The sequence below is a fragment of the Acetobacterium sp. genome (assembly GCF_030652775.1).
GTDB lineage: Bacteria > Bacillota > Clostridia > Eubacteriales > Eubacteriaceae > Acetobacterium.
Genome location: NZ_JAUSPS010000008.1, coordinates 1 through 56273 on the forward strand (window position 1 = coordinate 1; position 56273 = coordinate 56273).

Sequence of the window (56273 nt, forward strand, 5' to 3'; positions counted from 1 at the left end):
TGGAGTGATATCATAAAAGTGCAGTCCCAAATTGCAAGGAAATGAGGTAAAATAGAAAGAAAAAAGGACTGATAAATTATGAAAAAAGCATACAGCGCAGAAGAACGCTTTGAAGCGTTAAAACTGGCAAGTGAAATTGGAAACCAAGCTGCGGCCGATCGACTGGGAATTAAAGTCGATACATTGTACACTTGGATTAGCAAGGCCAAAAAAGGAAAGCCCGGGTTTTCTGAAGAACCTGGAAATATCCCAATAACCGATACAACGCGTTTAAAACAACTCGAAAAGGAACTGCGGGAAGCCAAAGAAGAAATTGAGATCCTGCAGGATGCACTTGGTTTTTTTGTAAAGCGCCGAAAGAAATAGCAAAGAACCAGCGGATGGCTTATATTTCAAGCCGCCGGAGCCGTTGGCCAGTCGCCGTCCTCTGTCGTGCGCTTGGTGTCAGCGAATCAGGTTATTACAAGCATCTGCGGTTTAAAAACAAACCGGATAAGCATGCAAATCTTTTGGCGCAAATCTATGAATTAATACAGGAAGATGCGGAAAATGCCAATTACGGGGTACGCCGCATCTATGATTATCTACGGCTATACCGGAAATATTGTGGGAGTTTAAGGACGATCTATCGCATCTGCAAAGAAAATAATCTGATGATTCATATGAAACGTAAACCCAATGGCATTACAAAAGCCGACGCCGCTGCCCAGAAGTCTGAAAACCTCATTAAACAGGATTTCACAGCAAAAGCGCCCAATCAAAAATGGTTAACGGACATCACTGAAATACCCTGTAAAGAAGGAAAGCTTTATCTGGCACCCATTTTGGATTGTTATGACGGCACCATTCGCGGTTTCAAGATGGATGACAACATGCGGGCTGATCTTTGTGTTGACGCATTCCAGAAGGCTTGCAGAGATGATCATGCCAAAGGTATGATTCTTCATTCAGATCGGGGCACGCAATTCACCAGCAAATCGTTTCGGAATGCACTGAAAAAAGCAAATGCTGTTCAAAGCATGAGCGGTACCGGTCGCTGTTATGATAATGCCCGGATGGAGAGCTTTTTCGCAACACTGAAAAAGGAGAAACTCTATAAAATTGATACAAAAAACATGTTGATGGCTGAGGTAAAAACGATTGTCTACCGCTATATTCATTATTACAATCGACGACGAATTTACAGTACGAATGGCGGGTATCCACCTCTGACTTACCGCGAGCTCTTTTATGTAAATCAACAACAAGCTGCATAGTAGATTAAAGTACTTATCATTGTTTTCAGCCCATGGCGGTATTCATCATCGAAGGATATCTAAATAATTCCTTGCTGGTTTCGACTGAACTGTTATTGACAATTCCAGATGATGCTATTATCGTGGTCGACCACAATCATCTCTATAAGGAAGTCAATGAACAGGCTATTGTGCTGTTTCCGGAGTTTGCCAGAGCAAAGAAGGACACGGAGCTTGCGATCATATCGCCTGCTCTTGATCAGACCCTAAAAGCTGAGGATACCAGCTTGTTTTATCTTGAAAGCCGGGTTTACGAGCCTTATATCAAGACGATCCGGCGGAACAACCAGATCCGAGGTTATGTGATCTGGTATCTGGATGTAACCGAAGCGGAAAAACGCAAAGAACTGGTGCTTAATTATCAACAGGAACTGGAAAAGGAAGTGGCTTTGAAAACGGCCCGAATTGAAGAAATCCAGGAACAGATTATTATCAGCTTTGCCAATATTATCGAAATCCGCGACACCATCACCGGCGAACATGTGCGGAGAACAAGTCTCTATGCCGAGAAAATCGCTGCCGTGCTGCTCCAAAATGGCGACTATCCAGAGACTGTTAATGAGCGGTTTATCCGGTTGCTTTATGCGGCCGCACCACTTCACGATGTGGGAAAAATTATGGTTTCGGATAGCATCTTGAACAAGCCGGGAAAATTAACCGAAGCAGAATGGGTGCTGATGAAAAAGCATGCTGAGAACGGCCAGAACATTTTAAAAAATGCCCTGGAAAAGATCCAGGATGTGGATTATTATAACATGGTTTGTGAGGTCGCAATGTATCACCATGAACGATGGATTGGTGGCGGTTACCCGGAAGCTTTATCGGGTGAAACCATTCCGCTCAGCGCCCGGATAATGGCCATTGCTGATGTCTTTGATGCGCTGACATCGGAACGACCCTACAAAGAAATCTATGACAACGATACGGCGTTTGAAATTATTAAAAAGGAACGGGGCCTTCATTTCGATCCGATCCTGGTTGATGCCTTTTTGTCGATTCGGGAAGAAATCGAAGCCGTCGCAGTCCGAGTGGGAAAATAAAAAATGGCGCTTAAACAAAAGAAGGGAGATATCCAGATAGTCAGTGACTATCTGGATAATCTCCCTTTTATTTTGAATCACTTAGCTAAAGCAACATAGGATGATCGTAAAACTCACAGCACTTTGCTAAGCTCATTTACAGCAGTTTAACTAGAGTGCCGGTATTAAATCTTCTAAATTCTGGATCAAGTCGTCTTCTAATTCTTCAGTCTTCTCAAATTGAGAATTATACAGATTTGAATAAAAACCGTTTTGAGCAAGCAGAACATCATGATTGCCCTGCTCGACAATATCCCCTTCATTCATAACCAGAATGAGATCGGCATTTTTAATGGTCGATAATCGATGGGCAATGACAAAGCTGGTTCGCCCTTCCATCAGGTTGTCCATGGCTTTCTGGATCAGTACCTCGGTACGGGTATCCACCGAGCTGGTGGCTTCATCGAGAATCAGGATTTTAGGATCGGCCAAAATGGCGCGGGCTATGGTCAGCAGCTGTTTCTGTCCTTGAGACACATTGCTGGCTTCTTCATTTAAAAACATGTTGTAACCATCTGGCAGAGTATGAACAAAATAGTCCACCTGGGCGGCTACGGCGGCGGCTTCGACCTCGGCATCGGTGGCATCGAGACGGCCATATTTGATATTGTCGCGGATACTGGCATTGTAAAGCCAGGTGTCCTGGAGTACCATCCCAAAGAGGCTGCGCAGATCGCCCCGACTGAAATCCTTGATATTATGGCCATCGACCAGGATCGCCCCGGATTCCACGTCATAAAAACGCATCAACAGCTTGACGATGGTGGTTTTGCCGGCTCCGGTGGGGCCAACAATGGCAATTTTCTGCCCTTCTTTGATGTGGGCAGAAAAGTCTTTAATAACCGTTTTATCGGGGTTATAACCAAAGTTCACATGGTCAAAATCGACACTGCCAGAGACCGTTGCGAGATCAAAAGCAGTGGTGCTTTCGGAAACCTCTTCCTCTTCATCTAAAAAGGTGAAGACCCGTTCGGCAGCGGCCGTGGTTTGCTGCAGGATGTTAGAAATATTAGCAATCTGCATAATTGGCTGGGTAAACTGGCGGACATATTGGATAAAGGCCTGAATATCACCAACGCTCAGGCGACCATTAACCGCCAGATAACCGCCGAGAATACAAACCGCCACATAACCGAGATTACCGATAAAGGTCATCATCGGCATCATCAGTCCGGACAGGAATTGCGATTTCCAGGCTGAACTGTAAAGGGTGGTGTTATAGTGGTCGAAGGTTTCAAAAGACGATGCTTCGCCGTTAAAGGCCTTAACCACGTTATGGCCGCTATACATTTCTTCCACATGGCCGTTAATATGTCCCAGATAGGTTTGCTGTTCGCTGAAATATGGTTGGGACTTTTTGACAATATTCACCACAATGACAAATGAGATGGGGACAATCAATAGCGCGACTATGGTCATTTGCCAACTGATGGAAAACATCATAATCAGAATACCCACTAGGGTTGCTACTGAAGTGATGATCTGGGTAACACTTTGGTTCAGGGTCTGATTCACGGTTTCAATATCATTAGTAAGGAAAGAAAGAACCTCGCCATAGCTGGTTTTGTCAAAATATTTAAACGGCAGACGATTGATTTTGGCAAAAATATTTCGTCTGAGTTCATAGGTTACCTTCATCGAAACACCGGTCATAATAAAGCCCTGGATATAAGAAAACAGAGCGGCGATGACGTAGAGTCCAAGGAGCAGAAGTAGGATCTGACCGATATAGTTAAAATCGATGCCTTTGCCATTATCAGCAATTATATTCATAACCCCTTCATAAAGGGCAGTGGTGGCATTTCCCAATATTTTGGGGCCCACAATCATAAAGACAGTGGATGCAACAGCAAAGATCAGTACAAAAAAGAGGCTGATTTTGTAAGCGGATAGATAGCGGGCCAGTTTTTTGAGACTGCCCTTGAAATCTTTGGGCTTTTCGCCTGGCATCATTCCGGCGGGACCACCAGGACCTCGTCCCATTCCGCCCCCGCCCATGTTACCGCGTTTTGGCATTTTTATATTTTTTTGATCGCTCATATGTTTAGTTCCTCCTCTGATAATTGTGAGGATGCAATTTCCTGGTAGGTCGCACAGTTTTTTAATAATTCGCTGTGAGACCCTTTGCCGACGACCCGTCCGTGTTCCAGAACGATGATCTGTTCGGCATGCATGATCGTGTTAATCCGCTGGGCGACAATAAGCACCGTACTGTTGCCAGTGTATTCTTTTAAAGCCCGTCTCAAAGCGACATCCGTCTTGTAATCCAAAGCGGAAAAGCTGTCGTCAAAAATGTAGATATCCGGTTTTCGAACCAGCGCCCGGGCTATTGATAGACGCTGTTTCTGCCCGCCGGAAACATTACTACCACCTTGAGCGATTTCTCGTTCAAAGCCGTCCGAACTACTTTCGATAAAGCTGGTGGCTTGGGCGACCTTAGCGGCAATGGCGAGGTCTTCTGCATTGGCCTTCTGATCACCATATTTAAGATTGGAAGCCACGGTGCCGGAAAAAAGTACCCCTTTTTGGGGAATATAACCAATTTTCTCCCTTAGATCGTGTTGGGTGACCTCTCGGATATCAATGTCATCGATTTTAACGGAACCCGAGGTAACATCGAAAAACCGCGGAATCAGGTTAATCAGAGTTGATTTACCCGAACCGGTGGAACCGATGAAGGCGGTGGTCTCGCCGGGATTGGCGACGAAGTTGATATCATGAAGGACATCTTCCTCAGCGCCTTCGTATCGGAAGGAGACATGGTCGAAAGCCAGGGTGGTCTGAGCGTTCATCGGCAGTTCTTTGGGTGCTGCCGGATCGACAATGCTGGGTTTAACCGCCAGCACTTCCTGAATCCGATCGCCGGAAACAGCCGCTCGGGGAATCATGATAAACATCATCGACATCATCAGGAAGGAGAAAATAATCTGCATCGTGTATTGCATAAAGGCCATCATATCACCAACCTGCATAGCCGAAGCGGCGATTTGCTGAGCACCTACCCAAACAACTAGTAGGGTTACCCCATTCATGATAAACATCATGGTCGGCATCATAAAGACCATTACCCGATTAACAAAGAGATTGTTGGCCGTGGTATCTTTATTTACCGAATCAAAACGGCTCTCTTCAAATTTCTGGTTTCCAAAAGCGCGAACAACCATCAGACCGGTCAGGCTTTCCCGAGTGACCAGATTCAGTTTATCCACCAGTTTTTGGATCAGCTTAAACCGGGGCATCGCAATTGTAAAGACAACCCCGATAAGCAAGACAATAGCTAAAACAGCGACCACGATAACCCAACCCATCGAGGTGGTCCGTCTTAGCGCCATAATAATACCGCCGATCGCCAGAATGGGGGAATAACATAAAATACGGATTCCCATGATTATAATAGTCTGGATTTGAGTAATATCGTTAGTATTTCGGGTGATCAATGAAGCCGTCGAAAATTTATCAAACTCTGTATTGGAAAAGCATTGAACCTTTCTGAATACATCCCGACGGAGACTCTGTGAAACACCGGCTGCAGTTCGGGCTGAGAAAAAACCAACCGCAATGGCGGCGGTGATGCTAATTAAAGAAAGCAGCAGCATCAATGCCCCGATTTTTAAGATATAAAGATTTTGAATAGCACCGACGTTAACACCAAGTTCGGTATAGAATTGTTTGGTGAATTGAACAGCGGTTTGAATTTGCGTGGATTCCGGGGTTTGGGCGGCCTGTTTTCTAGCTTCATCAAAGGTGGATGAAGGCAATTGTGTGAGCATCGGCAGAGCCTCGTAAATCTTTGAAAAATCGAGATCGGTGATACTGTTGGTGGCACTGGAATCAGCGGTACTGGTATCCAGAGAACGCATGTAATTAATGAATGTCCAGGTTGCTTCTCCGAAAATAGGATCCAGGGTTGCGAAAGCATCAGTACTGGGGTCATCCAGGACATAGAGGCTTTGTGTCTCAAGAGACGGGAATTTTTCGACAGTCGCTTGATAAGCAGGGTTAGACGTATCATCTGGACCCATCAGTGCATAGTTATTGGTTATTGTTTGTTTATCTGTTTCAGTCATAAAGGTTGTCATCAGGGTATAACCGTCTTCACTGATGGCTTCTGGTGCTGCGTGTTCGATCCCGTTTTGCTGGATACCAACATTAACAATATCAGACATGTAATTGGGGAGGTTAAGTTCGGTGATGGCCTGGACAAAAAGCAGGCAAAACGTTATTAGGAGGATCCCGAGATAGGGTTTTAAATAGCGTGAAAGTTTGATCATATTGTTTTCCTTTCTTATGTTTCGTTGTGTTCTAAGTCTTATTTTTGATCAATCTGATCAAAGACTTGCGCTAGTTTGTCTAATAAAAGAACCAGGGCATGGGTGTCTTTTTCGCCCAAAATAGCGGCGGCTTCATCATAGAGTTGGAAGACCGATTGTGATACGTCGATTTCAAGCTGTCGGCCGACATCGGTCAGGTTAACATAAACCAAACGGCGATCTTTATTTGAGGCAATTCGTTTCACATAACCATGTTTTTCTAAAGTTGAGATAGTTTGTGAAACACCAGGCATGGAAATGGCGGTTTCCCGACTGAGTTGAGAAATTTTGACGCCGGGAGCCGCTGGGAGATTGTTTGTCTGGGCTTCTTTTTGATCTTCCTCGTACATCTTTTTAAGGGTTTTTAGCATAAAAAATTCATGGGGTTTGAGGTCTTTCATCAAACATGTATGGATGCGCCCCATACTCGATTTTTTGATGTGATGAAAAGCCTTGAACAGTTCGTGTCCATTTGTATTCAATTGAAGCTCCTTTCACAGATTAATATTTAAGTAGGATAATAGTTAACCCAATTAAGTATTATCAGTATAACCTAAAATAGAGAAGTTGCAAGAAAAAAATAAAAATGAAAAGGTTTAGCAAAAAAAATATGTTATAATAGGCCATTGATTTAAGAAAAATTAAGGAAACGGAGTAAGTAACGCAATGACAATAAAAATGATCGTAACGGATTTGGATGGTACTTTATTAAATAGTACTAACACAATTTCAGATAGAAATATTCAAGCGTTTAGAAAAGTAATTAACATGGGAATTATTCCGGTGGTGGCAACAGGACGAATTGACAGCGAAGCCCTCTTTTTTGCTCAGTCAATTGGGGCAATGGATTATCTCATCTCTGGTAGTGGGGGTGTGATCAAGGATTATAAAAACGAAAAGATTATTCACGAGGTTGATTTAGACCGGAAGAATATTAAGGAATTATTGCGAATTGTTGAACCGACGAATGAAATATTTTGGCAGGCATATACAAATAAAGGCTGTGTGTGTACAGAGCAGTCTTTATTCTGGATGGATCGGTCAGGCTGGGCTAAAGCCCATGTGGAGGAGTTTAAGGATAAGCAGATTGTGGTAACCGATGTACAAGCGTATGTCGACGATCAAGAATTGGGGATCAGTAAATTTGTTTTATCATCAACAAATTATGTTTTCTTAGATGAACTCATGAATAAAATTGGCATGATTGATGGCGTGGAAGTGATTCGACCGATGGACTATTGTGTGGAGTGTATTCCGACTGGTGTGGATAAGGGTTTTGGTTTAATCAAATTATGCGAGTATTTAAAGATTAAGCTGAAAGAGGTGATGGTTATTGGCGACAGCGACAACGACCGGGAAATGTTCGAGGTTTGCGGACCGCTCAAAATAGCCATGGGAAATGCAAAGGCATCGATTAAAGACCTTGCCACTCATATTGTTTCCAGCAATGATGAGGATGGCGTGGCTGAAGCCATTTATGAGTTTATCATCAATGAAAAACTAAGTAGGTAGGCATGAAGAAAGAGACACTAAAATATGCATTTATTCAATCATTGCCGGTTCTTTTCGGTTATGTTTTTATGGGAATTGCCTTTGGCATTCTGCTGGAAAAGGCTGGATACAATTTTATCTGGGCATTTTTCATCAGTCTGATTATTTATGCGGGATCTATGCAATTTGTTCTAATTGGATTACTGGGTGGTGGTATGGGTTTACTGTCACTGATTATCCTGACACTGTCAGTGCAAAGCCGTCACATTTTTTATGGCTTATCTTTTATCGAAAAATTCAAAGCCATGGGAAAATGGGGGTGGTATATGGTATTCTCATTAACCGACGAGACTTATTCGCTCCTTTGTGGGATGAAGATCCCCAAAGAGCTGAATGAAAAAGAGGTGTTTTTTACAGTGGCGGCCCTGGATCAAAGTTACTGGATTATTGGTTGTACCCTTGGCGCTATCATTGGCGGTTTTATCGGTTTTGATACGACCGGTATCGATTTTGCCATGACTGCCCTGTTTGTGGTTATTTTTATTGAACAGTGGTATAGTTATCAATCCCATCTACCAGCCCTGGTGGGGACGGTTTGCGGGGCGGCATCGCTTTTTATATTTGGAGCCAGCGCTTTTATCTTGCCGGCGCTGATTGCTTCGGTGTGTTTGCTGCTGGTCTTTAAAAATAGCATTCAACAAGGGGAGAATCCGGAGGTGTGTCAATGAGTTCAGCTATTTTAACGCCAATGCTGGTGATTCTGGTGGTCGCCGCTTGTACATTTTTGACGCGATTTTTACCATTTGCCCTTTTTGGCGGTGGGAAGGAAGTGCCCGCAATCGTAAAAACCCTGGGAGATCTGCTACCTGCTGCGGTTATTGCCATTCTGGTGGTTTATTGTTTAAAAGGGGTCAGTTTTATGGTGCCCCCGCACGGATTTCCAGAGTTTATTTCGGTGGGGATTGTAGCGTTACTTCATATCTGGAAGCGAAACAACCTGTTGAGCATTGGCGGGGGAACTCTGGCGTATATGGTGCTTATACAAATGGTGTTTATCTAGTCGATCATAAAATGGTAACACGGAGGGAAAGAGGTAGCAATGTTCAAAATTGGTGAGTTTTCAAAATTAACCCAAGTATCAATTCGGATGCTTCGTTACTATGATGAAAATGGCCTGTTGAAACCGGCACAGACGGATCCAAATACCGGCTATCGGTTTTATTCGGTGGAACAAATCCCGGTGCTTCATAAGATAATCTTTTTAAGGGATATTAGCTATACGGTATCAGAAATAAAGAGTGCTTTGGATCATTGGACTGGGGATTTCATTGCGGATCAATTAAGAAACAAACAAATTGAAGTCCGGCGGTCCTTAGAACAGGAACAGGAAAAGCTGAAAAGAATCGAAGTGGCATTGGATAGCATCAAAAAAGATAAAATTGACATCCGCTATGATTTTACCATTAAGCAGATCCCTTCATATCCGGTTATTTCGTTGCGGCGGGTGATACCAGATTATTTCTGTGAGGGACTGCTTTGGAAAGAATTGACAGAATTAATACAAAAGCAAAAGATTGACCTGCCAGTTAACGAGCAGTGTTTTGCGATTTACCATGATAATGAGTTCAAGGAACAAGATGTAGATGTGGAGGTCTGTGTCTTGGTGGAGAAAGTTGTTGAGTCAGGGAACCTCCGTTGTTTTAGAGAAACCGAAGCGGTAGCGATGATGGCTTCAACAATGGTGTGCGGACCCTTTGAAAATATATCCGGAGCTTTCCGTTCCCTGGCTTATTGGCTGACTGAACATTCAAGTTTCAAAATGAAAGGGAAAAACAGACAAATTTGCCACCGGGGTCCCTGGAATGAAGGGAACCCAGATGACTATCTCACAGAAATTCAGATTGAACTGGAAAAGTGTGAGTAATAAATTTAGCATTAATATAAATGGAATCGATGTTATTTCCGGTAACGATCAAAGGCTTTATCGATATCAAAATGGACCTCTTTTAAAAACAGAAACAGCCAAAGGACTGAGGCTGCTATAGCAAAATAGAAACTGATAAAATGCGAAAGAATTGCTCCAGACAATAAAACGATCGTCCACAAAGCAAATTGATTACGCATATCTTTGCTCATTTGCCGAGTGTCATACGTTTTTCGAAGTTCTTTGGGCAAAGTATTAAAACCACTAATAAGAATAGTAGCCTTTTCTTTTAATAGGGCAAAAATAAGAGCCAACAATATAAAAATGATTGCCAAGACAAGGCAAGCGATCGCCCATATGTCATTTGTATCCATAAGTTTACCTCCTATAGAAATGATAGAGTGTTTTAGTTAAATAAAAGCAGCTAAAAATAGCCTGGTTTTTATAGACGTGATGCTAATAATAGTATATGGCAGGTGCTTGATGGTGTCAATGGCAACGATTGAGCAACTAATTAAATAATTGAGGGGTTAATTAATATAGGGGATCAGAAAATAAGCGTTTAAGTTTAGCCGCAGTACTTTCTTCAAGCAGTTAATTATAATTTCTTATTGACTCTCACATGGTGGTAGGGTCTAGAATGAGGATATAAAAAAAATTGAGGATACAATCATGGAGGTAAGTACATGGAAAACTATTATTTAAAACCAATCGGAACAATTCACATTCAGGGAGAGGAAATGTTCATTGAACTGGAAGAAATGTATCGAAAAGGGCTGAAAGGATTAGACGGATTTTCCCATATCAATATCTTTTGGTGGTTCAGCGAATTTGACAATGAAGAAACCCGTAGTATTCTTTCATCTCCCCAGCCTTATAAACAGGCCCCGGAGGTAATGGGAGTATTCGCTACCCGATCTCCCCTTCGGCCAAACCCCATTGCATTAACTCCGGTTACGGTGTTGGACATTGATGATCAAAAGGGAATCATCCGGATTCCATACATTGATGCTAATGATGGCACCCCGGTACTGGATATCAAACCCTATACCCCCAGTCTGGATCGGGTTGAAAATCCTAAGGTACCGGTTTGGTGCGAGCACTGGCCCAAAAGTGTTGAAACGTCCGGCGATTTTAATTGGGAAAAGGAGTTTAATTTTTAATAATTAAGGTTAAAATAACTTTGCGATTAAAAATTTAATGTTTATTCCCTGTTCCACATACATTTTTTCGTGTTCGGTTTCAATGTTGTCCGGATAATCTGAGGCATTGAGATCGGGAATTAGGGTTGTTATGGTGAAACCGGTTTCCTCAAAGTATTTGATCGAGTCGCTAAACAGATCATCATTGTCGGTTTTAAAATAAATTTCCCCATTTGCAGATAAAAGTTTTTTATATTTGTTCAGATGTTTGGTATGAGTCAGTCGTTTTTTCTGGTAGCGTCGCCTGGGCCAGGGATTACAGAAATTAATATAAATCCGCTTGACGCCATCCTCTGGGGAGAGGATGGCATCAATGCGTTCAATATCCCAGGACATGATTTGGACATTATCAATGGGTTGTTTTTTTTCAGCATAAGCAGCTTCAATATTCCGTTTGGTTAAACCTAAAACGGCATCAATGAGATCAATGGCCAGAAAATTTATTTCTGGCTGCCGACTGCCTAATTCAGCAATAAAGGTACCTTTTCCACAGCCCAATTCAATGTGCAGGGGCTGCTTTTTTTTAAATAATTGTTGCCATTGTCCCAGATGATCCGGGGGATAGGCCTGAAAAAATCCGCAGGCCTCCAGTTCTGGGCGAGCCCAGGGTTTTGGTCGTATATGCATGTGAATTGCTCCTTTTGTCGGGAAATAAATTTTGTGAAGGGTTATTAAATAAACGAAACCTGTTCTTCTGACGGCGCATAGACCTTCAGTTTTTCCTTAATTGGTTTGCTGTAGCTGTTGGACAGGCCAAAGGACTGGCGCAGGGGATTGAGCCTGCCGTAGAGCTCGTCCTTATATTCTTTGGGAGCGCCGCCTTTTTTGTATAGGTTCCAAAGGGTGTCATATTTTTCGGGATAGCTAGTTTTAATAAAGTCGAAAAACGCTGGTTTTGTGGCCCCGCGCAGATAAAGGGCGCCGGGCAGCACATAATGAATACCGGCATCCTTTCCCGCTTCAAATAAAGCGCTCAGGGTATCGGAATCATCGGTGAGAGTGGGAATAATCGGCATCAGATGGTGACCGGTAGAGGCATTGGTTTTTCTGAAGGTTTTGAGCATCTCAAAGCGGGCCTGGCCAGATACTGCGCCAGGTTCGATTTTTTTTCGCAGGGCTTCATCAAGGGTCGTCACCGTGGCCGCTACATTGATATAGGTAATCTGGGACAATTCGTCAATCAGGTCATAATCCCGGAGCACCAGATCCGATTTGGTCGAGATAATCGCCGGGGTCTTGTATTTGATCAGCAGCTTTAATATTTCCGGCATCAGCTGATACTGGGCTTCCGCCGGTTGATAGCTGTCCGTAACACCGCCAATATTGACAATTTCCCGTTTCCAGTTCGGTGAAGAAAGCTGTTTTTCCAGAACTTCAACAATATTGGTCTTGACCGAAATATTGCCCGCAAAATCAGCAAGCCCGGTAAAACCGTGGGTTCCCATGGCATAGCAGTAACGGCAGCCATGGCTGCAACCTTTATAAATATTCAAATCCCAGCCATAGGGAATTTTTCGCTTCAATTCATGCAGGGCTGTCGTACAGGTGATTGGATGATACTCTGGCATGGTAGCCTCCTTATGATTTCTTTATCCTTATTAAGTATATGTCATAAAAGTTTAGGGTGTCCACAAGAATTTGTGGTAAAATTATTTACTGTTTGGCATTAAATCTCTTGATAAAAAATACAGATGTTTAAAATAAAGGGTAATATATAAAAGAGACCACACAAGGGGGGCAACAGACGTGAGCAATCATAACGGAAGAAAAGTAGTCGCTGTCATTATTATATCAATGCTTATTATTCTGCTAATAGCAGCCGGGGCATATCTGGCATTGGAAGATCTGGTCGGGAGCATGGATATCCAATCGTTTTTCGATGACACCGAAGCCCAGCAGAATGAAGAAATCGCAGCAAGTCAGCAGCAGTCCTTTGATGGCTATGCCTTTCTTGAGGAAAATGAAAAGCAGGCCTATGCCAGGGTGGTTGGAATGCTAACGGATTTTGATACCGAAGTAAAGGTCAGTGGGGTCAACACTGAAGAAATCGAGCGGGTTCTTTCAGCCATTGATTACGACTATCCAGAAATATTCTGGGCCGGGGAATTTTCTTATTATTTTGACGAAGGCGATCAGAAAGTCAGCAAGGTAATGGTTGAGTACCCGTACGACGAAGCCGAGAAAGATCGCCGACAGGCCGAAATTGAGGCGGCCTTTCAGAAATACAGTGGCGGCATAAAAAATGGTATGAGCGACTATGAAAAAGTCAGATATGCCTACGAATATGTGATAAAGAACACCGTCTATCAGGAAGATCTCCAGGATGATCAGAATATTTATAGTGTTTTCGGAAAAAAAGGCTCGGTCTGTGCCGGGTATTCCAAAGCCATTCAATATCTGTTGAAACGCACCGGAATTGAGTGTTCTTATGTGGCGGGTGAGGCCATTGGCCAGGGCGCCCATGCCTGGAATATTGTCCGGGTTGACGGGGAGTATTATTATCTGGATGCCACCTGGGGGGAATTTAACATCGAAGATAACAACGAGCCGGAAAAGAGCATCTTCTATGACTATTTCTGTGTTACCACGGCGGAACTTCTTAAATCACATCAACCTGATCAGACCTTGATTGAATATCCGGAATTCACTGCCACGGAGGCCAATTATTTCGTCAAAGAAAACAAGCTCTATGATCTGAAAAAACAAAGCGAGGAGAATCGCTTTGTGGGAGATCTCGAAGCAGCCCTGAATTCGGGTGAAAAATATTTTCATTATGCGATTATCGATGCCAATACCATCAGCATCGCTGAAGATCTGATGGATGATATTTTGGGTTCTTACTACTGGTTCTCCAGCGAAGACAGTTTGTCGAATACGATCGAGCTTTATTAAACTGAAATAAAATTTAGCATTATTAAAAAGCCCCATTCTGATTTTTCAGAATGGGGCTCTTGTTTTATTCCATCGCAATCAGATGAACACCATGAACGCCGTCTAACGCTTCCAGCATCGCCATCAATTCATCGATAGTCAAAATCAGATCTTTTCCGTCCAGGGTCACAATCACAACGGCGGCCTGGTTAATGGGGATATCCTGATGAATGGTGATAATGCTGGTCTGGTGATCCCGGAGAATATTCAAAATATTAGAGAGAATTCCAGGCTGATCATCCAGTTTAAAAGAAAGGGTGAACTTACGGCCATAGTTTTCCGAAGGGGTAAAGATGTAATCCTTATATTTGTAATAGGTACTACGGCTGATGCCCACCTTTTTAACCGCATCACTCACCGATTTACATTGGGAGGACTCCATTAAGATTCGGGCTTCCACCACCTTGGAATAATAATCGGGCAGTATTTTTTTATTAACAATCAGATAATCTTTGATCATCGGCTTAACCTTCCAAAATCTGGACACCGGTATTATCGGGAGCCAGGGGAATAATCTGCCAGCCCGGTGCTTTTTCTGCTAAATAGGCAAGCATGTCTTGCTGAAAACTGTCGTTAGCCACTGAATTAATAGCCAGAATTGTGGGGCCGGCACCGCTGATGCAGGTGTTGAGGCAGCCTATTTCCCGGGCTTTTTTGGTAATGACATCGTAGTGGGCAATCAGTTTTTTACGATAGGGCTGGTGCAGGCGGTCCCTCATGCACAGCTTTAAAATATCCGCTGACCCATTGGTTAGTGCCAGATAGGTCATGGTAGCCCGGGGCAGATTATGGGTGGCATCGCCAAAGCTGATTTTTTTAGGCAAAACCTGTCGGGCATCGGATGTCGATAAGGGAAAGTCCGGCACCAGGGCGTAAAACTCATAACAGGGATGAACCTGGCTCTTGATGTGAATGTTCTTGCCGTGATCGTTCATCGACACCACCAGCCCCCCGAAGATCGCCGGGGCAACGTTGTCAGGATGGCCTTCCAGTTCCACAGCAATGTCAAACAGTTCCGCAGTTGACAAGGGTGATCCAATCAGGGCATTGGCGCCAAAAAGTCCACCGACGATGCAGGTGGCTGAACTGCCCAGACCCCGGCTGATGGGGATATCCACATCGGTGTGGATGTAAAGTCCCTTGGGGTGGTAGCCTACTTTTTTAAACACCTTCTGCATTGAACGGTAAACCAGATTGGTATCGCTTTGATACTTCCTTTCAACGCCCCGGATCGTCAGCTTGCCGTCATTTTTTTCTTCAAAGCTGAAGGTATTATAAATCGACAGCGCCAGGCCAAAGGCATCAAACCCCGGGCCGATGTTGGCACTGGTTCCCGGCACCCGAACCTTAATCATTTTGTTCCACCTGATCTTTTAAAAAAGCAAGAACGGCCTGGGACATTTCGGTTTTATCACATTGACCCTGATGCTGATTGGCTTTTTTGTCCAGATCTTTTAATGGCAAGGGAATAGTAGTGCCGGTTTTTTCCGCCAGAACTGTTAAAAGCTCATAATCGTTGCACTTACAGTCTCCGAAAATACTTTCATAAACCGAACGGCCAAACTTATAAGGGCTGGCGGTGGAGACAATCACGGTTTTGGTGGCATCGCCGGTTTCGCTTAGATAGTCTTCGTAAACCTTGTTGGCAACGGCCGTATGGGGATCCATCAGATAATGGCTTTCATCAAAAATGGCTTTAATTGCTTGAGCGGTTTCGGCTTCGTCGGCAGTACCGGCATAGAAAAGACTGGTTTTTTCCATCAGGGTTTTAGAGGCCTGATAAGCACCCTGATTTTTAAGCTGCGCCATCAGATCACTAACCGCATCGGGATCGGCGCCGGAGACATCGTAAAGCAGCCGCTCCAGATTGCTGGAAATCAGAATGTCCATCGAAGGGGAAGAAGTCTTATAAAAGTTCCGGTTGCGATCATAGTGGCCGGTCGTAAAAAAGTCGGTCAAAACTTTGTTGGCGTTGGATGCACAGATTAGCTTATTAATTGGTAATCCCAACAGTGAGGCGTAGTAACCGGCCAGGATGTTACCGAAATTTCCGGTCGGAACGACAAAATTTATTTTTTCGTCCGGTTGGATTTCGCCTCGCTTAAGCAGTTCATAGTAACTATAAAAATAATAAACAACCTGAGGCAGCAGTCGGCCGATATTAATGGAATTGGCCGAGGAAAAGATCACGTTGGCTTTAGCCAGTTCGGCCGCCAATTGAGGATCGTTGAGGATCACTTTAACGCCATTCTGGGTATCATCAAAATTGCCATCGATTCCCACCACACAGGTGTTCTTACCGGTCTGCGTCAGCATCTGTTTTTCCTGAACGGTGCTGACGCCATCCTTGGGATAAAAGACAATGATGCTGATGTCCGAAACATCGGCAAAACCTTCGAGTGCCGCCTTGCCGGTATCCCCGGAGGTGGCGGTTAAGATCATAATTTTCTGCTGGTTATTGACGTTTTTCATGGACTCTACCATCAGATATGGTAAAATAGTTAGAGCCATATCTTTAAAGGCACAGGTTGGCCCGTGAAAGAGTTCCAGAAAATATCGGTCTTTGACCTTTTCCAGAGAAACCGGTTCTTGTTCTTCAAATTTACCGGAGTAATAGGCGCCCTGGATCGAATCATCAATTTGTTTGGCACTGAAATCATCGAGAAAAGCTGAAAAGATCGCGTTGGCCATCTCGCCGTAGCTTTTCTCCATGAATTGTGTTGGGTCTAAATTAATATTTTCAATAAAGTTGGGGACAAAGAGTCCACCATCCGGAGCCAATCCTTGCAGGATGCCCTGGGATGCAGTAACGTTGATGTCTTTGGATCGCGTGCTGTTATAGCCTTTTTTCATGTAATTCCTCCAAAAAATTTGGTGTGCCGGGAAAAATCTTCAAAAAATCTTCTCGGGAGGGTATTGAATAACCCCTAGCTATATGATAGAATGTTTTCACTGAAAAAACAAGTGTTTTTAGAATAAATACATATACGAGGTGAATTTTATTGAATATCGCGCTTTTAGGCTTTGGAACAATTGGTTCTGGTGTCTATGAACTCATCAATTTAAATAAAGGTAAGTTTGCTGGTAATTTTACCGATGTAGAGTCCCGAAAGTCAAGTCCGGTCATAACCAAGGTACTGGAACGGGATGCGTCCAAGGATCTGGGCGATACCGTCGGAAAAATTGTGACTCACCCCAGTGAGATTCTGGAAGACGAAAGTATTGGCCTGGTGATTGCCCTGATGGGTGGCATGGACTTTGAATATGAAATGATCAAAGAATGCCTCCGGGCGGGAAAACATGTGGTTACCGCCAATAAGGCTGTCATCTCCGAATATTTTCAGGAATTGCTGACGCTGGCCGAAGAAAATGGCGTGGTGCTGCGTTACGAGGCTTCGGTCGGCGGCGGGATTCCGATTATCGGCAGTTTGAAAGAAGAAATGAAAATCAATCGGGTTACCGAAATTAAGGGGATTCTTAACGGAACCACCAACTTCATTTTGTCGAAAATGACCGAAGAAGGGGCAGATTTCGGCGATACTCTGGCGCTGGCTCAATCCATCGGTTTTGCTGAAGCCGATCCCACCGCAGACGTTGAAGGTTACGATGTATCCCGCAAGCTCTCGATTCTCTCATCGATGGCTTATGAAAGCATTATCCGCGATGAAGATGTTTATAAACGAGGAATCACCGATATTCGCGCCGCCGATATTGAGATGATCGGATCGATGGGTTACGTGGTCAAATATCTCGGACATTCCATTCTTCAAGAAAAAAATGTCTATACCACGGTGGAACCGGTGCTGTTTAAAGAAGCCTCGATTATGAGTAACGTCAACAGCGAGTTCAATATCATCTCCATCACTGGCGATATTATCGGCGAACTGCAGTTTTATGGAAAAGGCGCCGGAAAAGATGCCACCGCCAATGCTGTGGTTGGGGATGTCCTCTATATCCTCAATATTGTCGGCGAACAGAATTTGCCCAAGCCGCTGCGGCTCAACCGTCATCTTAATAAAATGGGCACCGAAATATTCAAAGGTAAATATTATTTAAGAGCAAATCTGGGTAATAAAGAAATGCTGGATCAGGTGCTGACGGCAGTGGAAACGGTGGCCGCCCGAAAAACCGTCATCGTTAATGACAATCAGGTTTATGTGGTGACAAACGCCATCGCCGCCAGTGATTTTAATATAATGGCAGAAAAATTGAAGGAAACGGTGCCTGAATTATTTTATGCCCGTATCTACGTATAAGGAAAGAGTGACTGAGGTAAATGCAAGATCTAATCGTACAGAAATATGGTGGCTCCAGTGTCGCCAATGTAGAAAGAATAAAGCGGGTTGCTGGTCGGATTATTGAGACCAAGGAAAAAGGGAAAAAAGTCGTGGTGGTGGTTTCAGCCATGGGCGATACCACCGATGATCTGATTGAACTGGCGCAAAAGATCAATGAACATCCACCCCATCGGGAAATGGATATGTTGCTGGCAACCGGCGAGCAGGTTTCGATATCGTTGCTGGCGATGGCGATTCAGTCGATGGGACACGATGTGGTGAGTTTAACGGGTGCCCAATGCGGAATTGTTACATCCAGTGTTCATAAACGAGCCCGGATTAATGATATTCATACCCATCGAATTGAAAAGGAACTGGCCGCCGGAAAGATTGTCATCGTCGCCGGTTTTCAGGGTATCAATGAAAATAAGGATATTACTACCCTTGGCCGCGGTGGCTCCGATACTTCAGCAGTGGCCGTGGCAGCCGCATTAAAGGCTGAACTGTGTGAAATCTATACCGACGTTGATGGGGTGTACACCGCTGATCCCCGAATTGTCGAAGCGGCTTCAAAAATCGATGAAATCTCCTACGAAGAGGTTTTGGAAATGGCCAGCACCGGAGCTAAGGTATTGCATCCCCGGTCAGTGGAAATGGCCGAAAAATTCAAGGTGCCACTGGTGGTACGATCAAGCTATAATTACAATGAAGGAACCATTATTAAGGAGGACGTTATTATGGAAAAAGTATTAGTTCGAGGGGTATCTCTTGATGAAAATATCGCAAAAATCTCAATCTTTGAAGTGCCGGATCAACCGGGGATTGCTTTTAGATTGTTCAGTGCTCTGGCAAAGTCCAACATTCATGTGGATATGATTGTCCAGAATGTCAACCGGACATCAGTTAATGATATTTCTTTCACCATTGATGTGGATGAACTGCAGGAAGCCGTATCCGTTGCTCAGAAATTTGCCTTTGAGGTCAATGCCCAAAAAGTCGAATACGATCAGGGTGTTGCCAAACTTTCCGTGATCGGTACCGGGATCGTGGCCAATGCCGAAATTGCCTCCAAGTTCTTTGAAGCGTTATTTGAACTAGGTATCAACATTCAGACCATCAGCACCTCGGAAATCAAGATTTCCTGTCTGATTGATAAGGAACGCGGTAAAGAAGCAATGGTTCATATTCATAAAAAATTTGATATGTAGTTTTGAAAAAGCTCTGAGACCGTTTGATAGAAACGGTTTCAGAGCTTTTAATTTACGACACGGGAAAGTTTGCCCCCTTTTTTGCCCCCTAAATAATTTTTATTATTTATTCCGCCTTGCATAATAATTCATTGTGTAAGGTATCCATTTTTCCAGCACTGATGGCACTGATGTCTTTTAAAACATGAGTATAAACGTTCATTGTCATCGCGATGTCAGAATGACCCAGCAGCGCCTGGACGGTTTTAGGCTGCTCTCCTAGCTCAAATAGCCGGGTTGCGTAGGTATGGCGTAAACTATGGATTTTGAAATGTTCGATTTTGTTTTCTTTAATTATGGTATCAAGCGAAGTTCTTACAGAACTGAAAGCCAGATAACCACCAAGCTTTGCAGAAAAGACCAGGTTAAGGTCAGCACATTTATTTTGCAATCTCATTTTCTTTTCCAGTTCTTTTACCCTCAGTTCTTTTAGTCGGGGTATTAAAAACTCAGGTACGGGAATAACACGTGTTCCAGCCTTTGTTTTTGGTGCGGTTATTTTATTGGTATATCTCTTTGTTGTCCGATCCTTTGTATAAGTCATTTGTTTAGAAACAGATATTTCTTTACTCTCAAAACTAAGATCATCCCAGGTTAATGCAAGAAGTTCCCCGATCCGTAGTCCAGTGTTTAATGCAGTCAAGAACAATACTTCATAAGTGGCGCCCTTGATAGCCTTAATAAACTTCTCCTGTTCATCCCGTGTTAATACCCTTGAGACCTCATCCTCATCTTTTTCCTTTGGAGCTGGCAGCTTAATTGCTCTGGTGAAGTCCATTAATATTTTCTGATTAGCAAAGGCATATCTCAAGCAAGGACAGACCATTTTATGAATTGATTTAACAACGTTGATTCCCTTGGTATCAATGATACTCTGGTAATAGTCCTGGAGATCTAGGGCGCTTAAATCTTTCAGTCGGATCTTTTCAACAGGGGATCCTTTAATGTGGTTGTCATAACATACATAGTAATTATGAACAGTCCCTTCTTTTTTGCCGTTAATGTGAACAGCATCAAGCCACTTCTTAAGATAGTCTCCAAAGAAAGCCTTATCCGAAGTCACGCCCCGGTCTAATTCGTACTCTTTGCTTTTTATCTTTGCTTTCAGCTCGGTTTCGGTCTTAGCGTACATATCAAGCGGTTTTCTTAGTTGCGTGTGTCGGAGCCGGTAAAAGAAATACACCCTGCCGTTTTTAATCTTCTTTTTAAATATTGGTCTTGACATAATATCTACATCCTTTCTGGTTTTATTAAATACTATTATTCACTGTCACCTGTCATCAAATATATAAAGAATACCTATTTAAAGCCATTTTTTCAGGTGACAGGAAGTATTTTTCCTGTCATTTTCCTGTCACCACCCTATAAAACAGAAAATCCCCCTAACTGGTTTAGTTAGTGGGTTTCTGGTATTTTTTGATTAAGTTATTAGGTGACAGTAGATTGATTTATTGTGGTGGATTTAATTGAAAACCTTTTGAGAGAGTCTCAAAGAGATCATCAATGTTTTCTGGTGCAACGTCCATGCCAATCGAATCATTAGAAAAAAACAGCTTAAGACTGTGTCTTAAATTTTCAACTGCTAAAGGCAGATAAGGACTATCTTTATTTTCTATTAGCTTCTTTAAATAGATTAGCGAATCCATTGCCTGGCAAAAAAACACTATGTCACGGTCTGTAAATAGTTTTTGGAAATTTTCTAGATCGCCGGAAACTATTCTTTCAAATATACGATTTTCATTTTGAAGATCATCTTTTACAAGTGAATTAACCTGTTTGTTTGCAATAACAAGTAAATCAATATAGTCAGATTTTTTTTCATCAATAATATTTTCTTTTATAAAATCTTCTTTTGTAGTACCAAGAGTTTTACACAAAGTATTTATTTCTGATTCTATATTTTTGTGCATCGCACTCCAGAGGTTAAGATCGAATTTTTTTGCATTGTATTGTTCAGGGAGAGTCCTTAAAATTTCAGGATCATTTTCGTTTTTTATCTTATCTTCAATTTCACTTAATGATTTTTTTAGTAAAGAGAGATCTTTAATTAAATTTCTTTCAGTAGCGATAATGTCTTTTAACCTCAATTCATTTTTTAACACTTCAGTTTCGCCAGTAAGCTCGCCCAATGTTACGCCTAATTTAGTTGCGATCACGGTAAGTTTGCTAACAGCAGGTTCTTTGATCTTATTATTTTCATAATCTTGAAGTGTTCTATAGGGGATGCCTGTGTTTTTAGCTAAGGCAGTTTGTGTAATGCCTTTGCTTTTTCGTATTTTTTTGATATTAGAACCAATATCCATATCTAAGCGCTCTCCTTTTGTTCAAATTGTACTTCTAATATATCATGCAATAAATAAACGGTCAAGACGTATGTTTTCATAAATAACACGTGATACCGTATAAAAAATATTGACACACGACAAAACGTGTGCTATTCTGTTTTTGAAAAGGAGGTGGCAAAATGAACAAACAGCAGAAGGAGTTTGGTTTAATGCTAAATATCCATGAAGCAATCAATTTTTCAGGATTACCAAAAGCTCAACTTTATCGGTTAGCCAGAGAAGAAGAAGATTTTCCAGTTTTGCGGCTGGGTGGTAGAGTGTTCTTTAACCGTGATGGGTTAACCCAATGGTTACAGGAGAACACAGGAAATAAGACAATTTCTGTTTAGCTTTTTATGGCCCTGGTATCAAAAGTTAAAAGAGGTGAGACTGTTGAGGCAAGAAAAGGGGTGAGTAGAATATCAATTGAAAAATTTGAGTTTATTAAGAAGTATAGTTTATTTCCGGTGGTACCAATAAATAATAATGCGGGTTTTCCGATGGTTAAGTGGAGCGATCCCAAGTGTTGGGTTAAAAGTTTTGATGAATTGGTAAAACTCACCGATGCAACAGGAGCAGCTTTGCTTACCGGCGAAAAGTCTGGTGTTATGGTAGTGGATTTAGACGTTAATCATGTTGATGGCGTGGATGGAGTAAAGACGTTTAATGAACTGTGGCCAGGAATGCCCGAAACGTTAATGACTGAAACCCCAAATGGCGGGATGCATATATATTTCAAATACCGTAAAGGGTTAAGAAATCGGGCCGATTATTTTCCAGGCATTGATGTACGGACGGATGGTGGTGTGATTGTTGCCCCTGGCAGCCAGAAAAAAAAGAAAGATGGAACCATTGGCAGTTACCAGGTTATGGTGGATCTTCCAATTACTGAAATGCCTGGTGAATTATTTGATATTTTTGTAGAGCGGGATAAGTTACAAAAAAAAGAAAAAACCCAATCATGGGACAATGACGGGTTTAGTGGAGAAGCTTATCCTTCAGGAAAACGAAATGATAGCTTGTTCCGTGATGGGATGATGGTCTTTGGTAAGACTGATATTAATGATCATACCATTATTAGCGCATTTTTGCAAACTTTAAATGATTCTAAGTGCCAACCGCCGTTGGATCGAAATGAAGTTGAAAGAATCGCAAAGAGCGTTTGCGAAAAAATCCAGACACTTAACTATTTTACATCAGACGGAAAGGTTATTCCATTTTCATTAGCCAGGTATGTAATGAAAGATAAGCATTGCTTTAGCCGTGGGAACTTAACTTTTTTCTACAACCATGAAAAGGGTTTTTATGAACACGTTGGCGCCCATGGCCTTCATAAAATTTATTTTGCCAGTTGCCAAAACGACACAGATCGCACCGTGAGAAAAGCAAAAGAGTTTGCCGAAATCATGTTAATGGTGGCAAGTGAAGAAAAAAGAAACTATGAAGAAAAAAAGTTCGCTAATTGCTTGAATGGCACGGTTAATTTAGAAACAGGGGCATTATTACCCTACAGTAATGAATACCGCCTTACAGGACAATTTCAGGCGAATTTTAGACAGGTTAATGATCTGGAGTTTAAGAGTTCAAGATTGAAGCGTTTTTTAAATGAAATACTTGACTTAGAGAGTCAATTGACCCTCCAGGAAGCCATGGGGTTATTGATTTCACCAAGAGCCCAGGAAGTGCAGCAGGCATTTATTTTCTTAGGTAATGGGAAAAACGGAAAGTCCGCTTTAATGGAAATTATGCAGGCGTTGATAGGATCAAGGGATAATATCTGTTCAATCGGCTTAAGTGATTTTTCCAAAGATTTTGATATCTCAGCAGCAGAAGGTAAGATTGCAAATATTGTAATGGATGATGATTTGTCCGGCGTAAAAGTTGGCGCGGCGTTTAAGTCAATGATATGTGGTGAAGCCGTCAGGGTTAACCGTAAAAACAAAGACATAAAAGTTATGAACTTTAATATGACCCATTATTTCAATTTAAACAGATTGCCATCGGCTTCGGATAAATCAGATGGATTCTACAGAAGATTTTGCATTATTCCGTTTAATAACACATTTGGGACAGAAGAAGAATTTCAAAATGGGATCACCACTCACGCAAGAGATCCTATTGTAACCAGAAAAATAATTGAAGAAGAGCTGGATTTGTTTTTCTGGTGGGCGCTTCAGGGGCTAAAAAGATTGAAAGTGAATAACTGGAAATTGACAATTTCGAAAGCAGCGCTTCAGGAAATGGAAACATTTAAAGCGGATAGTGACTCAGCTTATGCATTCTATAGCGAAAGAATAGAAGTATCGCCAGGAAATGATTTGCCTGTGGGCACTGTGATTTCAGCTTATGATTGCTTCTGTGGTCAAAATGGAATTAATAAGCCAATGTCAGGATCAGCGCTCGGGAAACAGCTCAAATCATTTGGAATCAAGCAAGTAAGAACAAAAACAACCAGGTACTACAAAGACATTCGAATAAAAAATGAAGGAGAAAATTAAATGGAAATTGTAACAAAGACGGCAGCGGCAAGCGATTTATTGGCAGTAATCGAAGGTGAATTAATGAATGCAACCGTGAAGATTGAAAAGGCGTTATGTATCAACCAGGATTTATCGGAAGGGTATTTTGATTTGACGGATTTCACAAAAGAAAATCTTTGGAAATTGCAATGCGGATACTTTGAACATGCAACAAAAGCTAGTATCGTGTTTGATTATATTTATGCTGTCAGTGGTTTATTGGAAAAAATCGAAAAACTTGTTATTGAAGCAAGAAAAGAACTAAAGGGAGCCGGGAGAAAAATAAACCTGGAAGAGGTGATTAGAAAAGCCGAGGAACAGGAATAATGAAAAATAAAACAATAACATTGATTAATGGCAAGACCTTAAACGACGTTGATTTAACCAGATGGGCCGGGGATCCGAATTTCTATAAGGTGCATGACAGGGCGTTAAAGAAAGATATTCTTATGAACATAAATCAGATTGTCAGCATTGAAGATTATGTAGAACAAAGTTTATCTGATTTGCCGTCGGTGCGAACTTACTAAAACAGCAGGCACCTTTAACCGGGCGCCTTATTCAAGAAAGGAGCGTGAACAAAATTAGCTTATTAGACTTTTTAAAGAAACCGAAACCGCCGGAAACCGAAACAAGAACAGAAATTATTACCGACATCGGGGGTTTTTCGCCCTGGAGTGGTGACGCATATTCAAATGATATTTACCGGGCAGCCATTGACGCAATATCCAGAAACGCCGCCAAGCTCAAAGGATCCCATGTGATTACATATGGAGACCATAACAAAGTAGATGGTGATTGCAAAATCAACCGGCTTTTACAGATCCAGCCCAACCCGTACATGGCCGCCTATGACCTGTGGTATAAAATGACCACCCACCTGTTTTTATACAATAACGCTTTTGCTTATTTGCAGAAATCAGACCGGGGGAAGTTATTAGGGATCTACCCCATGAGACCACAGCACATTGATTTTCTATCAGACAGTACCGGGGCGATCTATTGCAAAATGCTTTTTAGCAACGGGAAAGATTATCTTTTTCCTTATGCGGATATCATCCACTTAAGACGACATTTTAATGATAATGACTTACTGGGAGATCCCAACGGGGCAATCATGCCGGCGCTAGAATTGGCACACACTCAAAATGAAGGACTGGTAAACAGCATCCAATCAAGTGCAAATATCCGGGGGATCCTACAATTTACGGGACAATTGGCCGGGCCAAAACTGAAAGAGAAAAAAGAAGAATTTATCAATGATTACATGGGGATCAGTAATAATGGCGGTATTGCCATGTTAGACACCACCATGGAATATACCCCGATAGACAGCAAGCCGGTTAATATTGATGATGCACAGATTAAAGCGATCAAAACAAAGATCTATGATTATCTGGGAGTATCGGAAACCATTATTAATTCTAGTTACAATGAAGATCAATTCTCAGCATTCTATGAATCCACGCTGGAGCCGATAGCGGTACAGTTAAGCCTGGAGTTTACCCGGAAGCTTTTTAATGACCGTGAGCAATCATTTGGAAATAGCATCATGTTTGAGAGTGGCCGATTACAATTCAGCAGCAACGCCACCAAGGTTAATCTCATTAAAGAGTTGATGCCGATGGGCTTATTATCAATCAACCAAGCCCTGGAAATTCTAAACCTTCCATCAGTCGAGGGCGGCGATCAGCGGTTACAGTCATTGAATTATGTTAATTCCGATAAAGCGGATCAATATCAGTTAAACGAAAAGGAGACAATCACAAAATGAAAGAAACAAGAATATCAGACATTAAAGCAGAAATAAGAGCCGCCGACCCGGCAGGGGAAGAACAAGGCCTTATTATAAAAGGTGTACCAGTGGTATTTGATACACCGACAATTATTAACGATCCGGCAGGATCCTACACCGAAATCATTAAAAGGGGTGCATTAGATGATTGTGACTTAACCGATACCCGTTTACTTTACAACCATGATAATAACCGCATACCTTTAGCCAGAACCCCAAAGACGTTGCAATTTAAAACAACCCCGGCAGGGCTTGAAATGATTGCAGAGTTACCGAACACTGAAGAAGCCCGAAGCGTTCACACGGCAGTAAAGAACGATCTTTTGACAGGTATGTCATTTGCTTTTACAGTGCCGCCTGGGGGCGACAAGTATGATAAAGCAACCAATACCAGGGAAATCTCGAAAATTTCAAAAATCTATGAGTGTTCGGTAGTTCCTTATCCGGCCTATCCTCAAACAAGCGTTGAAGCCAGGGCAGCTATTGAAGCACATGGAAATGATGAAATTAAAAAAGCGGTAATGATTGCAGCGAATAGAATACTTTTCAAGGGAGAATAAATGATGCCATTGGAGTTAATAAAAGAAATTGAAAAATTATGTAGTGAACATGGATTTGTAGTTAAGTATTTAGCGTATGATGAGCCAGGTCTTATAGATGGCAGAGCATCAAAAGAGCAAGTGAAAATCACGATAACAAAACGAAAAGGAGCAGTAAAATAACATGAAATTTAATACAGTAGCAGAAAGCTTTAATCATTACCGTAATGCCAGTTTGCAGGAAATCGAAACCAGAGCGGCCCAGATTAAAGGAACCATCGACACCGACCCAGAAGCGGACGTAATGAGCCTAAATATTGAAATTACCGGATTAAAACAAGCTAAGGAGAATATCGTGGACAAACAAAAAACAACCGAACCAGAAGACCGTGGACAATTTAACCCCATTACTGGAGGATCATTTGAAACCAGAGCATCCCAGGAAGCCCTGGAGGGTGATGTGTTTGCTAGTCCAGAATACCGAACAGCGTTCTTTAAAACGTTATTAGGCCAAAAGCTTACAACCTTTGAGACCGCAGCATTTACCCGGGCGCAGACCATTGTGGATGCAGAAAAAAGAGCGGATGCCTTTAACACCGTCACCAATGCGGTAGCCGTATTACCTACCCAAACACTGAATGAAGTGATTAGCAAAGCCCGAACCATGGGCGGTTTGCTTCCACAGTGTCGAAGCTTCAACATTCCCACAAAGATCAGTGTGCCAGTGGGAACGCCTACCAGTAAAGCGGCATGGCACGTAGAAGGAACAACCGTTGAGACCGAAAAAGAAAACATTGCATCAGTGGCCTTTAATGGTTATGAGATCCTCAAAGTGTTTTCAATCAGTGCCGCCGCTAAAAAAATGACCATCAGTGCTTTTGAGTCCTATATCACCGATGAATTAACCGCCTGTGTGATGGAAACCATCGCCGATTCAATTGTTAATGGTGCAGGGACAACCGAGGGAACAGGGATTGAAACAATCACCTGGGTAAAAGATGCCAATGCTATTGAGTATGTAAAAGCCGGGATCCCAACCTATACAAACTTTGTGTCTTTAATGGGCAAATTAAAACGGGGTTATAGTGCCGGTGCAAAATGGGCTTGCAATAACGCAACCTTATACACTCATATTTACAACATCGTAGATGATAACAAGCGGCCTATCTTTATTGCGGATCCTAAACAGGAAAGCATTGGTTACATTCTAGGCCGTGAAGTGGTTATTGATGATAATATCGCAGACGGTGACATTTACCTGGGGAACTGGTCTTACATGGGCTACAACATCCCCGAAGGGATTGTTATTGAAGTCTCCAGGGAATCCAGCTTTAAATCAGGCTTGATTGATTATCGAGCCATTGCAGTTGCGGACACTAAACCAATTGTAACCGAAGCGTTTGTTAAGCTGTACGAAGCAGCCGTATAAATAAATGATCACAGTTGAAGAAGCGAGAGAATATCTCAGGCTTGACGGCACCGACAACGACGGGATTATATCCCCGTTGTTGGATGCCATCCCAGGCTATATCGAATTGACAACGGGAATGACCGCAGCACAACAAGCGTCCGAGCCACTGGCAAAGACGGCGAGTAAATTTTTATTGCTGCTGTGGTACAACCCGGAGCAGGCAGACGTTGAGAAGATCCAGCGAGTGATTGACAATTTGCTCAAAGGCTTATCAGCATTGGCAACCGTTTCAAACTAAGGAGAAAAAGACATGGCTAAGGCATATGCGGAAAGTTTTTATAATAATCCACGATGGCGCAAAGTATCAAAAGCATTTATGAAAAGCAAAAACTATATTTGCGAAAGATGTGGTAAACCGGCCCGTATATGCCACCATGTCAAATACATTACACCTCAAAACATCCACGATCCAGAAATTACAATGAGTTGGGACAACTTAGAGTGCTTATGTCAGGAGTGTCACACCCGACATCATTTAGCCGGAAAGGAATGCAAAGAGGGATTATGCTTTAACAGTGAAGGGGAACTCATTAAATATGAATAGCGTAGATCCGATCAGAGACACCAATGACATAATCAATTTTATTGAATACCTTAAAGAGCGCAACGAAAGAGATTACATCCTTGCCTTAACCGGGTTTTATTCCGGGTATCGTATATCAGATGTATTGAGCTTAAAGGTTAAAGATTTCAGAGACCGAGACTTCTTTTATTTTAGAGAGAAGAAGACAAACAAGCAGACTAAGTTACAGATCAATCCCATCTTAAAAAAAGCCGCTAATGAATACATTGATTACAATGATCTGAACGATAATGAGTTTATGTTCAAAAGTCAGAAGGGTTACAATAAACCGATAACCAGGCAAAGAGCTTATATCATCTTGTCAACCGCAGCTAAGGATATTGGATTGCAAGGAAGTTTTGGGACGCATAGTTTAAGAAAGACAATGGGCTATCATTATTACCAGCAGACAAAAGATGTGGTCACATTAAAGATGATTTTTAACCATTCTTCGATTGATGTGACCCTGTTATATATCGGTGTAACCCAGGATATAATCAATGACAAGCTCAAAGGCTTCAAGCTTTATTAAGAATGTTACACAATGAAAAGTGGAAACATGAAAAAAGTAGACAAAGGCCTTTGAAACCGCATTAAATAGCGATTATTTAGATAGCTAAGACAACAAGACCTTTGTGGAAAATGGGTCGAAATGGTCAAAAATCGACAATAAAGCGACATAATGAAAAAACAGAACATTTTGTAGGTGTGTAGCTTTGAAAGTCAGCAATTTACAGGCGAAAAGGACAACGGGCAGAAGTTACACAATTACAGATAAGTAACTTTATTTTTTCAAAGGAAAATTAGGTAAGAAAGAACACAAAACGCTGAATACCCCCCCTTGTGAATAAATTGGTGATGTTTTTAAACATCGAGTAGGGTACCTTAGAATTCCCCTCCATTGAATTTTTGTATAAAGGCAGGGTTGAAGCAGCAAGACAAGACAAACTTAGGTGGTGAAGAAAATGGACATAGACAAAGATAGAGAGATTCAAAAAAACAAGCGGCAAATTAACAAGCTATTGAAGCAGGTGCCAGAGGATAAAAAGCAGATTGCCGAAAAACTGGTTAAAGAAATACTTTTCATGGGGGAGACCCTGGATGAGCTAAAAGACCAGGTAAAAGAATGCGGGCCGGTTGAATTATTCAAGCAGGGCGCCCAGGAATTCATGAGAGAATCACCGGCACTTAAAGCCTATAATACAACTGTTCAGCGGTACAGCTTATTATACAAGCAGTTAACGGATCTATTGCCCAAAGGCCCTATAGAGACCAAGGGTGATGCACTCCTTGATTTTATTAAAGATGAACGCTAAAGAAAACTACATTTTAAGTTATTGGGAACAGATCCAGACAGGGGCGGTGGTTGTGTCCCAAAGGGTTGAGAAGCAATACAAGAAGATTGTGGCCACGCTGGAGCGTCCCCGGCCCGGTTATCACTTTGATATTAACCGGGGAAATAAACCAATTGATTTTATTGAGCAGTTTTGCAGACACTCAAAGGGCGAATGGGCAGGGAAACCGGTTAAGCTGGAGTTATTCCAAAAGGCTTATATTATGTCCTTGTTCGGCTTCATAGACGATTTGACGGGGTACAGGCAGTACAGGGAATCTTTATTCATGGTGGCACGTAAAAACGGGAAAAGCACCATGGCCGCCGGGATTGGCCTATATATGATGATTGCAGACAATGAGCCAGGAGCCGAAATCTTTTCTTGTGCCAGTAAAAAGGATCAGGCAAAGATTATCTTTGATGAAACTCATAACATGGTGAAGCAGTCCCCGGATCTATCAAAGTTTATCCGGAAAAGAAAAACAGACCTTTACTTTGATCCCACACTATCACGATTTGAGCCATTGGGGAAAAACGCCAACAGCCTAGACGGTCTAAACACTCACCTTTGCATGATTGATGAATTGCACAGCATAAAAGACCGGAACGTTTACGAGGTTATGAAGCAGTCCATGAGTGCCAGGCGACAACCGTTAATGTTGATGGTTACAACCAGCGGAACCGTTAGAGAGAATATCTTTGATGATATCTATTCCTATGCCTGTGGAATTGTTGATGGTACTTTTGCTGATGAAACCTTTTTACCGATCCTTTACGAGCTGGACAACCGGGACGAATACAAAGACCCGACTATGTGGCCTAAAGCGAATCCCGGCCTTTTATCCATTAAAAAACTGGATGATCTGGAGAATAAAGTAAAACGGGCAGAAAACAACCCATCTGATTTAGCTGGGTTACTGTGTAAGGATTTCAATGTCAAGAGTAACTCCTATAACGCCTGGTTAACCTGGGATCAGTTAAATAATGAAAGTGCCTTTGATTTGGAGCGGTTCAGGGGATCCTATTTTATTGGCGGTGCCGATTTGGCAAAGTGCGGAGATTTAACAGCGGCCACGGCCTTGATGATGGATCCACAGACAGAACAGCGATTTGTGACACAGATGTTTTGGCTTCCAAGGGAAACTTTTAATGAACGGGTGCAGGCCGATAAAATCCCCTATGATAAGTGGGCGGAGCGTGGCCTATTGCGCTTGTGTGAAGGAAACTCAATTAATTACTCAGATGTGACCGCATGGTTTTTGGATTTGGTGCAGATCCACGGGATCAGCCCGTCATGGATTTATTATGATGCCTGGTCAGCCAGGTACTGGGTGGATGAAATGAAAGCCCAGGGATTTAACATGGTGGCCTGTAGGCAAGGCGCCCAAACATTAAGCCTACCGATGCAGCGATTAGGGGCGGATTTAGCGGCTAAAAAGATCAACTACCAGAATAACCCCATTTTAAAATGGTGCCTAAGTAATACCAGCGTAACGATTGATAGAAATGAAAACATCGTCCCGGCTAAAGCCCAAGGCCAGAAAATGAAGATAGACGGTACCGCCAGCTTGTTGGATGCCTATGTGGGCTTGTGTGATCATTATCAGGAATTTAGGGAAGCGGTTTAATATAAATCTCATCCCTCAACTTTAATGAATGAAACAAGCGTCATATCGCCATTTTAAGCCGTTTTAAAAAGAGTGGTGATGCCTTAATACATGCTAAAGAGTTTAAGAGCGTGGGACATTTCACATGAAAGGATTAATGATGAAAAAAAGAATAAAAGATAAAAAAATAGAGATTCTAGCACCAACACTTATAAGTAAACCAGGGGACACGCCGAAATATTCCTGGGCACAGATCCACACCGATAAACTGTGGGCATATGTTAGGCAGTTGTCAGCCAGTGAACATTATGCAGCGATGCAGGTGCAGGCTAAAGAAGAAATGCTATTTGTTGTCAATTGGAGAAGTGACATCAGCAATTCCAATGTTATCAAATACCGGGATAAGTTTTATAATATCAAACGGGTTGATACTTTTGAAGGATACAAACAGGATATACAGATTTATGCAGATGCAGGGACAAATAAAGACCCGAGTATATAGGAGCCAGTAATGGCTTCTTTTTTTGTTGGGTGACAGGAAAATGGAAAAAGTGAAAAATTTGCTGTCACCCTCAAAACGCCTTTATTATGCCATTGGTGACAGTTGGTGACAGGTGACAGAGGAAAGTGAGTTAGATAACAGTTTTGTTTTTACCCTCATATTGTTTTAAACGATGGAGTTGAAAACGGTGATAATCATCAATAAAATATGTATAGTATCCAATGATTTTTGCCCCCTTTTTTGCCCCTTAAAGTGGAGTGTAAATAAAACGCATAGAACACATATTGTGTTTTAAGTAACTAATAAATACAGTATGATGCGCATGAAATTATAAAAGTTGAATTTATTGATTCATAAAAAATTTGATATGTAATAAAACAACAAAAAGCCCTGAAACCGTCATAATGATGGTTTCAGGGCTTTTTGTTTGTTTTTGATAGATATTTTTTGGCAAATCAGATATACTGCAATTACTGGAACAAACGAATCAGCCCTGTCAATAGGAGGCGAAATGAAGGAAAATATGTTGGTTTTGGAAATGCTTCTCAAAAACAAGATGATTACCCGACAAAACATAGCTGAAAGGATCGAAGAAGCTAAGCGGTCAGGCGTTTCGGTTTTAGATTTATTGTTTAAGGATCGGGTTATCACCCAAGAGATGTTAGTGATGATTTTTCACAATGAACGGGGATTCGATATTTATGATTCTCGCCAGGATGTGATCGATCCCCAGGTTTTGCCTTTTTTTTCGAAAGAACAAGCGATTAAGCATCTGGTGTTTCCGTTGAAACAGGAGCATCATGATCAGCTGACGGTACTGATGGCAGACCCTACCAACGAAGAAACGCTGCGAAGTGTTAAGCGGATCGCCGATAAACGACTAAAAATATTAGTCGCCGAAAAGGACTGTATTCAGAGTCTGATTGGTAAATACTACCATCAAAAGTATGCGAATCAGAAAAGTGCTGGTGGTTTAATAAAACAGCGCGAAAGCAAAGAAACCCCTCAGGAGATGACCATAATTACCCTTGTAAACGATCTGATTGATGAAGGCGTTTTCCAGGGTGCCAGTGATATTCATGTGGAAGCTTTTCCCCGCAAGATCCAGGTGCGATTTCGGATTGATGGCGTCTTAAAAGCGGTTGGGCAACTAAGTAAAGAAACCTGGAAAGGCGTAGTTACCCGGCTGAAAATACTGGGCGGCTGTGATATTGCCGAACAGCGCCATCCCCAGGATGGTGCTTTCACGACGACCTATGAGGGCCGGCAAATTGATGTGCGCTTAGCTATCATTCCTACGATTCATGGGGAAAAGATAGTATTGCGTCTGCTGGATCAAAAGAAATTTCTGATGTCAGTTGATGAGCTGGGATTTTCCAACGACCAGAAACAGTTGTTGCAGGAAATATTGGAAGCCCCCCATGGTATGATTCTGGTCTGCGGCCCAACTGGAAGTGGAAAATCAACCACCCTGTACAGCTTGCTTAACGGTATGGATCCCCGAACGCAAAATATTATTACGATAGAAGATCCGGTGGAATTCCAAATGGAAGACATCAACCAGATTCAGGTAAACGAAAAAACCGGGCTTAATTTTGCGAATGGCCTGCGGGCGATTCTGAGACAGGATCCCAATGTGATTATGGTGGGGGAAATCAGGGATGAAGATACGGCTGAAACGGCGATTAGGGCAGCCATCACCGGGCATGTGGTGTTATCCACCATTCATACGAACAACGCCATTGCGTCGATCAACCGCCTGATGGATATGAAGATCCCGTTATACCTGTTATCGGCAGCCCTCAGAGGGGTGATTTCCCAAAAGCTGATCAAACGTTTGTGCCCGGACTGCCGAAAAAAAGCACCAGCAACCGAAGCAGAAAAAAGATTGCTGGGAATCGCAAACCAGGACATCGAGCTTTTCTACCCGGTGGGGTGTTCTTTTTGCCACGGTACCGGCTATCAAGGTCGAATTGCGGTACAGGAAGTATTGAAAATCACCAGAAGAATCCGGGAGGCCATCGGTAAAGGTGAGGACTATGATATGATTCGAAAAATAGCCAGTGAAGAAGGGTTTAAGTTGATTGAAGAGTCTTTTAAACGTCAGCTGCTGTTGGGAAACACATCGATTTCCCAGGGCTTGGAGCTGTTAGCCTTCGAAAATGATTGGCATCGTTAAGGTGGCGCGATGGATAAACAGTTTAGTTACAAAGCAAAAGATCATCGGGGCGAGACCGTAACCGGAACGGTTGCCGGCCAAACCCAGCGAGAAGTGGCTCAGGTTCTGCACACTCAAAATCTGATTGTGTTGGAAATTAATGAAAACAAAAAGTCGGCAGAATTCTTAAAAAAAGAGTACCATCTTCGCATCCGTTCGGTAACAGATGATGCCTTCAGCCGCTTTTGTCGACAGTTTCACATCATGCTAGCGGCTGGAATTCCGATTTTAAAATGTCTGGAGCTCATCAGTGATGAAACCGAAGATAACGGATTTGCCCAAGACATTTTTGGGGTCGGCCGCCGCATCCAATCTGGTGAGAGCCTCTCCCAGGCGATGACGGTTTATCCTAAATCATTTCCGTCCTTATTTGTTTTTATGGTGGAAGCCGCAGAAATAAGCGGAAATCTTAATGAGATCCTTTTAAAAATGGCTGAGCATTATGAAAGTGAAGTTAAAAATCGTCGTCAGCTCCAGCAGACCCTTTTCTATCCGATGATCTTGAGCGTTGTTTTTGTTCTAGTGTTGACCTTTTTAATCACCACAGTGCTCCCGAGTTTTGTCGATATGTTTGTGGTAATGAATGCGGAACTGCCTGGACCAACCCGTTTTTTGATAGCTATGAGTCAAGGTCTAAGGACGGGGTGGCCACTGCTGCTCTTGATCCTAGTCGGTCTCGCAGCAGGGTTTTCTTTTTTAATGGGAATCGAATCGGTAGCAAACTTGATGGATCGACTCAAAATAAAACTCCCGTTAATTGGAAGTCTCAATCACAAACGCTGTCTGGCCAGAATTGCCACAACCCTGGGAATGCTCCTGGGAAGCGGTGTGGATCTGTTGGCGGCATTAAACCGTTTGGAGGGCGTTGCTGATAATCGCTATATCAAAAAAGAGTTGAGCCTACTCCGGGAAAAGGTCGTCAATGGAAAAAGTTTGGGTCTGGGAATGGCAGAAAGCGATGCATTTCCCAGTCTTTTTTGCCAACTGGTCGCCATTGGCGAAGTCTCCGGATCGCTGCCGAAAGTGCTGGAAACCCTGAATCTCGTATACGCAGATGAGGTTCGCATGCGAATCCAATTGCTGAATACATCGCTGGAGCCGCTTATTCTACTAATTTTCGGAGGACTGGTGCTGTTCATTCTGGCGGCGATCATGCTGCCGGTTTTTGATATCTATTCCGCATATTCCAGTATGTAAAAAAGGACTTTCTCAAAGCAAGAGAAAGTCCTTTAATAAATTCATTAACTAAATATGATTGCGCCCGGATAAAATGGCGTGACATTCGTTGTAATAGAATTTTTTTGCATCGCTTACGGTTAGCTCATCAAAAAGGTGATAGAGGTTGATCGCCAGTGTTTGGGTCGTTTTGGTATCCAGATTGGTACGTTGGCAGGATTTCAGAAAGTATCCCATGCAGGCTTCCTTATTCCAGTCATCACCGCCTAGAAATAATCGCCGTAATTCTTCTTTAATTTCTTTTTCGGTCCATTGTGATTCATTTGAAGAGGCGGAATCCTTTGTTTCAATCATTTAACCAGCTCCTTTCACTTCAGATAAATGTTTGATCAACGTCATTATAGCACAGCTTCAAAAAAAACGTAGAGTGAATGAGGGTAAAAATTATTCTAAGTTTTTATTAAGCAATAAAGGCAGCAAATGGAAAAAAAATTAAAATAATGCATAAAAAAATTAAAAAAGTACTGGATTTTTAAAATGTAATCGGTTATAATAAACCCATGGTGTGAAAACGTTTTAATTTCCTTTCTTAATTTTCTTAAAAAAGAGGTGTGTACGCATCTCTTTTTTATTTTTTGCCAGCTATCCATCAATCCATAAAAGGCCGCAGTTTTGGCCTATTTTTTAGAGCCATTCTTAACTATCCATATTTTTCACTTGAAATATTTTCTGTTTAAGGTTATATTTAAGTTTGAGAAAACATAAGGAAAGTGGGGAAAAATATGAATGCAGTAAAAATTAAAGACGATATTTTTTGGGTAGGCGTGAATGATTATCAAACAACACTTTTTGAAGGAATGTGGCCAATTGATCAGGAAGGTGTTTCCTATAACGCCTATGTGATCAATGATGAAAAAGTGGCTATTATCGATACCGTAAAAACCATCAAAGCCGATGAATATATAGAAAAAATTAAGTCGATTATCGGAGCCAAAAAGGTTGACTACCTGATCATTAATCATATGGAACCGGATCATTCCAGCGGTATTACCGATCTGCTGGCCGAGTATCCGGATATGAAAATCGTGGGGAATAAAAAAACGTTTCCGATTATGAATAATTTTTATAAAATCACTGAAAACCTTCATGAGGTTTGTGATGGTGATACCCTTTGTCTGGGAAAACATACCCTTCAGTTTTTCATGACCCCGATGGTTCACTGGCCAGAATCCATGGTTACCTATGATATTAATGACAAGGTGCTCTTTTCCATGGATATCTTTGGCAGCTTTAAAGCACCGGTGGGGAGCATTTTTGATGACGAAAACGATCTGGCCGCTTTTGAAGAACCGACCCGTCGCTACTATGCTTGTATCGTCGGCAAGGTGGCCGGTCAGGCCTTAAAAGCGCTGAATAAACTTTGTGACGTCGAAATAGGAACGATTTGTCCGTCTCATGGTTTGATCTGGCGGGATAATCCTAAATATATTCTGGATATGTACGTAAAAATGAGCAAGAAGGAAACTGATCCGGGCGTTGTGATCGCCTATGGTTCGATGTATGGCTGTACCCAGAAGGCGGCTGAGATTTTGGCGATCGCCTTAAAGAATGAAGGTATCAAAGACGTGAAGCTTTATGATGTGGCCAAAACCGATATTTCCTTTATTATTTCTGATATCTGGAAATACAAAGGGCTGTTTTTGGGCGCACCATCCTATTACGGGCAGATTTTTCCCAAAATGGCCAACCTGCTTTATAAATTGGGCGAAATCAAAGTTGATAATCACAAGGTCGGATTCTTTGCCGATTACAGCTGGAGTGGCGGCGCCGATAAGAACTTTAATTACTTCATTAACGAAGCGAAGGTCGATACCATTGATGAGATCCTGATGATTAAGGGCACGCCAGATGAACAGGATGTCATTGCGTTAAATGAACTGGCCAAAAAAATGGTCAAAGAAATGGTTTAATTAACATTACAAGGATTTGGTAGAAAAAACGAGGAGGAAAACATAAATGAAAATCGTTGTGGGCATGTCGGGAGGGGTTGATTCATCGGTTGCAGCATTATTGTTAAAGGAACGTGGCTACGAGGTCATTGGGGTCTTCATGAAAAATTGGGAAGAGCAGGATGAATCGGGAGTATGTACAGCCACAGAAGACTATGATGATGTGCGGCGGGTGTGCGACACCATTGATATTCCCTACTATACAGTGAATTTTGCCAAAGAATATTACGACTCTGTTTTTTCTTATTTTCTGGAAGAGTATAAAAAAGGGAGAACTCCCAATCCGGATGTTCTCTGTAACCGAGAAATAAAATTCAAACGGTTTTTGGATTATGCGCTAAAGGTGGTTGGCGGTGACTATCTGGCCACCGGCCATTATTCTCAAATCGATTTTGTCAACGAACAGTACCGATTAAAACGGGCTTTTGATCACAACAAGGATCAAACCTATTTTCTCTGTCAATTGGGACAAAAAGAGCTGGCTGATGTGATGTTCCCGATTGGACATCTTTCCAAAGATGAGGTTCGCCACATTGCCGTCAAAAACAACCTGGCGACCGCCAAGAAAAAGGATTCGACGGGAATCTGTTTTATCGGCGAACGTAATTTTACCCAATTTCTGAGTCAGTACCTGCCGGCTCAGCCGGGTCAGATTGTCGATCTGGCCGGTAATGTGAAGGGAACCCATCAGGGTCTGATGTACTATACCCTGGGCCAACGAAAAGGCCTGGGGATTGGCGGCGAAGGAACCGGAGAACCATGGTTTGTGGTCAGCAAAGACCTCGACAAGAACGAATTGGTGGTGGTTCAGGGGGAAAGCCATACAGCCCTGTATTCAAAATCGCTGGAAGCTATCGAAATGAATTGGGTGGGCGGTTATCCACCGGCAAAAGAGTTTAAATGTACGGCGAAATTCCGCTATCGTCAAGCCGATCAGGATGTAATGGTGCGGGTGACCCCGGATCGGGTTTACGTTGCCTTTGATCAACCGCAAAAAGCGGTGACCCCAGGACAGGTCGTGGTTTTATATCAGGATAGTATCTGCCTTGGTGGCGGCACCATTGATTCCATCGAAATGATTTAATAAACTTAATTTTATCGATAAAAGAGCAAGCTTAATTTAGCTTGCTCTTTTATTTTTTTTTGAGTAAAAAGCGCAGTTTTATGGTAAACTATACACAGTGACATCAATAGAATGGGTGAAGCCTGTAAAAAAACTAGTAAGAATTCGTGAATATAGAGAAAAGTAAGCAGGACGATAGGGAAGGATTGTAAAAAATGAAAACGCCGTGTAATAAATGTGGAAAAACAATTGGTTTTTTTGACAGGAATTATAAAATAGATAACGAAAAATTAAACATAAAATATGATGGCCTTTGTGGAGACTGTAATAATGTTTTGAAAAAGGGCATTGAGAAATTAGATGATATGTATCAATGGATGATGAATAACCTTAAAAAAAATAAGGATGTTCAAAAAAATGGAATGGTTTCGGTTGAGGCGGATCTACTGATTCTGCTGGCAGTTGAGGCTCTTTTTTCGGTTGCACCGGACTATTACGATTTAAATTCCCCCCTCAATCAGACCTTTATTCGCGCCAAAGAAAGTCGTGGCGTCGATCGGCAACGGGATATTGTACGGATTGTCCACATTTTGTTGCTTTACGGGTTTGAAACGAATTTAAAAGAACAGGGACTCGACACCACCCGGAATTTTATCGCCTATATGATCCAAAACGAGCAGTTTCTGGAAGAAGTGGAGGTTAATTGTGGAGTTGAGGACGAACTCATCAAGGCCAATGTGTTTTTAAGTCGTCGCGGCCTGATCATCGATACCCTTAATAATCCCAAACTGATCTATATTTCGATCCCCAGCGATGTGCTGGTAGACTATCAGGTGGAATCCTCGGAAATCATCAATGAAGTGATTCTGAAAAATGTTTTTTATCCCTGGGATAAGAAAAAAAAGGTGGTTTTGACCCTTGTTTCAGAAAGTGCGCTGTTTTCTGTGGCTAATGCTATTGACCGATTTAACCAGAAGACCAGCAAGCTTCAGGACAAGCTAAAAAAAGATAGCCTGGAATATTTTAATGACCGGGTTGTCGAAGATCTGGAAAAAATAAAACCCGGCGAATTTATTGAGGCAATCCATTTGGATTGTTTGCTTTTGTGTATTGTCAAAAACTTAAAAAGCCAAAAAATGTTTTCGATGGAAGCCTTGTTTGATCCCAAAGGCACCGCCATTGAACTGCTCTGGGCTTATTATCGACAGAATCTGAGGAACATGGGCATTGACAATAACGAAAAGGTGGTTACTTATCTCCTTAAAAATTGTCTCTATACCGAAGGGTTTCATATCAAGCATGGCAATAAACCAAGTGATAAAGGTTGGGGTTTTTTTACCACCAAGGGTTATATTATTTATTTCAAACGAAGCCGGCAGGTGTTTTTTATCTATACGGAAACCTTCCCCAATCCGCTGTATCATCCCTGTAACCGGGTGACCTATGAGGACAAGCAATATTTGCAGCTGATTATGAGTAATGGCCGAAGTCTGGGAGAAGAACAGCGGGAACTGGACGAACTGATCTTTTACAGTGATGAACCAGAAACCATTGCTCAGATGGAGCGTTTTTTTGAACGGCATAATCTTTATTATCAGATGGAGACCTTTCTCAAGAAACAAAAAGAAGTTCAGCGAAAACGGGAAAAATACCTTCAGGTTCAACGGATTATCAATCATATTTTCAATGACTTCGGATTTTTGCCCTATTGTATCTATGATGAGTGGTATGTGATTCAAACCGAACTGAAAAAGGATGATATCCTGCTGAACAAACTCATCGATACCGATGCCGGCCTGAGAAAAAACTATACGCTGGGGCAGATAACCTATGCGCCGAAAATCATTGATGCCTTCAACCGGGGAGCAGAAGCCGTTCAGAGCTCATTGAATATCGTCGAAGATTCAGTGGCCAGGGCGATTTTATGGGTTGCCTTTAAAGAGGCTGTCACCGAGACCCTGTCGCAGGAATGGGTGCGGATTGCCGGTGAAATTCTGGATAAGGAAGATAATGCGTTGTCAGCCTTTTTCAAATACGTTAATCTCAAGAATATTGAACCGGATAAGGTTTACTTTATGGGACTATTCATCTACCATCTGATGGATCGGGAAATTCTGCAAGCGGATAATTTTCTGGAAAACTATGAGGGCGCCGTGCGGATTTTCCTGGAATGCCGTCGGGTCATTGAAGAACCCAAGTTTGAAGGAACCATTCTGCCCATGGACGAACTGTTAGAAGAAGTATTTCCGGCGAAAAAGAAAGAAGAGAGCAACCTATAAAGGAGAAAAACCATGCGCATTCTTTTAGTTGAGGATGAAAAGCCCCTGGCTGCAGCATTGGGGAAGATTTTCGAAAAAAACAAAATATTGGTTGACGTTGTCAATGATGGCATAGAAGGCAAGCTGCTCAGCGAGCATGATGTCTATGACGTGATTATTTTGGATATTATGCTTCCGGGAATGACTGGTTTAGAAATTCTGCGATCGATCCGGGAAGCGGGAAAGAACGTTCCGATTCTTTTGTTAACTGCCAAAGATGACACCAAAGATAAGGTCAACGGACTGAATATGGGCGCTGATGATTATCTGGTCAAACCGTTTGTCACCGAAGAGTTGATCGCCCGGGTAAGAGCGCTGGGGCGACGACCCTGGGAGGTTTATCAGGATAATGTGATCCACTTTTCAAATATTTCCCTGAATATCAATTCCGGGGAATTATATGTGGATGATGTCTTAAACAGACTCACCGCCAAGGAAGCCCAATTGTTGGAAATGTTTATCCGGAATCCCGGTATGACCATCTCAAAAGAGCAGATTCTGGATCGGATCTGGGGAATCGAGAGCATGGCGATGGAGAATAGTGTCGAAATTTATGTCCATTATTTGCGAAAAAAGCTGGACACATCAAAGGCCTATATTAAAACCATCCGTGGATTGGGTTATGTTTTAAAGGAGCAGGAGCATGTTAAGCCTTAACAAGCTTCGGATCAACCTCACCCTGATGAATACAGGAGTCCTGATTGGACTCCTATTATTTATTTCCATTTTTCTGTACGTGGTTTTGAGTATGGATGTGGAGACAAATGTGAATAATAATCTTAAAATATATTGTTCTCAGCTGGCCAACGAAATTGAATATCTGGAGCGGCAAGAAGCGGGACAAGAGGTTGCTGAAGAAGAAAAACAGGGGTATTTTGAATATACTCGCAGTCTCGTTCAGAATAATATCTCCTATGTGATTTTCGATCAACAGTTCAGCGTTCTGGATCAGTCCTACTCGCTGCCGCTTGAAGAAGCCAAGTTGGTGGAAATATCGAAACACTATTTTGCAGATAATAAAGAAAAATATCTGATCAGCAATTATAAGCAGGGCGACAAGGATTACAAAATTTGCACCTATGTGGTGGTCAATAAGAATGGTGAATTAAAAATAGTTCAGGCGATGAAAAATATGGCTTCGGAACGATCGCTGTTGGGAAATGCGCAGGAAATGGTGGGATTTACCATCTTGATCGGGGCTTCATTATCCTTTTTGGGCGGTTATTTTTTGTCCGGCCGGTCCCTGATTCCAATAAAAAAAAGCGTCGAGCGGCAGCAGGAATTTCTGGCTGATGCATCCCATGAGTTGCGGACACCGATTGCCGTGATCCAGACAAATCTGGAAGTGGTCAAGGCCAGCACCGATGAAAGTGTGGAAAGCCAGCTGACCTGGATCAACAATGCCTATGACGAGATCCAGTGGATGCAGCATATTGTCGAAGATTTGATGTTCTTGGCGCGGGCGGATTCCGGGGATATGATGGTACAGCGGGAACCCGTTGATGTAACCTATTTAATCAAGGTGGTCAGTGAAAAAATGGCACCCTTGGCCGGGAAAAAAGGGATTGCTTTTATCAATAAGCTGGAGGATGATCTGATCATCACTGGTGATGAAAAACAAATTACCCAGTTGCTGGTGATTCTTTTAGATAACGCCATTAAATATAGCAGTGAAAACACCATTATTCGAGTCATTGGGAAGAAGGCTCTTCAGGGGGTGTCGGTGGAAGTCATCGACCAGGGAATCGGGATTCCCAAAGATGAGATTAACAAGGTAACCCAACGGTTTTATCGGGTCGACAAGGCGCGTTCCCGAACCGAAGGCGGCACTGGCTTGGGGCTTTCGATAGCCAATTGGATTGTCGACGAGCACCATGCCGGCATGATCATCGAAAGTGAAGAAAAAAAGGGAACCAGGATTACATTAAATTTTGACAAAGGGGTAGAAAAAAAGTGAGCAGTTTAAAATTTTGTGGAGACGAGATTATCACCGGACCCGGCACCTTGAATGCCATCAAAAAGATTGCGGGACAACGGTTCTTTATTGTAACCGGAAAGACCGCCTTATTTAGAAATGGAACCATCAAACGGGCAGAGGCATTTTTAAAAGAAAGCAGTAAGGATTATGATATCCTTGGCGGCATTGGAGCAAACCCCAGCGTTTTAGATGTCGAAACGGGGCTGATCAGGATGAAAGCCTTCAATCCGGATGTGGTGATCGCCATCGGCGGCGGCTCCGTTCTGGATGCAGCCAAGGTCATGACCCTGATGTGTGAGTACGAGGGGTTAACCATTGAAGCAATCAAAACCGGCCAGGCGCCGGAAAAACGGGAGCGGATTAAATTGGTCGCAATTCCCTCAACCTCCGGGACGGCATCCGAGGTCACCCGGGCGGCCGTGATTACCTTCCCGGAAGAAAATATCAAAATTGGCCTGAAAACCAAAGCCTTTATTCCCGATATCGCTATTTTAGATGGGGAGCTGGTTTTGTCGATGCCGCCCAATGTCGTGGTGGAATCGGGAATGGATGCCCTGACCCATGGCTTAGAAGCTTACATTAATAAAAATGCCGACGACTTCACCAAAACCATCGCCAAAGGGGCGGTGGAAGGTCTGCTTACGCATTTGCGCCAGTCCTTTGAAAGCGGGGATATCGAAAGTCGCCAGCATGTCCACAATTTTTCTTGTCTGGCCGGGTTCGCCTTTCAAAATGCCGGACTGGGAATGGATCATGGCATTGCCCACGCCTTTGGGGGCCGTTTTGGCACCAGTCATGGACTCCTTAATGCCATTGCCCTGCCCTATGTGCTGGAATATAATCAGCAGGATCCCCAGGTGGCCGACGATCTGGAACAGCTATCCCGGTTAATCGGGAAAAACATTATCGCTGAAATTAAAGATCTGAATCAAACCTTTGGTATCCCCAGCTCCTTTCAGGCTGCGGGGATCCCGGCCGAACAATTCAAAGCCCACTACAATGAGTTGCTGAAAAATTCGCTGATGGGCTCCACTCAGAGAAATCCCGTAAAAATGGACGCATCTGAAATGGATAAGGTCTTAATAAGCATTTATTATGGCGAAAAGAAATTTTAATAAGGAAAACAAATTAGGGCATTGCAAAAATGAACCTAAAGTTCGCAGAACTTTGCAATTAACTATGGAATAAATATTTAGGAGAATACATGAGTTTATTAGACGGGTTAAACACTCGACAACGAGAAGCAGCAGAAACCATTGATGGGCCACTATTAATACTGGCAGGGGCCGGATCAGGAAAAACACGAACCATTATCCATCGCATTGCCCATATTATTGAAACGGGACAGGCATGGCCCTCGCAGATTCTGGCCATCACCTTTACCAATAAAGCCGCCGGAGAAATGCGGGAGCGAATTGCCAAAATGAATATTGCGGACAGTAAACGAATTTGGATGTCGACCTTTCACGCCATGTGCGCCCGGATCATGCGAACCCATGCACAATGGTTGGGTTATGACGACAATTTTGTCATTTATGATATGGATGATCAGAAACGTTTATATAAAAGTCTGATCAAAGAATTGGGCCTCAATGACAAATATTTTACCAACCAGTTTTTAAGCGGTGAAGTCTCCACTGCCAAAAATAATTTTGTCAGTCCAGAAGCCTATATTAAAGCAAACTCCGGTGATTTCAGAAAAGAACAGGTTGGACTTTATTATAAACGCTACCAGGAAAGCCTGAAAGCCAACAATGCCATGGATTTTGATGATCTGATCTACAATACCCTGGTATTGTTTAAGGGCTTTCCGGAAATTCTGGAACAATATCAAAATCGCTTTAAATACATTATGGTTGATGAATACCAGGATACCAATCATAGTCAATATGAACTGGTTAATATGCTGGCCGCTAAAAATAAAAATATTTGCGTTTGTGGGGATGACGACCAGAGTATTTACGGCTGGCGGGGAGCGGATATCAACAATATCCTGGACTTTGAGAAAGATTATACCAACGCCAAAGTGGTCAAACTGGAAGAAAATTATCGCTCAACCCAGACCATTCTGGACTGTGCCAACGGCGTCATCGCCAGAAATACCGGCCGTAAAGAAAAGGCGCTGTGGACTAATAACGACGGCGATGAAAAAATAATGATTGCTTCCTTTAACCAGGGTTATGATGAAGCTCGATTTATTGTTGACGAGATTAATGACAATATCACTAAGGGCAATGGCATCTTTGGTGATTTTGCGATTCTATATCGAACCAATGCCCAGTCCCGACTGTTTGAAGAAGCGCTGATGCGAGCCGGTTTACCCTTCCAGTTAATCGGCGGAACCGGGTTTTACTCTCGGGTTGAAATTAAAGACGTCATTGCTTATTTAAATGTGCTGAGCAATCCCAAAGACAACATGGGCTTTATGCGAATTGTGAATGTGCCCAAGCGGGGGATTGGTTCAGCAACGATTGAAAAAATTGCCGAGTACGCCAATTTTAAAAGCTTCAGTCTGATGCAGGCCTTCCATCACGTCGAAGAAATTCCGGAACTGAGTCCCAGTGTAAAAAATAAGGTTCGGGCATTCAGCGAACTAATGAAGAAATTGGAAGCAATCCGGGAGACGGCCAGCTTAAGTGAGCTGATCTCCGCTGTCATTGAAAAAACCGGCTACCTGGAAATGCTGGAAACCGGAAAAATGGATAAGGGTGAAAGCCGTCTGGAAAATCTCCAGGAACTGGTGTCTTCAGCCACTGACTTTGAAAAAAACAGTGATGACCAAAGCCTCAGCGCCTATTTGGAAACCGTGGCTTTATCATCAGAAACTGATAAGTACGATGGCGACCAGGGTAAGGTTCTGTTGATGACCCTTCATAACGCCAAAGGGTTGGAATTCCCGATTGTCTTTATCCCTGGGATGGAAGAAGGAATCTTCCCCCATGGCCGAGCCATGGATTCACCAGAAGATATCGAAGAGGAACGGCGTATCTGTTATGTCGGCATTACCCGGGCGATGAAACGCCTTTATATTTCCTGGGCCGCGGAACGAACTCTCTATGGACGACGTCAGCTCCAAACCCCGTCGCGATTTCTAAAAGAGATGCCGGATGAAGTTTGTGTGGAAAATAAACAGCGCTACGAGCGCAAGCCGGAAATTGACATTGAAACCAAAAAGAATAAGACTTTTTCGGAACGGGTGACCCAGTCGAAGGTGGCCATTCGCAGAAATAATGCCAATGCCGTTAACTTTCATAGTGGTTCATCAGAAAATGGATTTGTGTTGACCGATAAGGTCAAACATAAGAAATTTGGCATTGGTACCGTGGTTGAAGTAAAAAACAACATGATTTCGGTGGCGTTTCCGGGGGTCGGGATCAAAAAAATGGATCCGACTTTTGTGGAAAAGGCTTAGTTAAAATAATTTAAAACAGCGGTTAAGGATTGGAAATAAGTATGAACAAAACCCGAATTGAAGCCTTAAAGAAAGAAATTGAAGCCCACAACCGGGCCTACTATCTCGATGATGCCCCCCTGGTTTCAGACTACGACTATGATCAGCTGATGCAGGAACTGATTGCGCTGGAAACTGAAAACCCGGAGATGATCACCCCGGATTCGCCGACCCAACGAGTTGGCGGCAGCCCGTCAGAGGGCTTTGACAAGGTGGTCTACAGCCGTCCCAAGCTAAGTCTTAGCAATGCCTTTGATGCCGGCGATCTCCGGGATTTTGACCGCCGGGTGCGACAGACCTGTCCCGAGGCCACCTACGTGGTGGAATACAAATTTGACGGGTTAACGGTGGTGCTCAATTACGAAAATGGTTTGTTTGTCCAGGGTGCCACCCGGGGTGATGGGGAAGTGGGGGAGAATGTTACCACCAACCTTAAAACCATCCGAACCATCCCACTGGGTTTGCCGGAACCAGTAACCCTGGAAGTTCGGGGTGAAGTGTTTATGGGAAAAGCCGATTTTGAAAAACTGAACCAGCGTCGTCAGGCGGAAGAGGAAAGCCCTTTTGCCAACCCCAGAAATGCGGCGGCGGGTTCCTTACGGCAATTAGACCCCAGGTTAACGGCATCCCGACCATTGGACATTTTTGTCTTCAATCTGGAAGCAGCGGCAGGTTTTGAACCTAAAACCCACACGGAGACCCTGGGTTATTTAAAAAAGCTGGGGTTTAAAACCAGTGCGGTCAAATCCTTTAGCGATATCGAAGCAATCATTGATTACTGTAGCCTGATGGAAGTGGAAAGACGAAATCTGCCTTTTGATATCGATGGTCTGGTAATCAAGGTGGATGAATTATCCTGTCGCGAGTTGCTGGGTAATACCTCAAAAAGCCCCCGTTGGGCGATCGCCTATAAATTTGCCCCAGATCAGGCGATTACCACTGTTACTGCCATTACCGTCCAGGTCGGCCGAACCGGTGCTCTGACTCCAGTGGCCGAACTTGCACCGGTATCACTAGCGGGATCGGTGATCGCTCGGGCAACCCTCCATAATGAAGACAATATCCGCACTAAAGATATCCGCATCGGCGACCATGTGGTGATCCAGAAGGCTGGTGATGTGATTCCGGAAGTGGATCATGTGGTGTTTGAAAAGCGATCGGGAAACGAGGTTGTTTTTCAAATGCCAAAGCGCTGTCCGGTTTGTGATGAACCGACCTTTCGGATTGCCGGAGAAGCTGTGACCAAATGCCTGAACATGGCCTGCCCGGCGCAGGTGTTCCGCAAACTGGTGCATTTTACGTCCCGGGATGCGATGAACATCGAAGGACTGGGCCCGGGAGTGCTGCGGCTGTTGATGGACGATAAACTGGTAATCAACCCGGTGGATATCTATCATCTGGAGCAAAAAAGAGAACAACTGGTCACCCTGGAAAAGCTGGGCGAAAAATCAGTGGACAATCTTTTAGTTGGTATTGAAGCCTCTAAAACACGGGATCTGTCGCGGCTTATTTTTGGCTTGGGAATCCCGCTGGTGGGCGCCAGAGGGGCAAAAATTCTGGCGGAGCATTATCAAAATATGGACAATCTGATCCAGGCCCAAGTGGAGGAACTCAAAGCGATTTTTGAAATTGGCGAAAAAATGGCCACCGAAATTGTCGATTTTTTCCAGACCCCCACCAATATTGAAATCATCAGAGGGCTGGAAGTCGCAGGGTTGAATATGATTCAGGAAACCCGCTTGGAGTCGCAGACCCTGGCTGGTAAGACCTTTGTTCTCACCGGCACCCTGCCTACTCTCGACCGACGGGAAGCCAAAGCCCTGATCGAAGCCAATGGTGGCAAGGTAGCTGGCAGTGTCAGTAAAAAAACCGATTTTCTCTTATCTGGAGAAAAATCCGGCACCAAATATGAAAAAGCCCAGTCGCTGGGAATTGCAATAATTGATGAAGAAGCGTTTTTAGCCCTTGTCACGGGTGGTGGGTTTGATCTATAATGAAGGGTGATTTTTAGAATCAGACTGACAGCTTCAGCTGTTAACATAGAAGACAGCGCCGGTATTTATGCTTAATGAAATGATTAAAAGAATAATGTAGAAAGTCAACAGCAAAGAAAGGATAACGAATATGAGTTTAACACGAGAAGATGTCACCTACGTGGCCAATCTTGCCCGTTTGGAATTTTCCGAGGATGAAGTGACCGCCCTGGCCGATCAACTGGGGGCAGTGCTGGATTATGCAGAAACCCTCAGCGGATTGGATACATCTAAAATTAAAGCCACCGAACATGTGCTGGCGGTTCAGAATGTCTTTCGGGAGGATGAAATCAAGCCCTGTCTGACCAATGAAGAAGCTTTGGCCAATGCGCCGGAAAGCGAAGCCGGGTGCTTTAAGGTTCCCCGGGTTATGGAATAGGAGGCAATAATGGAATTAAGTCAAAAAACCATCCATCAAATAAATGATCTTCTGGATAAAAAAGAAGTGACCGTTACTGAGGTAACTCAAGCGGTGGTTAACCGCATTAACGCAGTCGAAAAAGCCACCGATGCCTATCTCAGTCTCCAGACCGAAACCGCTTTAGAAGCGGCTCAGGCATTGGATGCCGAGCTGTCCGGGCGAGCTAAAAAAACTCCGCTGGAAGGGATTCCCTACGGACTTAAAGACAACATGTGTACCAAGGGGATCTTGACCACCTGTGCATCAAAAATGCTGTATAACTTTAATCCCCCTTATAATGCCGAGGTTTATGATCGGCTTAGCGAAGATGGCGGCATCCTGCTGGGAAAAACCAATATGGACGAGTTTGCCATGGGTTCTTCGACCGAAAATTCAGCCTATAAAAAGACCCGCAATCCCTGGGATTTAAACAAGGTACCCGGCGGTTCCAGCGGCGGATCAGCTGTTGCGGTGGCAGCCGATACGGCCTTTTACACATTGGGATCAGACACCGGCGGATCAATCCGGCAGCCAGCCTCCTTTTGTGGGGTGGTGGGGATGAAACCAACCTATGGTCTGGTCTCCCGCTATGGTCTGGTGGCCTTTGCTTCGTCGCTGGATCAGATTGGCCCGTTCACCAAGGACGTTGAAGACTGCGCACTGGTGCTAAATGCCATTGTCGGCCATGATGCCAAGGATTCAACCTCCCTCAATCTAAAAAAAATCGATTATAGCCAAAACCTCAAACAAGGGGTTAAGGGGTTAAAAATTGGCGTGGCCAAAGAATTTTTCGGCGAAGGGCTCCAACCGGAAGTCCGCAAAAGTCTGGAAGATGCCATTGCCATTTATAAAACCCTGGGTGCTTCGATTGTCGACGTGTCCTTCCAGCATCTGGATTATGCCTTATCGGCTTATTATATGATTTCGTCTGCTGAAGCCAGCTCTAACCTGGCCCGTTACGATGGCATCCGCTATGGTTTCAGAGCGGAAGAATACAGCGATCTGGTTGATCTTTACAAGAAAACCAGAAGCCAGGGCTTTGGCGATGAGGTAAAGCGACGGATTATGCTGGGTACCTATGCCCTCAGTTCGGGTTATTATGACGCCTATTATAAAAAAGCAATGCAGGTACGAACCATCATCAAAGCTGACTTTGATCAGGTCTTTGGTGGTTGCGATGTGCTGTTGACCCCAACTGCGCCGACCACAGCTTTTGGGATCGGCGAAAAAACCAGCAACCCGCTGGAGATGTACCTTACCGATATTTATACCGTACCCGTTAACATTGCCGGGATTCCCGGCGTTTCAATTCCCTGTGGCCTGGACAACAACGGGATGCCGATCGGGATGCAGCTGCTGGGGCCGATCTTAAGTGAAGAGACCCTGTTAAAAACCGCCTGGGCGTTTGAGCATGAATCAGGCCTGACGAATTTAAAAGCACCATTGGGAACGGAGGTCTAAATCATGGAATATGAAATTGTCATTGGAATGGAAATCCATATTGAATTAGGGACAAAAACAAAGATATTCTGTTCGTGTCCAACCGAGTTTGGGCAGGATGAGAACACCCATACCTGCCCGGTGTGTCTGGGAATGCCGGGAGTTTTGCCGGTATTAAATGAAAAAGTGGTTGAATACGCGACCCGGGCTGGTTTGGCGCTTAATTGCGAAATTGCCCACTTTAGCAAAATGGACCGAAAAAACTATTTCTATCCGGATTTACCCAAAGCCTATCAAACCTCCCAGTTTGATTTGCCCATCTGTACCGGTGGAGTAGTCGGCATTGAAGTCGATAGGGTAAAAAAAGACATCGGTATTACCCGTATCCATATTGAGGAAGATGCTGGAAAGCTACTTCATGAATCCGCTGACGGGACCCTTCTGGATGTTAACCGCTGTGGCGTGCCGCTGATTGAGATCGTCACTGAGCCGGATCTGCGCAGTGCCGAGGAAGCCCGCGCCTTTGCTGAAAAGGTCAGAAATATTCTCGAATATACCGGCGTCTCTGACTGTAAGATGGAACAGGGATCGATGCGTTTTGACGTGAATCTGTCGATTCGTGAAAAAGGATGCGAAGTACTGGGAACCCGTACTGAAATGAAAAACCTGAACTCCTTCCGGGCACTGATCCGGGCGGTTCAATACGAAAGCAAACGACAGATCATTGAGATTAAAAAGGGTCACACGATTATTCAGGAAACCCGGAAATGGGATGACACCAAAGGGTCCTCATCTTCGCTGCGAAGCAAGGAAGAAGCCCACGATTACCGTTATTTCCCGGAACCGGATCTGGTTCCGATTGTGTTGGAACCGGCCTATATCGAGAAAATTAAGAGCGAGCTGCCGGAATTGCCGGAAGCTAAAAAAAAGCGCTACATTGATGAATATAAATTGCCGGAATACGATGCCGGGGTGTTGACCACCACGGGCGTCACGGCCCGCTTCTTTGAAGAAGCGGTGGCACTGTATAACGAACCCAAACAGATTTCGAACTGGATGATGGTTGAAATTCCGCCGCTATTAAAAGAAAATGAACTGAGTATGGAAAACATTTCCATTACTCCGGCGCAATTGGTGGCATTGCTGAAACTGGTCAAAAACAATGAAATCAGTGGCAACACCGGTAAAGAAGTTTTAAAAGAAATGTTTAGTACCGGCAAAAACCCGGGTGATATTGTCAAAGAAAAGGGTCTGGCGCAGATGAGCGATGCCGGGGAACTGGAAGCCATCATTGAAAAAATCGTTTCGGATAATCCCAAATCAGTTGAAGATATTGGCGCCGGCAATGACAAAGCCTATGGCTTTTTAACCGGTCAGGTAATGAAGGCCACCAAGGGAAAAGCCAATGCCCAGGTCGCCAACGAAATTATTCGGGCTGTCGTTGCCAAACATTTAGCATAAAAACAACAATAATTTGACTATCTAAGGGATTACCGCAAGACTTGCAGTAATCCCTTAAAAAATAATAGAATAATAAAGGAAAAACATGGAAAACAGTGAAGCAATAAAAGAAATGGAAACAGAAATAGTGATAGATACAAGCAAGCAACGGATTGATGGCCGGGAAGCCCACGAATTAAGACCAATAAAGGTCACCCGCCACTTTATTAAAAATGCCCAGGGATCAGTCCTTATCGAAGTGGGCGATACCAAGGTCATTTGCACCGCCATGGTGGAAGAAAAAGTACCGCCATTTTTAAAAGGTCAGAAAAAAGGCTGGGTCACGGCCGAGTATGAAATGATTCCGGGGTCCACCAACACCCGCAAAAGTCGTGATCGGAACCGCGGGAAAATTGATGGCCGAACCATGGAAATTCAGCGCTTGATCGGCAGAAGTCTGAGATCTGTCATCGATCAGACAATGCTGGGGGAACGGACCATTTGGATTGACTGTGATGTGATCCAGGCCGACGGCGGAACCCGGACAGCGGCGATTACCGGTTCATTTCTAGCCCTCCATGACGCCTTGTCAGATCTGATCGAAAAGGGAAAAATCAAAGCCATGCCGATTACCAATTTTGTCGCCGCCACTAGTGTCGGGATTTATCAGGACGAAGCCATCGTTGACCTGTGTTATGAAGAAGATTCAAACGCAGAGGTTGATATGAATATGGTCATGACCGAAACCGGCGAAATCATCGAAATTCAGGGAACTGGTGAAGAACGGCCCTTTAAAAAGGAAGAACTTCAAAAAATGTTGGAACTGGGAGAAGCAAGCATCAAAAAAATCATCGCCTTCCAAAAAGATACATTATAGGATTAACGGGTAAGTTATAATGAGAACAATACTTTTAGCCACCGCAAATCAGGATAAGGCCAAAGAACTGAAGGCGATGTTGGGCGAGGATTTTGAAGTCCAGACGATGAAGGATTTTGGCATTGATATTGAAATCATTGAAGACGGCCTAACCTATGAAGAAAATGCGCTGATCAAGGTGCGGGCGTTACAGCCCTATGTCATGGGAAAAGACTTAATCATTATGGGCGATGACTCCGGCTTGTCGGTGGATTGTCTCAATGGCGCTCCGGGAATCTATTCGGCCCGTTACGCCGGTGACAATGTCAGTTATACTGACAATAATAAAAAACTCTTGCAGGAAATGGCGGATGTGCCGGAAGCGAAGCGGGGTGCGGCTTTTATTACGGCCATTGCGATGATTTTACCCGATGGCCGGGAGCTATGCTGCGAAGGTCTGGTGCGGGGGAAAATTGCCTTTGATTATTGCGGCGCCGGCGGATTTGGTTATGACCCGTTGTTTATCCACGAGGCATCAGGTCGCTGTTACGGAGAGATGACCAAAGCAGAAAAAAACCGCCTCAGTCATCGGGCGGTCGCTGTTGAAAAGGCTCAGGAAATACTGAATCAGGCGCATTAACAAAACGGAAAAATAAGGATGATTTAGTCAAAAAGAAAGATAAGTAATGGGGGGGTAAAATGAAAATTGGTGTTATGAGTGATAGCCATGGCAATCTGAAAGCGGTGAAACAGGCCACTTCGGAAATGGGTCAGGTGGATGTAATTATTCATCTTGGAGATTATGTCGAAGATGCCCTCTATTTACGAACAATCACAAATATCCCCATCCACATCCTGAAGGGGAATTTGGATTCATTTGCTGATGATGGTAGCATGACGCTGGAGACTACCTTGGGCGGGTTTAAATTTTTTGCCTGTCATGGCCATAAGTACGGTGTCAAGAATGATTTGCACCGCATTTACTATGCTGGGTTGGAAAAAAACGCCCAGGTAATTCTCTATGGTCACACCCACCATGCTTATATTGAAGATAATGGCCAAATTTTAATGATGAACCCCGGCTCGGTGGGGGCGCCCAGAATGGGTGATCCCGAAAGCTATGGGTTGATTACCATCAAAAATGGCGAAATTGACGCAAAAATTATTCCGCTTTGGAATGAATGACAGAAATATCGAAAAAGGAGGCAAGCGATGCTGAGTATTAAAGAGGTATCAATGACCTATCAAAAAGGGAACAAAGAAGCGTTGAAAGACGTAAGTTTAAATATTGAGGAAGGCGAATTTACGGCTTTACTGGGACAAAATGGTGCGGGGAAGAGTACCCTGATTAATATATTGGCAGGTAATGTAAAAAAGACTAAGGGTGCGGTCACTATTGGTGGGTATGATCTTGACAAGAAAGAGCTGGAAACAAAAAAAATAATTGGTATTGTACCTCAGGATACCGGCTATGATTTTATTTTTACGGTTGATGAAGCGTTAAAAAAGCAATCCGGTTACTTTGGGATCAAGAATAATAAGGCGTATGTTGATGAACTTCTGGAAGCGCTGTATTTGACTGAAAAAAGAAATGCCAGACTGAGAGATCTTTCCGGGGGGATGCGACGACGATTTCTAATCGCTAAGGCGCTAGTTCATAAACCTAAAATACTTATTTTGGATGAACCCACAGCGGGAGTTGATATCGAAATGCGGCACACCTTGTATGACTTTTTAATTAAGTTGCATGAATCGGGAACGACCATCATTCTCACAACTCACTACATTGAAGAAGCCGAAAAACTATGTAAGCGGATTGTCATTATTGATGGGGGAAAGATCATTGCCGACGAGCCAAAAGAAGAACTAATGGACGCTTTTTCCAGAGAAGTGATTATTGAAGTTCACTTTGATGCGGCGCTGGATCTTAGTGATTTTGAGTTTTTGAAAGAGTATCATCCTCAAATTGAAGATAAAACAAGACTCCAATTGAAAGCTGCAAAAAAAGACTTAACTAAAGTCTTTAGACAACTATCGGAAAAGAATATGGAATTTACCAATCTTGTTGTGGAAAAACCAAAACTGGAAGATATTTATTTAAATATCATTAATCGTTAGGAGCAGCACATGAAGAAGAATATTATATTTTATAATCGAATAGGTTTTATAACCCTCTTTAACAGAGAAATTCATCGCTTTATGAAAGTACCTGTGCAGACGGTTCTGGCACCGCTTATTTCGAATATTTTGTACATGCTGATCTTTGGGGTAATGTTGCAAACAAGAGAAGTTGGTATTGATGGTATCAGTTATCTTAATTTTCTCGTGCCTGGCTTAGCCACGATGGGCGCAATTTTTGCGGCCTTCCAAAATCCGGCATTTTCAATTATATCTCAAAAATTTCAGAACACCATTCAGGATCTCAATAGCTATCCGATATCGATTACCGAGAAAATTTTTGCATTTGTTTGTGGTGGCATGTTCCGAGGTGTTTTGGTGGGGACTCTGACCTACGTGGCAACGATTTTCTTTGTTGGTTATGAAGTTGTACATCCGCTATTTTTTGTTTTATCACTGACGGCGACATCTTTCGTTTTTGCTTCCGTTGGTTTAATTGCAGGTCTTGTATTAGACAATTTCGAAAAAATGAATTTTATGCTAGCTATCATTATCACCCCACTTACCTATTTAGGTGGTGTGTTTTTCGAGGTTTCCAAACTGCCTGGATTTTTATCGAGTATTATCTACATTAACCCTATTTTTCCGCTGGTTAATGTTTGCCGTTATGCCTATATCGGTGTGTGCGAAGGCAATATTTATTTACATGTTCTGTTCACAATTGCTTTGGTCGTCAGTTCTTTTTTAGTTGCAGCCTACATATTTAAAAAAGGTATCGGGATTAAAACGGTTTAATCGCTGTCTTTTATTCGGGATAGATGTTATCTGAGAAGTTATCCAAAATAAAAAGCAAAAAAGAGTTGACAACTCTTTCTATTTCAAGTATACTAACACTTGTCTCTAAGAGAGGCAATGCGGGTGTAGCTCAGTGGTAGAGCCCTGGCCTTCCAAGCCAGTCGCGAGGGTCCGATTCCCTTCACCCGCTCCATTTTTGCGAAAAGAATTGAGCGCCTGTAGCTCAGTAGGATAGAGCAACGGCCTTCTAAGCCGTGTGCCAGAGGTTCGAATCCTCTCAGGCGCACCATTTTATTTTATCGTATTTATATCGTGGTGGGTATAGTTCAATCGGTTAGAGCGTCGGATTGTGATTCCGGAAGTTGTGGGTTCGAGTCCCATTATCCACCCCATTTCTATATCATTATTTTTTTTATAGGGGTATAGCCAAGTTGGTAAGGCACCAGATTTTGATTCTGGCATTTCGTAGGTTCGAGTCCTGCTACCCCTGCCACTTTTGCTAGGCAGAGAAAACAGAAAAACGAAACAATTCACATGACCCATTAGCTCAGTTGGTATAAGCAGAGAACC

The 56273-nt window shown here is 43.1% G+C and carries 55 protein-coding genes and 4 tRNA genes; 47 read left to right on the forward strand and 12 right to left on the reverse strand.

Features of this window, described 5'->3' with window-relative positions; genetic code table 11:
* Positions 1–78: 78 nt before the first annotated feature.
* Genes Q7J41_RS00845 through Q7J41_RS00855 form a run of 3 tightly spaced genes read left to right on the forward strand, consistent with a single transcriptional unit; the run spans position 79 to position 2335 of the window.
* Entirely contained in the window at positions 79–366 is a 288-nt protein-coding gene (locus tag Q7J41_RS00845; protein WP_304884327.1) for a transposase, read from the forward strand.
* 14 nt (positions 367–380) lie between these two features.
* The gene (locus tag Q7J41_RS00850; RefSeq protein ID WP_304884329.1) at positions 381–1256 is read left to right on the forward strand and encodes an IS3 family transposase; all 876 of its coding nucleotides are present in this window, start codon (positions 381–383) and stop codon (positions 1254–1256) included.
* 32 nt (positions 1257–1288) lie between these two features.
* Positions 1289–2335, forward strand: coding sequence for an HD-GYP domain-containing protein (locus Q7J41_RS00855; protein WP_304884331.1), 1047 nt, complete (start codon positions 1289–1291; stop codon positions 2333–2335).
* Between the two features lie 150 nt (positions 2336–2485).
* Here the strand turns inward: Q7J41_RS00855 and Q7J41_RS00860 are convergent, their stop codons facing one another.
* From Q7J41_RS00860 to Q7J41_RS00870, 3 genes are read right to left on the reverse strand one after another with little or no spacing between them, the layout of a single operon-like run.
* Positions 2486–4414, reverse strand: a complete 1929-nt coding sequence (locus tag Q7J41_RS00860) for an ABC transporter ATP-binding protein (RefSeq protein WP_370650963.1) — start codon at positions 4412–4414, stop codon at positions 2486–2488.
* The gene (locus Q7J41_RS00865) at positions 4411–6645 is read right to left on the reverse strand and encodes an ABC transporter ATP-binding protein (protein ID WP_304884333.1); all 2235 of its coding nucleotides are present in this window, start codon (positions 6643–6645) and stop codon (positions 4411–4413) included. The genes Q7J41_RS00860 and Q7J41_RS00865 overlap by 4 nt, the downstream gene beginning before the upstream one ends.
* A gap of 38 nt (positions 6646–6683) precedes the next feature.
* A complete protein-coding gene (locus tag Q7J41_RS00870; protein ID WP_304884336.1) occupies positions 6684–7166 on the reverse strand; it encodes a MarR family winged helix-turn-helix transcriptional regulator in 483 nt (160 codons plus the stop codon).
* Positions 7167–7350: 184 nt separating this feature from the next.
* On the opposite strand from Q7J41_RS00870, the gene Q7J41_RS00875 reads away from it, so the two are divergent.
* From Q7J41_RS00875 to Q7J41_RS00890, 4 genes are read left to right on the forward strand one after another with little or no spacing between them, the layout of a single operon-like run.
* Positions 7351–8196 carry an HAD family hydrolase gene (locus Q7J41_RS00875; protein ID WP_304884338.1) on the forward strand — a complete coding sequence of 282 codons (846 nt, stop codon included), beginning with the start codon at positions 7351–7353 and terminating at the stop codon, positions 8194–8196.
* A gap of 2 nt (positions 8197–8198) precedes the next feature.
* Positions 8199–8903: an AzlC family ABC transporter permease gene (locus tag Q7J41_RS00880; protein ID WP_304884340.1), complete on the forward strand. Its 705-nt coding sequence runs from the start codon at positions 8199–8201 to the stop codon at positions 8901–8903.
* A complete protein-coding gene (locus Q7J41_RS00885) occupies positions 8900–9235 on the forward strand; it encodes a branched-chain amino acid transporter permease (RefSeq protein WP_370650964.1) in 336 nt (111 codons plus the stop codon). The genes Q7J41_RS00880 and Q7J41_RS00885 overlap by 4 nt, the downstream gene beginning before the upstream one ends.
* Positions 9236–9274: 39 nt before the next feature.
* Positions 9275–10099: a MerR family transcriptional regulator gene (locus tag Q7J41_RS00890; protein ID WP_304884345.1), complete on the forward strand. Its 825-nt coding sequence runs from the start codon at positions 9275–9277 to the stop codon at positions 10097–10099.
* Between the two features lie 32 nt (positions 10100–10131).
* On the opposite strand, the gene Q7J41_RS00895 is transcribed toward Q7J41_RS00890, so the two are convergent.
* Entirely contained in the window at positions 10132–10473 is a 342-nt protein-coding gene (locus Q7J41_RS00895) for a DUF3784 domain-containing protein (RefSeq protein ID WP_304884347.1), read from the reverse strand.
* A 312-nt stretch (positions 10474–10785) separates the two neighbouring features.
* On the opposite strand from Q7J41_RS00895, the gene Q7J41_RS00900 reads away from it, so the two are divergent.
* On the forward strand, positions 10786–11262 hold the full coding sequence (locus tag Q7J41_RS00900; protein WP_304884349.1) for an SAM-dependent methyltransferase: 477 nt from the start codon (positions 10786–10788) through the stop codon (positions 11260–11262).
* Positions 11263–11271: 9 nt separating this feature from the next.
* On the opposite strand, the gene trmB is transcribed toward Q7J41_RS00900, so the two are convergent.
* Positions 11272–11928 (reverse strand): tRNA (guanosine(46)-N7)-methyltransferase TrmB, encoded by a 657-nt coding sequence (gene trmB, locus Q7J41_RS00905; protein ID WP_304884351.1) that lies wholly within the window; start codon positions 11926–11928, stop codon positions 11272–11274.
* A 44-nt stretch (positions 11929–11972) separates the two neighbouring features.
* Complete coding sequence (locus tag Q7J41_RS00910; RefSeq protein WP_304884353.1) at positions 11973–12869, reverse strand: radical SAM protein; 897 nt, start codon at positions 12867–12869, stop codon at positions 11973–11975.
* Between the two features lie 178 nt (positions 12870–13047).
* Between Q7J41_RS00910 and Q7J41_RS00915 the strand changes: the two genes are divergently transcribed.
* Positions 13048–14193: a transglutaminase domain-containing protein gene (locus tag Q7J41_RS00915; protein WP_304884355.1), complete on the forward strand. Its 1146-nt coding sequence runs from the start codon at positions 13048–13050 to the stop codon at positions 14191–14193.
* Positions 14194–14257: 64 nt separating this feature from the next.
* On the opposite strand, the gene Q7J41_RS00920 is transcribed toward Q7J41_RS00915, so the two are convergent.
* The 3 genes from Q7J41_RS00920 to thrC are packed head-to-tail and all read right to left on the reverse strand — an operon-like array spanning position 14258 to position 17085.
* Positions 14258–14692, reverse strand: a complete 435-nt coding sequence (locus tag Q7J41_RS00920) for an ACT domain-containing protein (RefSeq protein ID WP_304884357.1) — start codon at positions 14690–14692, stop codon at positions 14258–14260.
* Between the two features lie 4 nt (positions 14693–14696).
* Entirely contained in the window at positions 14697–15587 is an 891-nt protein-coding gene (thrB, locus tag Q7J41_RS00925) for a homoserine kinase (protein WP_304884359.1), read from the reverse strand.
* Positions 15580–17085 carry a threonine synthase gene (gene thrC, locus Q7J41_RS00930; protein ID WP_304884361.1) on the reverse strand — a complete coding sequence of 502 codons (1506 nt, stop codon included), beginning with the start codon at positions 17083–17085 and terminating at the stop codon, positions 15580–15582. The genes thrB and thrC overlap by 8 nt, the downstream gene beginning before the upstream one ends.
* A gap of 149 nt (positions 17086–17234) precedes the next feature.
* Between thrC and Q7J41_RS00935 the strand changes: the two genes are divergently transcribed.
* Positions 17235–18488 (forward strand): homoserine dehydrogenase, encoded by a 1254-nt coding sequence (locus Q7J41_RS00935; protein ID WP_304884364.1) that lies wholly within the window; start codon positions 17235–17237, stop codon positions 18486–18488.
* Between the two features lie 20 nt (positions 18489–18508).
* The gene (locus Q7J41_RS00940; protein ID WP_304884366.1) at positions 18509–19717 is read left to right on the forward strand and encodes an aspartate kinase; all 1209 of its coding nucleotides are present in this window, start codon (positions 18509–18511) and stop codon (positions 19715–19717) included.
* 106 nt (positions 19718–19823) lie between these two features.
* On the opposite strand, the gene Q7J41_RS00945 is transcribed toward Q7J41_RS00940, so the two are convergent.
* Positions 19824–20981, reverse strand: coding sequence for a site-specific integrase (locus tag Q7J41_RS00945; RefSeq protein WP_304884368.1), 1158 nt, complete (start codon positions 20979–20981; stop codon positions 19824–19826).
* Positions 20982–21204: 223 nt separating this feature from the next.
* Positions 21205–22059: a helix-turn-helix domain-containing protein gene (locus Q7J41_RS00950; RefSeq protein WP_304884369.1), complete on the reverse strand. Its 855-nt coding sequence runs from the start codon at positions 22057–22059 to the stop codon at positions 21205–21207.
* A gap of 161 nt (positions 22060–22220) precedes the next feature.
* Here Q7J41_RS00950 and Q7J41_RS00955 point away from each other — a divergent pair, with 161 nt between their 5' ends.
* From Q7J41_RS00955 to Q7J41_RS01030, 16 genes are all read left to right on the forward strand, one after another.
* Positions 22221–22430: a helix-turn-helix domain-containing protein gene (locus tag Q7J41_RS00955; protein ID WP_304884371.1), complete on the forward strand. Its 210-nt coding sequence runs from the start codon at positions 22221–22223 to the stop codon at positions 22428–22430.
* 60 nt (positions 22431–22490) lie between these two features.
* Positions 22491–24578 carry a phage/plasmid primase, P4 family gene (locus tag Q7J41_RS00960; protein ID WP_304884372.1) on the forward strand — a complete coding sequence of 696 codons (2088 nt, stop codon included), beginning with the start codon at positions 22491–22493 and terminating at the stop codon, positions 24576–24578.
* Positions 24579–24926, forward strand: a complete 348-nt coding sequence (locus tag Q7J41_RS00965) for a hypothetical protein (RefSeq protein ID WP_304884374.1) — start codon at positions 24579–24581, stop codon at positions 24924–24926.
* Positions 24926–25129, forward strand: coding sequence for a hypothetical protein (locus tag Q7J41_RS00970; protein WP_304884376.1), 204 nt, complete (start codon positions 24926–24928; stop codon positions 25127–25129). Before Q7J41_RS00965 ends, Q7J41_RS00970 begins: the two co-directional genes overlap by 1 nt.
* Positions 25130–25173: 44 nt before the next feature.
* Complete coding sequence (locus Q7J41_RS00975; RefSeq protein WP_304884378.1) at positions 25174–26373, forward strand: phage portal protein; 1200 nt, start codon at positions 25174–25176, stop codon at positions 26371–26373.
* A complete protein-coding gene (locus Q7J41_RS00980; protein WP_304884380.1) occupies positions 26370–26954 on the forward strand; it encodes an HK97 family phage prohead protease in 585 nt (194 codons plus the stop codon). The genes Q7J41_RS00975 and Q7J41_RS00980 overlap by 4 nt, the downstream gene beginning before the upstream one ends.
* Positions 26955–27116, forward strand: coding sequence for a hypothetical protein (locus tag Q7J41_RS00985; protein ID WP_304884382.1), 162 nt, complete (start codon positions 26955–26957; stop codon positions 27114–27116).
* 1 nt (position 27117) lies between these two features.
* Positions 27118–28362: a phage major capsid protein gene (locus Q7J41_RS00990; protein ID WP_304884384.1), complete on the forward strand. Its 1245-nt coding sequence runs from the start codon at positions 27118–27120 to the stop codon at positions 28360–28362.
* 4 nt (positions 28363–28366) lie between these two features.
* Positions 28367–28642: a head-tail connector protein gene (locus tag Q7J41_RS00995; protein ID WP_304884386.1), complete on the forward strand. Its 276-nt coding sequence runs from the start codon at positions 28367–28369 to the stop codon at positions 28640–28642.
* A 12-nt stretch (positions 28643–28654) separates the two neighbouring features.
* Positions 28655–28948: an HNH endonuclease gene (locus Q7J41_RS01000; RefSeq protein WP_304884388.1), complete on the forward strand. Its 294-nt coding sequence runs from the start codon at positions 28655–28657 to the stop codon at positions 28946–28948.
* Positions 28941–29498, forward strand: coding sequence for a tyrosine-type recombinase/integrase (locus tag Q7J41_RS01005; protein WP_304884389.1), 558 nt, complete (start codon positions 28941–28943; stop codon positions 29496–29498). The genes Q7J41_RS01000 and Q7J41_RS01005 overlap by 8 nt, the downstream gene beginning before the upstream one ends.
* A gap of 433 nt (positions 29499–29931) precedes the next feature.
* Positions 29932–30282, forward strand: a complete 351-nt coding sequence (locus tag Q7J41_RS01010; protein ID WP_304884391.1) for a hypothetical protein — start codon at positions 29932–29934, stop codon at positions 30280–30282.
* Positions 30257–31927 (forward strand): terminase large subunit, encoded by a 1671-nt coding sequence (locus Q7J41_RS01015; RefSeq protein WP_304884393.1) that lies wholly within the window; start codon positions 30257–30259, stop codon positions 31925–31927. Before Q7J41_RS01010 ends, Q7J41_RS01015 begins: the two co-directional genes overlap by 26 nt.
* A gap of 124 nt (positions 31928–32051) precedes the next feature.
* Positions 32052–32408, forward strand: a complete 357-nt coding sequence (locus Q7J41_RS01020; protein ID WP_304884395.1) for a phage head closure protein — start codon at positions 32052–32054, stop codon at positions 32406–32408.
* 511 nt (positions 32409–32919) lie between these two features.
* Positions 32920–34587, forward strand: a complete 1668-nt coding sequence (locus Q7J41_RS01025) for a GspE/PulE family protein (RefSeq protein ID WP_304884396.1) — start codon at positions 32920–32922, stop codon at positions 34585–34587.
* Positions 34588–34596: 9 nt separating this feature from the next.
* Positions 34597–35823, forward strand: a complete 1227-nt coding sequence (locus Q7J41_RS01030; RefSeq protein ID WP_304884398.1) for a type II secretion system F family protein — start codon at positions 34597–34599, stop codon at positions 35821–35823.
* A gap of 48 nt (positions 35824–35871) precedes the next feature.
* Here Q7J41_RS01030 and Q7J41_RS01035 read toward each other — a convergent pair whose 3' ends face one another.
* Complete coding sequence (locus tag Q7J41_RS01035; protein WP_304884400.1) at positions 35872–36156, reverse strand: hypothetical protein; 285 nt, start codon at positions 36154–36156, stop codon at positions 35872–35874.
* A 428-nt stretch (positions 36157–36584) separates the two neighbouring features.
* On the opposite strand from Q7J41_RS01035, the gene Q7J41_RS01040 reads away from it, so the two are divergent.
* The 20 genes from Q7J41_RS01040 to Q7J41_RS01135 all read left to right on the forward strand — a co-directional run bounded on the left by Q7J41_RS01040 (position 36585) and on the right by Q7J41_RS01135 (position 56196).
* Entirely contained in the window at positions 36585–37772 is a 1188-nt protein-coding gene (locus Q7J41_RS01040; RefSeq protein WP_304884402.1) for an FprA family A-type flavoprotein, read from the forward strand.
* 46 nt (positions 37773–37818) lie between these two features.
* Positions 37819–38895, forward strand: a complete 1077-nt coding sequence (mnmA, locus tag Q7J41_RS01045; protein ID WP_304884404.1) for a tRNA 2-thiouridine(34) synthase MnmA — start codon at positions 37819–37821, stop codon at positions 38893–38895.
* Between the two features lie 194 nt (positions 38896–39089).
* Positions 39090–41153: a hypothetical protein gene (locus tag Q7J41_RS01050; RefSeq protein WP_304884406.1), complete on the forward strand. Its 2064-nt coding sequence runs from the start codon at positions 39090–39092 to the stop codon at positions 41151–41153.
* Between the two features lie 12 nt (positions 41154–41165).
* Positions 41166–41849, forward strand: a complete 684-nt coding sequence (locus tag Q7J41_RS01055; RefSeq protein ID WP_304884408.1) for a response regulator transcription factor — start codon at positions 41166–41168, stop codon at positions 41847–41849.
* A complete protein-coding gene (locus Q7J41_RS01060; protein WP_304884411.1) occupies positions 41836–43149 on the forward strand; it encodes a cell wall metabolism sensor histidine kinase WalK in 1314 nt (437 codons plus the stop codon). The genes Q7J41_RS01055 and Q7J41_RS01060 overlap by 14 nt, the downstream gene beginning before the upstream one ends.
* Positions 43146–44285 (forward strand): iron-containing alcohol dehydrogenase, encoded by a 1140-nt coding sequence (locus Q7J41_RS01065; protein WP_304884413.1) that lies wholly within the window; start codon positions 43146–43148, stop codon positions 44283–44285. Before Q7J41_RS01060 ends, Q7J41_RS01065 begins: the two co-directional genes overlap by 4 nt.
* Positions 44286–44374: 89 nt before the next feature.
* Complete coding sequence (locus tag Q7J41_RS01070) at positions 44375–46582, forward strand: ATP-dependent helicase (RefSeq protein WP_304884415.1); 2208 nt, start codon at positions 44375–44377, stop codon at positions 46580–46582.
* A 41-nt stretch (positions 46583–46623) separates the two neighbouring features.
* On the forward strand, positions 46624–48615 hold the full coding sequence (gene ligA, locus Q7J41_RS01075; protein ID WP_370650965.1) for an NAD-dependent DNA ligase LigA: 1992 nt from the start codon (positions 46624–46626) through the stop codon (positions 48613–48615).
* Positions 48616–48745: 130 nt separating this feature from the next.
* Complete coding sequence (gene gatC / locus Q7J41_RS01080; RefSeq protein WP_304884416.1) at positions 48746–49033, forward strand: Asp-tRNA(Asn)/Glu-tRNA(Gln) amidotransferase subunit GatC; 288 nt, start codon at positions 48746–48748, stop codon at positions 49031–49033.
* 9 nt (positions 49034–49042) lie between these two features.
* Positions 49043–50515 (forward strand): Asp-tRNA(Asn)/Glu-tRNA(Gln) amidotransferase subunit GatA, encoded by a 1473-nt coding sequence (gene gatA, locus Q7J41_RS01085; protein ID WP_304884418.1) that lies wholly within the window; start codon positions 49043–49045, stop codon positions 50513–50515.
* A gap of 3 nt (positions 50516–50518) precedes the next feature.
* Positions 50519–51955: an Asp-tRNA(Asn)/Glu-tRNA(Gln) amidotransferase subunit GatB gene (gene gatB, locus Q7J41_RS01090; protein WP_304884420.1), complete on the forward strand. Its 1437-nt coding sequence runs from the start codon at positions 50519–50521 to the stop codon at positions 51953–51955.
* Positions 51956–52067: 112 nt separating this feature from the next.
* Positions 52068–52811 (forward strand): ribonuclease PH, encoded by a 744-nt coding sequence (gene rph, locus Q7J41_RS01095; protein ID WP_304884433.1) that lies wholly within the window; start codon positions 52068–52070, stop codon positions 52809–52811.
* 19 nt (positions 52812–52830) lie between these two features.
* Entirely contained in the window at positions 52831–53430 is a 600-nt protein-coding gene (gene rdgB, locus Q7J41_RS01100) for an RdgB/HAM1 family non-canonical purine NTP pyrophosphatase (RefSeq protein ID WP_304884422.1), read from the forward strand.
* A gap of 59 nt (positions 53431–53489) precedes the next feature.
* Complete coding sequence (locus Q7J41_RS01105) at positions 53490–53975, forward strand: metallophosphoesterase (RefSeq protein ID WP_304884423.1); 486 nt, start codon at positions 53490–53492, stop codon at positions 53973–53975.
* A 27-nt stretch (positions 53976–54002) separates the two neighbouring features.
* On the forward strand, positions 54003–54908 hold the full coding sequence (locus Q7J41_RS01110) for an ABC transporter ATP-binding protein (RefSeq protein WP_304884425.1): 906 nt from the start codon (positions 54003–54005) through the stop codon (positions 54906–54908).
* A 9-nt stretch (positions 54909–54917) separates the two neighbouring features.
* Positions 54918–55703, forward strand: a complete 786-nt coding sequence (locus Q7J41_RS01115) for an ABC transporter permease (RefSeq protein ID WP_304884427.1) — start codon at positions 54918–54920, stop codon at positions 55701–55703.
* Between the two features lie 119 nt (positions 55704–55822).
* Positions 55823–55896, forward strand: a tRNA-Gly gene (locus tag Q7J41_RS01120).
* Between the two features lie 19 nt (positions 55897–55915).
* A tRNA-Arg gene (locus Q7J41_RS01125) sits at positions 55916–55992 on the forward strand.
* Positions 55993–56018: 26 nt separating this feature from the next.
* Positions 56019–56095, forward strand: a tRNA-His gene (locus Q7J41_RS01130).
* Positions 56096–56119: 24 nt separating this feature from the next.
* Positions 56120–56196 (forward strand) — tRNA-Gln (locus Q7J41_RS01135).
* The last annotated feature ends 77 nt before the right edge of the window (positions 56197–56273 follow it).

Coding starts and splice junctions, on each gene's coding strand:
- Q7J41_RS00845 (WP_304884327.1), top strand. CDS start 79: ATGAAAAAAGCATACAGCGCAGAAGAACGCTTTGAAGCGTTAAAACTG.
- Q7J41_RS00850 (WP_304884329.1), top strand. CDS start 381: ATGGCTTATATTTCAAGCCGCCGGAGCCGTTGGCCAGTCGCCGTCCTC.
- Q7J41_RS00855 (WP_304884331.1), top strand. CDS start 1,289: ATGGCGGTATTCATCATCGAAGGATATCTAAATAATTCCTTGCTGGTT.
- Q7J41_RS00860 (WP_370650963.1), bottom strand. CDS start 4,414: ATGAGCGATCAAAAAAATATAAAAATGCCAAAACGCGGTAACATGGGC.
- Q7J41_RS00865 (WP_304884333.1), bottom strand. CDS start 6,645: ATGATCAAACTTTCACGCTATTTAAAACCCTATCTCGGGATCCTCCTA.
- Q7J41_RS00875 (WP_304884338.1), top strand. CDS start 7,351: ATGACAATAAAAATGATCGTAACGGATTTGGATGGTACTTTATTAAAT.
- Q7J41_RS00880 (WP_304884340.1), top strand. CDS start 8,199: ATGAAGAAAGAGACACTAAAATATGCATTTATTCAATCATTGCCGGTT.
- Q7J41_RS00885 (WP_370650964.1), top strand. CDS start 8,900: ATGAGTTCAGCTATTTTAACGCCAATGCTGGTGATTCTGGTGGTCGCC.
- Q7J41_RS00890 (WP_304884345.1), top strand. CDS start 9,275: ATGTTCAAAATTGGTGAGTTTTCAAAATTAACCCAAGTATCAATTCGG.
- Q7J41_RS00895 (WP_304884347.1), bottom strand. CDS start 10,473: ATGGATACAAATGACATATGGGCGATCGCTTGCCTTGTCTTGGCAATC.
- Q7J41_RS00900 (WP_304884349.1), top strand. CDS start 10,786: ATGGAAAACTATTATTTAAAACCAATCGGAACAATTCACATTCAGGGA.
- trmB (WP_304884351.1), bottom strand. CDS start 11,928: ATGCATATACGACCAAAACCCTGGGCTCGCCCAGAACTGGAGGCCTGC.
- Q7J41_RS00910 (WP_304884353.1), bottom strand. CDS start 12,869: ATGCCAGAGTATCATCCAATCACCTGTACGACAGCCCTGCATGAATTG.
- Q7J41_RS00920 (WP_304884357.1), bottom strand. CDS start 14,692: ATGATCAAAGATTATCTGATTGTTAATAAAAAAATACTGCCCGATTAT.
- thrB (WP_304884359.1), bottom strand. CDS start 15,587: ATGATTAAGGTTCGGGTGCCGGGAACCAGTGCCAACATCGGCCCGGGG.
- thrC (WP_304884361.1), bottom strand. CDS start 17,085: ATGAAAAAAGGCTATAACAGCACGCGATCCAAAGACATCAACGTTACT.
- Q7J41_RS00940 (WP_304884366.1), top strand. CDS start 18,509: ATGCAAGATCTAATCGTACAGAAATATGGTGGCTCCAGTGTCGCCAAT.
- Q7J41_RS00945 (WP_304884368.1), bottom strand. CDS start 20,981: ATGTCAAGACCAATATTTAAAAAGAAGATTAAAAACGGCAGGGTGTAT.
- Q7J41_RS00950 (WP_304884369.1), bottom strand. CDS start 22,059: ATGGATATTGGTTCTAATATCAAAAAAATACGAAAAAGCAAAGGCATT.
- Q7J41_RS00955 (WP_304884371.1), top strand. CDS start 22,221: ATGAACAAACAGCAGAAGGAGTTTGGTTTAATGCTAAATATCCATGAA.
- Q7J41_RS00965 (WP_304884374.1), top strand. CDS start 24,579: ATGGAAATTGTAACAAAGACGGCAGCGGCAAGCGATTTATTGGCAGTA.
- Q7J41_RS00970 (WP_304884376.1), top strand. CDS start 24,926: ATGAAAAATAAAACAATAACATTGATTAATGGCAAGACCTTAAACGAC.
- Q7J41_RS00980 (WP_304884380.1), top strand. CDS start 26,370: ATGAAAGAAACAAGAATATCAGACATTAAAGCAGAAATAAGAGCCGCC.
- Q7J41_RS00985 (WP_304884382.1), top strand. CDS start 26,955: ATGATGCCATTGGAGTTAATAAAAGAAATTGAAAAATTATGTAGTGAA.
- Q7J41_RS00990 (WP_304884384.1), top strand. CDS start 27,118: ATGAAATTTAATACAGTAGCAGAAAGCTTTAATCATTACCGTAATGCC.
- Q7J41_RS00995 (WP_304884386.1), top strand. CDS start 28,367: ATGATCACAGTTGAAGAAGCGAGAGAATATCTCAGGCTTGACGGCACC.
- Q7J41_RS01000 (WP_304884388.1), top strand. CDS start 28,655: ATGGCTAAGGCATATGCGGAAAGTTTTTATAATAATCCACGATGGCGC.
- Q7J41_RS01005 (WP_304884389.1), top strand. CDS start 28,941: ATGAATAGCGTAGATCCGATCAGAGACACCAATGACATAATCAATTTT.
- Q7J41_RS01010 (WP_304884391.1), top strand. CDS start 29,932: ATGGACATAGACAAAGATAGAGAGATTCAAAAAAACAAGCGGCAAATT.
- Q7J41_RS01020 (WP_304884395.1), top strand. CDS start 32,052: ATGAAAGGATTAATGATGAAAAAAAGAATAAAAGATAAAAAAATAGAG.
- Q7J41_RS01025 (WP_304884396.1), top strand. CDS start 32,920: ATGAAGGAAAATATGTTGGTTTTGGAAATGCTTCTCAAAAACAAGATG.
- Q7J41_RS01030 (WP_304884398.1), top strand. CDS start 34,597: ATGGATAAACAGTTTAGTTACAAAGCAAAAGATCATCGGGGCGAGACC.
- Q7J41_RS01035 (WP_304884400.1), bottom strand. CDS start 36,156: ATGATTGAAACAAAGGATTCCGCCTCTTCAAATGAATCACAATGGACC.
- Q7J41_RS01040 (WP_304884402.1), top strand. CDS start 36,585: ATGAATGCAGTAAAAATTAAAGACGATATTTTTTGGGTAGGCGTGAAT.
- mnmA (WP_304884404.1), top strand. CDS start 37,819: ATGAAAATCGTTGTGGGCATGTCGGGAGGGGTTGATTCATCGGTTGCA.
- Q7J41_RS01050 (WP_304884406.1), top strand. CDS start 39,090: ATGAAAACGCCGTGTAATAAATGTGGAAAAACAATTGGTTTTTTTGAC.
- Q7J41_RS01055 (WP_304884408.1), top strand. CDS start 41,166: ATGCGCATTCTTTTAGTTGAGGATGAAAAGCCCCTGGCTGCAGCATTG.
- Q7J41_RS01060 (WP_304884411.1), top strand. CDS start 41,836: ATGTTAAGCCTTAACAAGCTTCGGATCAACCTCACCCTGATGAATACA.
- Q7J41_RS01070 (WP_304884415.1), top strand. CDS start 44,375: ATGAGTTTATTAGACGGGTTAAACACTCGACAACGAGAAGCAGCAGAA.
- ligA (WP_370650965.1), top strand. CDS start 46,624: ATGAACAAAACCCGAATTGAAGCCTTAAAGAAAGAAATTGAAGCCCAC.
- gatC (WP_304884416.1), top strand. CDS start 48,746: ATGAGTTTAACACGAGAAGATGTCACCTACGTGGCCAATCTTGCCCGT.
- gatA (WP_304884418.1), top strand. CDS start 49,043: ATGGAATTAAGTCAAAAAACCATCCATCAAATAAATGATCTTCTGGAT.
- gatB (WP_304884420.1), top strand. CDS start 50,519: ATGGAATATGAAATTGTCATTGGAATGGAAATCCATATTGAATTAGGG.
- rph (WP_304884433.1), top strand. CDS start 52,068: ATGGAAACAGAAATAGTGATAGATACAAGCAAGCAACGGATTGATGGC.
- rdgB (WP_304884422.1), top strand. CDS start 52,831: ATGAGAACAATACTTTTAGCCACCGCAAATCAGGATAAGGCCAAAGAA.
- Q7J41_RS01105 (WP_304884423.1), top strand. CDS start 53,490: ATGAAAATTGGTGTTATGAGTGATAGCCATGGCAATCTGAAAGCGGTG.
- Q7J41_RS01110 (WP_304884425.1), top strand. CDS start 54,003: ATGCTGAGTATTAAAGAGGTATCAATGACCTATCAAAAAGGGAACAAA.
- Q7J41_RS01115 (WP_304884427.1), top strand. CDS start 54,918: ATGAAGAAGAATATTATATTTTATAATCGAATAGGTTTTATAACCCTC.